Origin of the sequence: Aeromicrobium sp. 636 (assembly GCF_024433585.1) — a bacterium.
Taxonomy (GTDB): Bacteria; Actinomycetota; Actinomycetes; order Propionibacteriales; family Nocardioidaceae; genus Aeromicrobium; species Aeromicrobium senzhongii.
Genome location: NZ_WNJU01000002.1, coordinates 786045 through 842197 on the forward strand (window position 1 = coordinate 786045; position 56153 = coordinate 842197).

General features: G+C 70.8%; 55 protein-coding genes and 1 pseudogene (2 of these 56 cut by a window edge). 37 read left to right on the plus strand and 19 right to left on the minus strand.

What is annotated here, in order from left to right; genetic code table 11:
• Window positions 1-1040, minus strand: partial view of an alpha/beta hydrolase gene (locus tag GL325_RS15995; protein WP_187769502.1) — the 5' portion only. Its footprint begins 661 nt before the window's first position; 1040 of the gene's 1701 nt are visible here — the first part of the coding sequence; the start codon lies at window positions 1038-1040; the stop codon falls past the left edge of the window.
• 107 nt (window positions 1041-1147) lie between these two features.
• Here GL325_RS15995 and GL325_RS10525 point away from each other — a divergent pair, with 107 nt between their 5' ends.
• The 3 genes from GL325_RS10525 to GL325_RS10535 are packed head-to-tail and all read left to right on the plus strand — an operon-like array spanning window position 1148 to window position 4552.
• A complete protein-coding gene (locus GL325_RS10525; protein ID WP_187769503.1) occupies window positions 1148-2356 on the plus strand; it encodes a cysteine desulfurase family protein in 1209 nt (402 codons plus the stop codon).
• Entirely contained in the window at window positions 2353-3450 is a 1098-nt protein-coding gene (gene mnmA / locus GL325_RS10530) for a tRNA 2-thiouridine(34) synthase MnmA (RefSeq protein WP_187769504.1), read from the plus strand. The genes GL325_RS10525 and mnmA overlap by 4 nt, the downstream gene beginning before the upstream one ends.
• A gap of 37 nt (window positions 3451-3487) precedes the next feature.
• Window positions 3488-4552 (plus strand): NAD(P)-binding domain-containing protein, encoded by a 1065-nt coding sequence (locus GL325_RS10535; RefSeq protein ID WP_255956022.1) that lies wholly within the window; start codon window positions 3488-3490, stop codon window positions 4550-4552.
• On the opposite strand, the gene GL325_RS10540 is transcribed toward GL325_RS10535, so the two are convergent.
• Window positions 4540-5067, minus strand: a complete 528-nt coding sequence (locus GL325_RS10540; RefSeq protein WP_223111109.1) for a GNAT family N-acetyltransferase — start codon at window positions 5065-5067, stop codon at window positions 4540-4542. The genes GL325_RS10535 and GL325_RS10540 overlap by 13 nt on opposite strands.
• 41 nt (window positions 5068-5108) lie before the next feature.
• Here GL325_RS10540 and GL325_RS10545 point away from each other — a divergent pair, with 41 nt between their 5' ends.
• Window positions 5109-6041 carry a methionine synthase gene (locus GL325_RS10545; protein ID WP_187769505.1) on the plus strand — a complete coding sequence of 311 codons (933 nt, stop codon included), beginning with the start codon at window positions 5109-5111 and terminating at the stop codon, window positions 6039-6041.
• A gap of 31 nt (window positions 6042-6072) precedes the next feature.
• On the opposite strand, the gene GL325_RS10550 is transcribed toward GL325_RS10545, so the two are convergent.
• Entirely contained in the window at window positions 6073-7074 is a 1002-nt protein-coding gene (locus tag GL325_RS10550; protein ID WP_154597011.1) for a DNA topoisomerase IB, read from the minus strand.
• 94 nt (window positions 7075-7168) lie between these two features.
• Here GL325_RS10550 and ligA point away from each other — a divergent pair, with 94 nt between their 5' ends.
• On the plus strand, window positions 7169-9445 hold the full coding sequence (gene ligA / locus GL325_RS10555) for an NAD-dependent DNA ligase LigA (protein ID WP_187769506.1): 2277 nt from the start codon (window positions 7169-7171) through the stop codon (window positions 9443-9445).
• On the opposite strand, the gene GL325_RS10560 is transcribed toward ligA, so the two are convergent.
• Window positions 9446-10150, minus strand: a complete 705-nt coding sequence (locus GL325_RS10560; protein WP_187769507.1) for a cutinase family protein — start codon at window positions 10148-10150, stop codon at window positions 9446-9448.
• A gap of 66 nt (window positions 10151-10216) precedes the next feature.
• Between GL325_RS10560 and gatC the strand changes: the two genes are divergently transcribed.
• Genes gatC through gatB form a run of 3 tightly spaced genes read left to right on the plus strand, consistent with a single transcriptional unit; the run spans window position 10217 to window position 13520 of the window.
• Window positions 10217-10519, plus strand: coding sequence for an Asp-tRNA(Asn)/Glu-tRNA(Gln) amidotransferase subunit GatC (gene gatC, locus GL325_RS10565; protein ID WP_146828496.1), 303 nt, complete (start codon window positions 10217-10219; stop codon window positions 10517-10519).
• Window positions 10516-12021, plus strand: a complete 1506-nt coding sequence (gene gatA, locus GL325_RS10570) for an Asp-tRNA(Asn)/Glu-tRNA(Gln) amidotransferase subunit GatA (RefSeq protein WP_154597014.1) — start codon at window positions 10516-10518, stop codon at window positions 12019-12021. The genes gatC and gatA overlap by 4 nt, the downstream gene beginning before the upstream one ends.
• Window positions 12018-13520 (plus strand): Asp-tRNA(Asn)/Glu-tRNA(Gln) amidotransferase subunit GatB, encoded by a 1503-nt coding sequence (gene gatB, locus GL325_RS10575; protein WP_187769508.1) that lies wholly within the window; start codon window positions 12018-12020, stop codon window positions 13518-13520. Before gatA ends, gatB begins: the two co-directional genes overlap by 4 nt.
• A gap of 6 nt (window positions 13521-13526) precedes the next feature.
• On the opposite strand, the gene GL325_RS10580 is transcribed toward gatB, so the two are convergent.
• Window positions 13527-14732, minus strand: coding sequence for an HNH endonuclease signature motif containing protein (locus GL325_RS10580; RefSeq protein ID WP_187769509.1), 1206 nt, complete (start codon window positions 14730-14732; stop codon window positions 13527-13529).
• Window positions 14733-14866: 134 nt separating this feature from the next.
• Between GL325_RS10580 and GL325_RS10585 the strand changes: the two genes are divergently transcribed.
• The 5 genes and pseudogenes from GL325_RS10585 to GL325_RS10605 all read left to right on the plus strand — a co-directional run bounded on the left by GL325_RS10585 (window position 14867) and on the right by GL325_RS10605 (window position 17885).
• The gene (locus GL325_RS10585) at window positions 14867-15157 is read left to right on the plus strand and encodes a DUF1540 domain-containing protein (RefSeq protein ID WP_154597017.1); all 291 of its coding nucleotides are present in this window, start codon (window positions 14867-14869) and stop codon (window positions 15155-15157) included.
• Between the two features lie 47 nt (window positions 15158-15204).
• Complete coding sequence (locus GL325_RS10590; protein WP_187769510.1) at window positions 15205-15687, plus strand: pyridoxamine 5'-phosphate oxidase family protein; 483 nt, start codon at window positions 15205-15207, stop codon at window positions 15685-15687.
• A 32-nt stretch (window positions 15688-15719) separates the two neighbouring features.
• Window positions 15720-17180, plus strand: coding sequence for a protein adenylyltransferase SelO (locus GL325_RS10595; RefSeq protein ID WP_255956027.1), 1461 nt, complete (start codon window positions 15720-15722; stop codon window positions 17178-17180).
• A 127-nt stretch (window positions 17181-17307) separates the two neighbouring features.
• Window positions 17308-17631: pseudogene (locus GL325_RS10600) on the plus strand (pyridoxamine 5'-phosphate oxidase family protein); the annotation flags it as partial.
• A gap of 62 nt (window positions 17632-17693) precedes the next feature.
• Window positions 17694-17885 (plus strand): hypothetical protein, encoded by a 192-nt coding sequence (locus tag GL325_RS10605; protein WP_187769512.1) that lies wholly within the window; start codon window positions 17694-17696, stop codon window positions 17883-17885.
• 12 nt (window positions 17886-17897) lie between these two features.
• Here the strand turns inward: GL325_RS10605 and GL325_RS10610 are convergent, their stop codons facing one another.
• Window positions 17898-18302: a hypothetical protein gene (locus tag GL325_RS10610; RefSeq protein WP_187769513.1), complete on the minus strand. Its 405-nt coding sequence runs from the start codon at window positions 18300-18302 to the stop codon at window positions 17898-17900.
• Window positions 18303-18463: 161 nt separating this feature from the next.
• Here GL325_RS10610 and GL325_RS10615 point away from each other — a divergent pair, with 161 nt between their 5' ends.
• Genes GL325_RS10615 through ilvD form a run of 4 tightly spaced genes read left to right on the plus strand, consistent with a single transcriptional unit; the run spans window position 18464 to window position 22548 of the window.
• A complete protein-coding gene (locus GL325_RS10615; RefSeq protein WP_187769514.1) occupies window positions 18464-19462 on the plus strand; it encodes a patatin-like phospholipase family protein in 999 nt (332 codons plus the stop codon).
• A gap of 46 nt (window positions 19463-19508) precedes the next feature.
• Window positions 19509-20129 (plus strand): SatD family protein, encoded by a 621-nt coding sequence (locus GL325_RS10620; protein ID WP_187769515.1) that lies wholly within the window; start codon window positions 19509-19511, stop codon window positions 20127-20129.
• Complete coding sequence (locus GL325_RS10625; protein ID WP_187769516.1) at window positions 20129-20812, plus strand: hypothetical protein; 684 nt, start codon at window positions 20129-20131, stop codon at window positions 20810-20812. The genes GL325_RS10620 and GL325_RS10625 overlap by 1 nt, the downstream gene beginning before the upstream one ends.
• 41 nt (window positions 20813-20853) lie before the next feature.
• Window positions 20854-22548, plus strand: coding sequence for a dihydroxy-acid dehydratase (gene ilvD / locus GL325_RS10630; protein WP_154597025.1), 1695 nt, complete (start codon window positions 20854-20856; stop codon window positions 22546-22548).
• A gap of 67 nt (window positions 22549-22615) precedes the next feature.
• On the opposite strand, the gene GL325_RS10635 is transcribed toward ilvD, so the two are convergent.
• Window positions 22616-24697, minus strand: a complete 2082-nt coding sequence (locus GL325_RS10635; RefSeq protein WP_187769517.1) for an acyltransferase family protein — start codon at window positions 24695-24697, stop codon at window positions 22616-22618.
• 58 nt (window positions 24698-24755) lie between these two features.
• Here GL325_RS10635 and GL325_RS10640 point away from each other — a divergent pair, with 58 nt between their 5' ends.
• The 5 genes from GL325_RS10640 (at window position 24756) to ilvC (ending at window position 30390) form a co-directional block, all read left to right on the plus strand.
• Entirely contained in the window at window positions 24756-26183 is a 1428-nt protein-coding gene (locus GL325_RS10640; protein WP_187769518.1) for an SDR family oxidoreductase, read from the plus strand.
• 4 nt (window positions 26184-26187) lie between these two features.
• Window positions 26188-26730 (plus strand): GNAT family N-acetyltransferase, encoded by a 543-nt coding sequence (locus GL325_RS10645; protein WP_187769519.1) that lies wholly within the window; start codon window positions 26188-26190, stop codon window positions 26728-26730.
• A gap of 259 nt (window positions 26731-26989) precedes the next feature.
• Window positions 26990-28765: an acetolactate synthase large subunit gene (locus tag GL325_RS10650; RefSeq protein WP_154597028.1), complete on the plus strand. Its 1776-nt coding sequence runs from the start codon at window positions 26990-26992 to the stop codon at window positions 28763-28765.
• Entirely contained in the window at window positions 28765-29295 is a 531-nt protein-coding gene (gene ilvN, locus GL325_RS10655) for an acetolactate synthase small subunit (protein WP_154597029.1), read from the plus strand. Before GL325_RS10650 ends, ilvN begins: the two co-directional genes overlap by 1 nt.
• 69 nt (window positions 29296-29364) lie before the next feature.
• A complete protein-coding gene (ilvC, locus tag GL325_RS10660) occupies window positions 29365-30390 on the plus strand; it encodes a ketol-acid reductoisomerase (RefSeq protein WP_187411423.1) in 1026 nt (341 codons plus the stop codon).
• Window positions 30391-30452: 62 nt separating this feature from the next.
• On the opposite strand, the gene GL325_RS10665 is transcribed toward ilvC, so the two are convergent.
• From GL325_RS10665 to GL325_RS10675, 3 genes are all read right to left on the minus strand, one after another.
• Window positions 30453-31349 (minus strand): universal stress protein, encoded by an 897-nt coding sequence (locus GL325_RS10665; protein WP_187411422.1) that lies wholly within the window; start codon window positions 31347-31349, stop codon window positions 30453-30455.
• On the minus strand, window positions 31346-32845 hold the full coding sequence (locus GL325_RS10670; RefSeq protein ID WP_154597032.1) for an APC family permease: 1500 nt from the start codon (window positions 32843-32845) through the stop codon (window positions 31346-31348). The genes GL325_RS10665 and GL325_RS10670 overlap by 4 nt, the downstream gene beginning before the upstream one ends.
• Before the next feature lie 108 nt (window positions 32846-32953).
• Entirely contained in the window at window positions 32954-34399 is a 1446-nt protein-coding gene (locus GL325_RS10675; RefSeq protein WP_187769520.1) for a PLP-dependent aminotransferase family protein, read from the minus strand.
• Between the two features lie 60 nt (window positions 34400-34459).
• Between GL325_RS10675 and GL325_RS10680 the strand changes: the two genes are divergently transcribed.
• Both GL325_RS10680 and GL325_RS10685 read left to right on the plus strand, forming a co-directional pair.
• The gene (locus GL325_RS10680) at window positions 34460-34588 is read left to right on the plus strand and encodes a hypothetical protein (RefSeq protein WP_255499460.1); all 129 of its coding nucleotides are present in this window, start codon (window positions 34460-34462) and stop codon (window positions 34586-34588) included.
• On the plus strand, window positions 34585-35190 hold the full coding sequence (locus tag GL325_RS10685) for a YitT family protein (protein WP_187769521.1): 606 nt from the start codon (window positions 34585-34587) through the stop codon (window positions 35188-35190). The genes GL325_RS10680 and GL325_RS10685 overlap by 4 nt, the downstream gene beginning before the upstream one ends.
• 9 nt (window positions 35191-35199) lie before the next feature.
• Here GL325_RS10685 and GL325_RS10690 read toward each other — a convergent pair whose 3' ends face one another.
• Entirely contained in the window at window positions 35200-35634 is a 435-nt protein-coding gene (locus GL325_RS10690; RefSeq protein ID WP_154597035.1) for an aromatic ring-opening dioxygenase LigA, read from the minus strand.
• Between the two features lie 66 nt (window positions 35635-35700).
• Window positions 35701-36264 (minus strand): O-methyltransferase, encoded by a 564-nt coding sequence (locus GL325_RS10695; protein ID WP_154597036.1) that lies wholly within the window; start codon window positions 36262-36264, stop codon window positions 35701-35703.
• Window positions 36265-36757: 493 nt separating this feature from the next.
• Here GL325_RS10695 and GL325_RS10700 point away from each other — a divergent pair, with 493 nt between their 5' ends.
• Window positions 36758-37816, plus strand: coding sequence for a 3-isopropylmalate dehydrogenase (locus GL325_RS10700; RefSeq protein WP_154597037.1), 1059 nt, complete (start codon window positions 36758-36760; stop codon window positions 37814-37816).
• A gap of 43 nt (window positions 37817-37859) precedes the next feature.
• Entirely contained in the window at window positions 37860-38954 is a 1095-nt protein-coding gene (locus GL325_RS10705; protein WP_187769522.1) for a branched-chain amino acid aminotransferase, read from the plus strand.
• Between the two features lie 79 nt (window positions 38955-39033).
• Here GL325_RS10705 and GL325_RS10710 read toward each other — a convergent pair whose 3' ends face one another.
• The gene (locus GL325_RS10710) at window positions 39034-39594 is read right to left on the minus strand and encodes a LemA family protein (RefSeq protein WP_223111111.1); all 561 of its coding nucleotides are present in this window, start codon (window positions 39592-39594) and stop codon (window positions 39034-39036) included.
• A gap of 67 nt (window positions 39595-39661) precedes the next feature.
• Window positions 39662-41473, minus strand: coding sequence for a DUF2207 domain-containing protein (locus tag GL325_RS10715; protein ID WP_187769523.1), 1812 nt, complete (start codon window positions 41471-41473; stop codon window positions 39662-39664).
• 72 nt (window positions 41474-41545) lie between these two features.
• Between GL325_RS10715 and argG the strand changes: the two genes are divergently transcribed.
• Genes argG through argH form a run of 8 tightly spaced genes read left to right on the plus strand, consistent with a single transcriptional unit; the run spans window position 41546 to window position 50255 of the window.
• Window positions 41546-42976 carry an argininosuccinate synthase gene (argG, locus tag GL325_RS10720; RefSeq protein ID WP_154597040.1) on the plus strand — a complete coding sequence of 477 codons (1431 nt, stop codon included), beginning with the start codon at window positions 41546-41548 and terminating at the stop codon, window positions 42974-42976.
• 5 nt (window positions 42977-42981) lie between these two features.
• Window positions 42982-44022 carry an N-acetyl-gamma-glutamyl-phosphate reductase gene (gene argC, locus GL325_RS10725; protein WP_154597041.1) on the plus strand — a complete coding sequence of 347 codons (1041 nt, stop codon included), beginning with the start codon at window positions 42982-42984 and terminating at the stop codon, window positions 44020-44022.
• Window positions 44019-45170, plus strand: coding sequence for a bifunctional glutamate N-acetyltransferase/amino-acid acetyltransferase ArgJ (argJ, locus tag GL325_RS10730; RefSeq protein ID WP_187769524.1), 1152 nt, complete (start codon window positions 44019-44021; stop codon window positions 45168-45170). The genes argC and argJ overlap by 4 nt, the downstream gene beginning before the upstream one ends.
• Before the next feature lie 8 nt (window positions 45171-45178).
• Window positions 45179-46141, plus strand: a complete 963-nt coding sequence (gene argB, locus GL325_RS10735; RefSeq protein ID WP_154597043.1) for an acetylglutamate kinase — start codon at window positions 45179-45181, stop codon at window positions 46139-46141.
• A gap of 59 nt (window positions 46142-46200) precedes the next feature.
• Entirely contained in the window at window positions 46201-47361 is a 1161-nt protein-coding gene (locus tag GL325_RS10740; protein WP_187769570.1) for an acetylornithine transaminase, read from the plus strand.
• Window positions 47358-48281, plus strand: coding sequence for an ornithine carbamoyltransferase (argF, locus tag GL325_RS10745; RefSeq protein ID WP_187769525.1), 924 nt, complete (start codon window positions 47358-47360; stop codon window positions 48279-48281). Before GL325_RS10740 ends, argF begins: the two co-directional genes overlap by 4 nt.
• Window positions 48278-48811, plus strand: coding sequence for an arginine repressor (locus GL325_RS10750; protein ID WP_154597045.1), 534 nt, complete (start codon window positions 48278-48280; stop codon window positions 48809-48811). The genes argF and GL325_RS10750 overlap by 4 nt, the downstream gene beginning before the upstream one ends.
• Window positions 48804-50255, plus strand: coding sequence for an argininosuccinate lyase (gene argH / locus GL325_RS10755; RefSeq protein WP_154597046.1), 1452 nt, complete (start codon window positions 48804-48806; stop codon window positions 50253-50255). The genes GL325_RS10750 and argH overlap by 8 nt, the downstream gene beginning before the upstream one ends.
• A gap of 3 nt (window positions 50256-50258) precedes the next feature.
• Here argH and GL325_RS10760 read toward each other — a convergent pair whose 3' ends face one another.
• The 3 genes from GL325_RS10760 to GL325_RS10770 all read right to left on the minus strand — a co-directional run bounded on the left by GL325_RS10760 (window position 50259) and on the right by GL325_RS10770 (window position 53922).
• Window positions 50259-51215: a DUF2804 domain-containing protein gene (locus GL325_RS10760; RefSeq protein ID WP_154597047.1), complete on the minus strand. Its 957-nt coding sequence runs from the start codon at window positions 51213-51215 to the stop codon at window positions 50259-50261.
• Between the two features lie 47 nt (window positions 51216-51262).
• A complete protein-coding gene (locus GL325_RS10765; protein ID WP_187769526.1) occupies window positions 51263-52627 on the minus strand; it encodes an SGNH/GDSL hydrolase family protein in 1365 nt (454 codons plus the stop codon).
• 101 nt (window positions 52628-52728) lie between these two features.
• Window positions 52729-53922, minus strand: coding sequence for an SGNH/GDSL hydrolase family protein (locus GL325_RS10770; protein ID WP_187769527.1), 1194 nt, complete (start codon window positions 53920-53922; stop codon window positions 52729-52731).
• A gap of 88 nt (window positions 53923-54010) precedes the next feature.
• Here GL325_RS10770 and GL325_RS10775 point away from each other — a divergent pair, with 88 nt between their 5' ends.
• A complete protein-coding gene (locus GL325_RS10775) occupies window positions 54011-54559 on the plus strand; it encodes a DNA-3-methyladenine glycosylase (RefSeq protein WP_154597050.1) in 549 nt (182 codons plus the stop codon).
• Here GL325_RS10775 and GL325_RS10780 read toward each other — a convergent pair.
• Both GL325_RS10780 and GL325_RS10785 read right to left on the minus strand, forming a co-directional pair.
• Window positions 54535-54660 carry a hypothetical protein gene (locus GL325_RS10780; RefSeq protein WP_255499461.1) on the minus strand — a complete coding sequence of 42 codons (126 nt, stop codon included), beginning with the start codon at window positions 54658-54660 and terminating at the stop codon, window positions 54535-54537. The genes GL325_RS10775 and GL325_RS10780 overlap by 25 nt on opposite strands.
• Window positions 54657-55316, minus strand: coding sequence for a DsbA family oxidoreductase (locus GL325_RS10785; RefSeq protein ID WP_255956038.1), 660 nt, complete (start codon window positions 55314-55316; stop codon window positions 54657-54659). The genes GL325_RS10780 and GL325_RS10785 overlap by 4 nt, the downstream gene beginning before the upstream one ends.
• A gap of 62 nt (window positions 55317-55378) precedes the next feature.
• On the opposite strand from GL325_RS10785, the gene GL325_RS10790 reads away from it, so the two are divergent.
• On the plus strand, window positions 55379-55759 hold the full coding sequence (locus GL325_RS10790; RefSeq protein ID WP_154597052.1) for a universal stress protein: 381 nt from the start codon (window positions 55379-55381) through the stop codon (window positions 55757-55759).
• Between the two features lie 123 nt (window positions 55760-55882).
• A protein-coding gene (tyrS, locus tag GL325_RS10795) for a tyrosine--tRNA ligase (protein WP_187769529.1) crosses the window boundary here: on the plus strand, window positions 55883-56153 show its start. Its footprint extends 986 nt past the window's final position; the window shows 271 of its 1257 coding nt (coding positions 1-271); the start codon lies at window positions 55883-55885; its stop codon lies off the right edge, out of view.

Sequence of the window (56153 nt, forward strand, 5' to 3'; positions counted from 1 at the left end):
TCGTTCGCGACGAACTGCCGCGCTCGGGACGCGTTGGTCTCGAAGTTGGTCATGCTCGTTCCCGTGCCCGGCACGAGGACCCCGACGTTCTTCGTGTGCTGGTCGATCGTGCCGTGCAGTTCGGCGATCGCCCCGTCACCGGCGGCGTCGAAGTACACGATCGTCCGGTTGTCCCTGAGGATCGACTCGTACAGGTCGATGCGCTTCTCCAGATCCTTGATCGGTCCGTCGAGGTCGTTGTTGTTCAGGCCGAGGAAGTCCCAGTCGTCCTGGTTCTTCTCGTGCTGGTCGTTCTTGTCCGCGAGCTCGCGGCGCTCGTCTGCCAGCGCGGCGACGATGTTGACGGTGTTGGCGTCGGCCCGGTTCGTGAACGGGACGCCGGGCAGGTTGCCGACGATCGAGGGGTAGGTCATGGCGAGGATCGCGGCGTCGGCGGGGGAGAGGTTCGCGAAGAGGTCGCGCCCCGCGATGCGGCGCTGCTCGAAGGCCGCAGCGGCGCCGTCGGCGGAGGTGATGAACGCGCCGGTGAGTGAGCGCAGCGTCCCCGCCGGGCCGTCGCCGTACGGCACGGTGTTCTGCAGCGCCTCGGCGACCTTCGGATGGTCGATGATGAACTGGCGCAGGTCCTTCGGTGTCATCACCGAGCCGGCCGGCAGCTCCTGCCCCACGGAGCCCAGCGTCAGCAGCAGCGCCGAGAGCTCCTCGCCGGCGAGTCCGGTGGCCTCGGTGAACCCGGGGCCGAATCGCTGGTCGGCCACGTCCCGCAGCATCGTGGATGTGTCCCAGGTGTCGCCGGGGACCACGACGCTGGTCTGCCCGTCGCCGTCGGCGTCCAGGAGCATCGAGATGGTCGCCAGCTCGCCGAGCATCGGTAACTGATCGCGCAGCCACGTCGCCTTCGCCGGCAGCGGCCCGAGACTGGGCAGGGCGATGGGGGAGGAACTCGTCGCGGTGTGGACCTCGTGCTCGATGGCGTCGGTCAACCGCCGGATCGCCTGTGTGGCGTCCAGCAACCGGGCATGTTCCAGTTCGACCCGCACGCGCTCCCCCCAACGTTGCCCGTCAATGTAGGGGCGCCGCGCAGGCTCGGCAACCGATGGTCCACGGCGCGGTGCCGTCGTTCAGGGCCCCCATTACGCTGAAGACGATGACCACGACCCCCGATCGCGTCTACCTCGACCACGCGGCCACCACCGCGATCTGGCCCGAGGCGGTCGAGGTCATGCACGCCGAGCTCCTGCGCACGGGCAATCCGTCGAGCCTGCACGAGGCCGGCCGTCGCGCCCGTCGCGTCGTGGAGGAATCTCGTGAGCTGATCGCCGAGCGACTCGGCGCCCGGCCCAGTGAGGTCGTGTTCTGCTCCGGCGGCACAGAGGCCAACAATCTGGCCATCAAGGGGCTGTACTGGTCGCGCCGGTCGGCCGACCCGCGCCGCGACCGGGTCGTCTTCAGCTCGATCGAGCACCACGCCCTGCTCGACCCCGTCACGTGGCTCGCCGCCCACGAGGGCGCCCGCATCGACGTCACGCCCGTCGACCGGCAGGGCCGGGTGCGGCTGGACTCGCTGCGCGAGTCGATCGAGGCGAACCCCGACGACGTCACCGCGATCACCACGATGTGGGCGAACAACGAGATGGGCACGATCCAGCCCGTCGCCGAGGTCGTCGAGATCGCGCGTCGCCACGGCATCCCGGTGCACTCCGACGCCGTGCAGGCCGCGGGCTACCTGCCGCTGGACTTCGGCGCGACCGGACTGGACGCGATGACCGTGACGGCCCACAAGCTGGGTGGTCCCGTCGGTGTCGGTGCGCTGGTGATCCGCCGCGAGGTCACGGCCACGCCGTTGCTCCACGGCGGGGGCCAGGAGCGCGACCTGCGCTCGGGCACGCTGGGCGCCGCCATGATCGCCGGCTTCGCGACGGCGCTCGACCTCACCGTCCAGACCCAGGTCGAGGCGTCGGCTCGGATCGAGGCGCTGCGTGCCCGCCTGGTCGACGGCATCACGCGGTTGATCCCGGACGCGGTCGTGAACGGCGACTCCGAGCCCGGTCCCCAGCGCCGGCTGCCGAACATCGCCCACGTGACCTTCCCCGGCTGCGAGGGCGACGCCCTGCTCATGCTGCTGGACGCCCAGGGCGTCGAGGTCTCGACCGGCTCGGCCTGCCAGGCCGGCGTGCCGCAGCCCAGCCACGTGCTGCTCGCGATGGGGTTCGACGACGCCGCGGCCCGCGGCTCGCTGCGCTTCAGTCTCGGCCACACGTCCACCGAGGCCGACGTCGACCGCCTGCTCGAGGTCCTGCCCGCCGTCCACGAGCGGGCCCGGACGGCCGGACTCGTGCGGAGCCGGACCCGATGAGGCTCATCGCCGCGATGTCCGGCGGCGTCGACTCCGCCGTCGCCGCCGCGCGCGCCGTCGACGCCGGCCACGACGTCACCGGCGTCCACCTGGCGCTCAGCCGCAACCCGAAGTCGTACCGCACCGGCGCGCGCGGCTGCTGCTCGATCGAGGACGCCGGCGACGCGCGTCGCGCGGCCGACGCGATCGGCATCCCGTTCTTCGTGTGGGACATGAGCGACGAGTTCGCCGACGAGGTCGTCGACGACTTCATCGCCGAGTACGAGGCGGGCCGCACGCCCAACCCGTGCCTGCGTTGCAACGAGAAGATCAAGTTCGCCGCCGTGCTGGAGCGGGCCGTGGCGCTGGGCTTCGACGGCGTCGTCACCGGCCACTACGCCCGGCTCGTCACGTCCGACGGCCCCACCGGCGAGGTCGTCGAGCTGCACCGCGCGGTCGACCACGGCAAGGACCAGTCGTACGTGCTGGGCGTCCTGACCCAGGACCAGTTGCGCCGATCGGTCTTCCCGCTCGGCGACGACCCGAAGACCCTCGTGCGCGAGGAGGCGGCCCGGCGCGGGCTCCAGGTCGCGAACAAGCCCGACAGCCACGACATCTGCTTCATCGCCGACGGCGACAACGCCGGGTGGCTCGCCGACAAGCTCGGTCCGAAGCCCGGTGCGATCGTCGACGAGGCCGGCGAGCCCGTCGGCTCGCACGACGGCGCCTACGCCTTCACGATCGGCCAGCGCAAGGGCCTGCGACTCGGCGTGCCCGCGCCGGACGGCAAGCCGCGCTTTGTCCTGGACATCGAGCCCGTCTCGGGCACCGTCACGGTGGGCCCGCGCGAGCACCTGGCGATCGACTCCATCGAGGGCATCAAGCCGCTGTGGTGCGCGGAGCCGCCGACCGAGACGCTCGAGTGCACCGTCCAGTTGCGCGCGCACGGCGACGAGCATCGCGCCACGGTCACGGTGGACGGTGACACCGTGCGGGTCCAGTTGCTCGACCCGGCGACGGGCATCGCGCCCGGTCAGGCCTGCGTGATCTACGACGGCACCCGGGTGGTCGGCTCGGCCACGATCGCGCGCACCAGTCGCTCCGTCGCCGCCTGACGGGAATCGGCGCCGCGTCCCGGTCGTTGAGGCTGACGTGTGGGACAGCATCGTCATCGGAGCCGGCCAGGCAGGCCTGTCGACGTCGTTCCACCTCAGGCGACTCGGGGTGTCTCACCTGGTGCTCGACGCGAACCCGCGTCCCGGTGGCGCCTGGCAGCACCGCTGGGACTCCCTGACGATGTCCGACGTGCACGGCGTCTCCGATCTGCCGGACGCGCCGGTGCCCCCGGCGAGCGGGCCCGAGCGCGCCAACGACTTCGTGCCCGGCTACTTCAGCGACTACGAGCGCCGGTACGAGTTGCCGGTCGAGCGCCCCGTCGTGGTGCAGTCGGTCCGCGACGAGGACGGCGCCCTGCGCGTCGAGGCGCAGGACGGCAGGACGTGGCACAGCCGCACCCTCGTGAACGCGACCGGAACATGGCGGCGTCCGTTCCTGCCGTCCTACCCGGGGCGCGACTCCTTCCGTGGCGAGCAGTTGCACACGGCCGGGTTCCCCGACCCCGAGCACTTCCGCGGCAAGCGGGTGCTGGTCGTGGGCGGCGGACTGTCCGCGGTGCAGTTCCTCGGGATGCTGCGGCCGATCACCGACACGGTGTGGGTGACGCGCCGGGAGCCGGTGTGGCGCACGGGTGAATTCGACGAGCAGGCGGGCCGCGAGGCCGTCGCCCAGGTCGAGGAGCGGGTCCGTCGGGGTCTGCCGCCGCGCAGTGTCGTCAGCGTCACCGGGTTGCTGCGGCGGCCCCAGGAGGAGGAGGCCGCGCGGCTCGGCGCCTACGAGCGGCGGCCGATGTTCGAGCGGATCGAGCCCGACGGCGTGCGTTGGGCCGACGGGACGTTCGAGCGCGTCGACGTGATCTTGTGGGCGACCGGGTTCCGACCCGATGTCGAGCACCTCGCGCCGCTGCGGCTGCGCTCGCCGCTCGGCGGGATCCAGTTCGGGGAGACCGTCGCGACCTCCACGACCGCGGTGGCGGACCCTCGGGTCCAGCTGGTCGGGTACGGGCCGTCTGCCTCGACGATCGGGGCGAACCGGGCCGGCCGCGTCGCCGCGCGGGCGGTGGCCCGGCAACTGCAGCCCGCACCGGCTCAGGCCAGCTGACGCTCCAGTACGAGATCGTCCTCGGTGCGACCGCCCACGACGAAGCGCCGTTCGCCGACCACCTCGAAGCCGTGCTTGGCGTAGAACCTCTGGGCGCGGGCGTTCCGGCCGTTGACGCCCAGCCACACGCTGGCCGCGCCGGCCGTTCGCGCGGCCTCGAGGACGGCCTCCATGAGTCGTGACGAGACGCCCGTGCCGTGGGCGTCCGGGTCGGCGTAGCACTTGCTGAGCTCGACGGTGGGACGGTGCCGCACGAGGGAGGCCAGGTGCTCGTCGTACGGCTCGCGCGAGAACGTGAGTGTGTAACCCGCCAGCGCGCCGTCGTCGTCGGCCACCAGGACCTGGGCCACCGGGTCGGCGAGATACTCCTCGAAGCGCGCGACCGTGAGGTGTTCGGCGACGAAGGCGTCCATGCTCTCCTGCGGCATGTCCGGCGGGCAGGCCAGAGGGAACGTGCGGGCCGCGAGATCGGCCAGGTCGGGCAGGTCGGCGGTCGTGGCGGGTCGGACGGTCACGCGACGATCCTCCCAGCAGCGTCGTGGGGGACAATCGAGGCATGCGTGCCACAGGGATCGGGTCGATGCCGGGCGAGGAGTTCGCACCGGTCGCCCGGTACGTCGCCGACACCTTCGGAGCCGACGGGATCGTGTTCGTGCCCGAGCTGCCCGGCCGCGGTGCGCCGTCGGGGATGCTCGGTCGCACGCTCGGCCTGGTGCCGCTGCCGATCGACCTCCAGCCCGCGGGCTGGCGCCTCGCTCCGGGAGAGGGCATGGACCAGCGCCGGGCCCGCTCGGCCCTGCGTCAGGACCTCGATGTCATGGAGGAGCTGCTGGCCGGCCAGGACGTCCGGGTCAAGCAGCAGATCGTCGGGCCGTTGAGCCTCGCCGCCACCGTCGAGCGTCCTCGGGGCGACAAGGTCGTGGCCGACCACGGTGCCCGCCGCGAGCTCTCCGAGGCCTTGGCCCAGGCCGTCGGCGACCACGTCGCCGAGCTGCGTCGTCGCTTCACCGGAGAGCTGATCGTGCAGGTCGACGAGCCCGCGATCAGCGCCGTCCTGTCCGGGTCCATCCCGACGGCCAGTGGCTTCGGCCGGCACCGCTCGATCGACGCTCCGGGCGCCGACGCCCTGCTGAAGCCGGTCGTCGAGGCGATCCGGGCCGCCGGCGCACAGCCGGTCGTGCACACCTGCGCTCCTGACGTGCCGATCGGCCTGCTGGCCGGCGTGGGCTTCGAGGCGATCGCGTTCGACGTGTCCCTCGCCAGCCCGTCCGACGACTGGTCCGAGGCCTTCGAGGCGGGCACCGACCTGTGGTTCGGCGGCGCCGACGCTCCCCGGGTCGAGGAATTCATGGGACGGCTCGGCTTCGCCGTCGAGTCGTTCGCGGGCCGCGGCGCCGTGACTCCCGCCTGCGGCCTCGCCGGTCACACCCCGCCGGAGTCGCGCCGAGCCCTCGAGGCCGCGCTCTCCGCCGCCGCCTCCTTCGGTTGACTCCGGAGCAAAATCTCGAGCGGGTCGGGAGTCAGTCCGCCTGGCGCAGCAGCCGCAGCGTCTCCCGCTCGATGGCGTGGCGCCGCTCCAGCGGGTCGACGGCGTCCTCGAACGACTGGCGGGGGATGACCGTGCCCGACTCGTACAGGCTGATGAGGCGCGGATCGACGTACGAGCTGCGCACGACGGTCGGGGTGTTGCCCAGTGCGAGGGAGACCTCGGTCATGGCCGACCGCACGGCGCGGGCTCGGGACGCGTTCGTCTCCCCGGGCTCATCGGACAGCGCGAGCACCTCGGCGGCCAGCACCGTCCCGGCCCACGTGCGCAGGTCCTTGGCGCTGATCTCCAGGCCGGTCTGCTCACGCAGGTAGGTGTTGACGTCGGAGGAGTCCAGGGAATAGCGGGACCGGTTGGCGAGGTACTCCAGCAGCCGCGGTCCGCCCCCACGACGGCGGCGCATGCGGTTGATCGCGTCGACGACGGGCTCGTCCTCCAGGACGACGTTGTGCTCCACCCCGGACTTGCCGACGAACGTGAACACCAGGGTGCTCCCCTTGGCGCGGACGTGCCGCCGCTCCAGGGTGGTCAGGCCGAAGCTGCCCTGGCGGGCGTAGACGTCGTTGCCGACGCGGAACGAGCCGGAGTCGAGCATGCGGACGGCGACGGCCGCGGCGTGCTCACGCGAGCCGTCGTGCGCGGTGATGTGGTCACCGACCAGGGCGCGCAACTTGGGCAGCTCGGCGGCGATCTGGCTGATCCGGTCGAACTTCTCGAGGTTGCGCCGGTGCACCCAGTCCGGGTGGTAGAGGTACTGCGTCCGTCCGGCCTGGTCGACGCCGGTCGCCTGCAGGTGACCGTTCGGCCACGGGCTGATCCACACGTCCTGCCACGCCGGCGGGATGACGAGCGCCTCGATGCGCTCGCGGTCCTCACCGGTGATGACGGTGCCGTCCTCGTCGAGGTAGGTCCAGCCGCGTCCGGCCCGGCGGCGGGTCCACCCCCGCGTACGGGTCGTCACGCGGCGCAGTCTCATGTTCCGCACCTTAGGTCCGTCGGCGGCGGAGGCAACTCGACCGCACCGACCTTCCCCGGTGTCGGTGTCCGAGGGGCGCACTAGGCTCGTCGCCATGGCGGAATCGCGTGATGAGGCAGTGCCCGAGGAAGACCCCGGAGTGGAGGCGTCCCGTGCCGAGGCCGCCGAGCTGACCGAGCAGATCGAGCGCGCGCGCGACGCCTACTACGGCCAGGACACGTCCCTGGTCGACGACGCCACGTACGACGGCTGGATGCACCGTCTCGAGGAGCTCGAGCGCCTCCATCCCGAGTTGCAGGGCCAGGACTCGCCGACCATCAACGTGGGTGCGGCCGCCGGTGCCTCGGCCCTGCCACCGATCGAGCACGCCGAGCGGATGTTGAGCCTCGACAACGTCTTCTCGCCCGACGAGCTGCGCGAGTGGTGTGCCAAGACGCAGCGCGCGGCCGGCCGGTCGGTGCGCTGGCTCACCGAGGCCAAGATCGACGGTCTCGCCATCAACCTGCGCTACGAGAACGGCGTGCTCACGTCGGCCGCCACCCGCGGTGACGGGCGCGTGGGCGAGGACGTCACGGTCAACGCCGTCCGGGTCGAGGGCATCCCCGAGAAGCTCGCGGGCGAGGGTCATCCGCCCCTGGTCGAGGTCCGGGGCGAGGTCTTCATCGGCATCGAGGAGTTCGAGCGACTCAACGCCTTCCAGGCCGAGCTGCGCGAGCGGGCCACCGCCGAGGCGATGGCCCGCGGCGTCAGCGAGGAGCGCGCCACCGCCAGTGCCGCCCGACGGTTCCCGGCCTTCGCCAACCCGCGCAACGCGGCCAGTGGCGGTCTGCGCCAGCAGCTCGACAAGAAGTCCGGGCTCGAGTTGGAGGCGGGGCAGGAGCGCATCGCCGTGCTGGCCCTCTACGTGCACGGCATCGGCGCATGGGAGCGTCCGCCGGTCTCGGCCCAGAGCGAGGTCTACGACCTGCTCCAGCAGTGGGGCCTGCCCACCAGCCCGAACACGCGCGTCCTCGACAGCGTCGACGACGTCCTGGCGCGGGTCGAGGAGCTCGGCGGTCAGCGCCATTCCCTCCAGCACGAGATCGACGGACTCGTGGTCAAGGTCGACGAGTTGGCCCTGCATCCCGAGCTCGGCGAGACCAGCCGCGCCCCGCGCTGGGCGATCGCCTACAAGTACCCGCCCGAGGAGGTCCAGACGAAGCTGCTGGACATCGTCGTCTCGGTCGGTCGCACCGGTCGCGCCACGCCCTACGCCCGGATGGAGCCGGTCCGCGTCGCGGGCAGCGTCGTGCGCCAGGCCACCTTGCACAACCAGGACGTGGTCAAGGCCAAGGGCGTGCTGATCGGCGACACCGTCGTGCTGCGCAAGGCCGGCGACGTCATCCCCGAGGTGCTCGGCCCGGTCGTCGAGCGTCGCGACGGCAGCGAGCACGCCTTCGTCATGCCCGAGAAGTGCCCCGAGTGCGGCACGCCGCTGCGCCCGATGAAGGAGGGTGACAAGGACCTGCGCTGCCCGAACGCGCGCACGTGTCCCGCCCAGGTGCGCGGCCGGGTCGAGCACGTCGGCTCGCGCGGCGCGCTCGACATCGAGGCGCTCGGCGAGGTCACGGCGGCCGCGCTCACGCAGGGCAAGGGTGCTCCGCTCGACTCCGAGGCCGGACTGTTCTCCCTCACGCTCGATCAGCTCGTGCCGATCGAGGTCGAGGTGCGTGACGCCGAGACCGGCGAGCCGAAGCTCGACGACAAGACCGGCGAGCCCGTCGTCCGCACCCCGTTCCGGGTGAAGACGGGCGACCCGTCCAAGCAGGCCCAGGTGCTGCTCGACGAGCTCGAGAAGGCCAAGACCAAGGACTTCTGGCGTCAGCTGGTGTCGCTGAACATCCGTCACGTGGGCCCGGTCGCCGCGCGTGCGCTGGCGCAGTACTTCGGCTCGATCGAGGCGATCCGCGCTGCGTCGCGCGAGGAGCTGGCGGCGGTCGAGGGCGTCGGCGGGATCATCGCCGACTCGGTCATCGAGTGGTTCGAGGTCGACTGGCACCGCGAGATCGTCGACCAGTGGCAGGCCGCCGGGGTGCGCTTCGCGATCCCCGACCATCCCGGACCGGGCGCGGCGTCGACCGCCGGGGGAGTGCTCGACGGCCTCACCGTCGTCGTCACCGGCGGCCTCGAGGACTTCACCCGCGACTCCGTCAAGGAGGCGATCATCGCCGCCGGCGGCAAGGCCTCGGGCTCGGTCAGCAAGAAGACCGACTACGTCGTCGTGGGCGAGAACGCCGGCTCCAAGGCGGCGAAGGCCGAAGACCTCGGACTGACGATCCTCAACGAGGCACAGTTCAAGAAGCTGCTGGAGGGCGGCCCCGACGCGCTGTAGTCAGCGCCGCAGCAAGGACGCCGCGGAATCCGCGATGGCGCGGGCGACCTTGGGGTCCTCGTAGGCCTCGCGATGGATCGTGTCGTCCGATCCTCCCGCGCACACGGCGTCACCCGTGATGCAGGCCGCCACGGTCCGGGTGCCCAAGTGACCCAGGTCGGGTCCTGGAGCGAGTCGGCCCTCGCCCGAGGGGATCCCGCCGGGAAACATCACGGGCATGAAGGGTTCTCGGGAATCGCGCAGCGGACTGCCGACGAGCACGAGCGCGTCCACGTGCCGAGCGAGCTCCGTATCGGCCAGCTCCTCTTGTGCGATCTGCGACCCCTGGCTGAATCCGAGGACGGTGATGAGAGCGTCCGGGCACGCGGCGACGATCGAGCGGATCTCGCTGCCCAATCGGGCCCGCCCGTCGGCGACGTCCTCGAGGTAGTCGTCCCAGCCGCCGAGTCGGCTCTGGTGCCGGATCGCCGTCGTCCGGACGGGGCCCAGGTCGGCGACGTCGTCCGCGAGCTCCTCCGAGACGAGCCGGACCTCGGTGCCCAGCCCGCCGTTCGCATCCAGCGACTGACCCTGACCACGCAGGCCGATGATCTGGACCGTGGGACAGTCCGACGGCTGCGCCCCGGGGGAGGGGTCGGATGCTCCGCCTGAGCAGCTCGCGAGCGCGATACACGCCAACGCGAGAGCAGTGACCTGGCGGAGCATGCGGCTCATCCTCACCCATTGCGACCGGCGCGGAGCGAGAATGCGGGCCCGACTAGGATGAAAACCATGTCGTCACCCGAGATCTCCCGCGATGACGTCGCCCATCTGGCGAGTCTTGCGCGGATCGATTTGTCCGAGTCCGAGCTCGATCGCCTCGGTGCCGAGCTGCCCGCGATCCTCGACTACGTCCAGGTCGTCCAGCAGGCCGCCGGCGACGATGTCCCTGCCATGAGCCACCCCGTGCCGGTCACCAACGTGTTCCGGCCCGACGAGGTGACACCGAGCCTGACGCCCGAAGCGGCGCTCGCCGGTGCTCCCGCCAGCGAGGAGCAGCGCTTCCTCGTGCCCAAGATCCTGGGAGAAGAATGACCGACATGCTCCGCTCCACCGCGGCTGACATCGCCGCGGCGCTCGCCGACGGCTCCGTGACCTCCGTCGAGGTCACTCAGCAGCACCTCGATCGCATCGGTGCGGTGGACGGCGAGATCCACGCCTACCTGCACGTCGACGCCGAGGGCGCCCTCGCGACGGCCGCCGACATCGACCGTCGCCGTGGCGAGGGTGAGTCGCTGCACGGCCTCGCCGGTGTGCCGATCGCAGTCAAGGACGTCCTGACCACCACGGGCCTGCCCACCACCTGCGGCTCGAAGATGCTCGAGGGCTGGATCCCGCCCTACGACTCCACCGTCGTGGCCAAGCTGAAGGCCGCGGGTCTGCCGATCCTGGGCAAGACCAACATGGACGAGTTCGCGATGGGCTCGTCCACCGAGCACTCCGCGTACGGCCCCACCCGCAACCCGTGGGACACCAACCGGATCCCCGGCGGCTCCGGCGGCGGCTCGGCTGCCGCGGTGGCCGCGTTCGAGGCCCCGCTGGCGATCGGCACCGACACCGGCGGCTCGATCCGTCAGCCCGGCGCCGTCACCGGCACGGTCGGCGTCAAGCCCACCTACGGCGGCGTCTCGCGCTACGGCCTCGTGGCGATGGCCAGCAGCCTCGACCAGGCCGGCCCCGTCACCCGCACGGTCCTCGACGCGGCACTGCTGCACGAGGTCATCGGCGGTCACGACCCCCGCGACTCCACCAGCCTGAACCTGCCCGTCCCGCCCGTCGTCGCGGCCGCCCGCCGTGCGGACGTGGCCGGACTGCGCGTCGGCGTCGTCAGCGAACTCGGCGGCGAGGGCTTCCAGCCCGGCGTCCGTCAGCGCTTCGAGGAGTCGATCGAGCTGCTGGCGAAGGCCGGCGCCGAGATCGTCGAGGTCTCCTGCCCCAGCTTCGTGCACGCCCTGGCCGCCTACTACCTGGTCATGCCGAGTGAGGTCAGCAGCAACCTGGCCAAGTTCGACGCCATGCGTTACGGCCTGCGGGTGATGCCCGAGGGCATCGCCGACCCCAGCGCCGAGCAGGTCATGGCCGCGTCCCGCGACGCGGGCTTCGGTGACGAGGTCAAGCGCCGCATCATCCTGGGCACCTACGCGCTGTCCAGCGGCTACTACGACGCCTACTACGGCTCGGCCCAGAAGGTCCGCACGCTCATCGCGCGCGACTTCGAGGCCGCGTTCGAGCAGGTCGACGTGCTCGCCTCGCCCACGTCCCCGGCCGTGGCCTGGCCGCTGGGCGAGAAGCTCGACGACCCGCTGGCGATGTACGCCCAGGACATCGCGACGATCCCGGCCAACCTCGCCGGTGTCCCCGGCATCTCGCTGCCGATCGGCCTGTCCGAGGGTCTGCCGGTGGGGATGCAGTTCCTGGCCCCCGCCATGGCCGACGACCGCCTGTACAACGCCGCCGCCGCCCTCGAGCGGTTCGTCGCCGAGCGCGACGGCCGTCCCTTCGCCGCGCAGGCTCCCGAGTTGGAGGTCGCCCGATGAGCGCCACTGCCACGAAGCTCGTCCCGTTCGAGGAAGCGCTGACCCGCTACCAGCCGGTGATGGGTCTGGAGATCCACGTCGAGCTCAACACGAACACGAAGATGTTCTGCGGCTGCCCGACCGAGTTCGGTGCCGAGCCGAACACGCAGATCTGCCCGGTGTGCCTGGGCCTCCCGGGTGCGCTGCCGGTGGTCAACGCGAAGGCTGTCGAGTCCGCGATCCGCATGGGTCTGGCGCTCAACTGCGAGATCGCCGAGTGGTGCCGCTTCGCGCGGAAGAACTACTTCTACCCGGACATGCCGAAGAACTTCCAGACGTCGCAGTACGACGAGCCGATCGCGTTCGACGGCTTCATCGACGTGGACGTCGACGGCGAGACGTACCGGATCCAGATCGAGCGCGCGCACATGGAGGAGGACACGGGCAAGTCGCTGCACGTCGGCGGCAGCACGGGTCGCATCCACGGTGCCGATCACTCGCTCCTGGACTACAACCGTGCCGGCATCCCGTTGATCGAGATCGTCACCCGCACGATCGAGGTCCCCGGCGACAAGGCGCCCGCGGTCGCGCGTGCGTTCGTCAACCAGATCCGCGACCTCATGGTGGCGCTGGGCGTCTCCGATGCCCGCATGGACCAGGGTTCGATGCGCGCCGACGTGAACCTCTCGCTCAAGCCGCTCGGCTCCGACCAGCTGGGCACGCGCACCGAGACCAAGAACGTCAACTCGTTCCGCTCGGTCGAGCGGGCCGTGCGGTACGAGATCGGCCGTCACGCGGCGATCCTCGACGCCGGCGGCTCGATCCTGCAGGAGACGCGTCACTTCCACGAGTCCGACGGCACCACGTCCGCCGGTCGTCCGAAGTCCGACGCCGACGACTACCGCTACTTCCCCGAGCCGGACCTGGCGCCCGTCGCGCCGGACCGCGCCTGGGTGGAGGAGCTGCGCGGCACGCTGCCCGAGCCGCCGGCCGAGCGCCGCAAGCGCCTGCAGGCCGAGTGGGGCTTCAGCGATCTGGACATGCGCGACACGGTCGGCGCGGGTGCGCTCGACCTCGTCGTCGAGACGATCGCCGCCGGCGCCACGCCTCAGTCCGCCAAGAAGTGGTGGCTCGGCGAGTTGGCCCGCACGGCCAACGAGCGGGGCACGGATCTGGAGGCGCTGGCGATCACGCCGGCCCAGGTGGCGCAGATCCAGGGCCTCATCGATGCCAAGCGGATCAACGACAAGCTGGCCCGTCAGGTCTTCGAGGGGGTGCTGGCCGGCGAGGGCGATCCCGAGGCGGTCGTCGTCGCCCGTGGCCTCGAGGTCGTCTCGGACGACGGGGCGCTCGGCGACGCCGTCGACCGCGCCATCGCCAACGACCCCGACGCCGCGCAGAAGATCCGCGACGGCAAGCAGGCTGCGGCCGGTGCGCTGATCGGTTTCGTGATGAAGGAGATGCGCGGGCAGGCCGACGCCGGCCGGGTGCGCGAGCTCATCATCGAGAAGCTGTCCTGAGCACGCTCAGGCGGTGATGCGGCGGGGGTCGATCATGTCGATCACCGTCACGATCGGCGGGCACGGCAGGTAGCGCTCGACGTAGCGCCGGGGCGGGTCGAGGTAGCGGTCGTCGAGGTGTCCGTGTGACTTCATGTTGTGGTGCTTGCGGCACAGGCATCGGAGATTCGATGCCGACGTGTCGCCACCGGAGTCGTAGTCGATCGCGTGGTCCTGATCGGTCTCGTGGACGGGTGCCCGGCACCCGGCGACGCGGCACGTGCCGTCCCGCCATCGCAGCGCCTGCCTGAGTGACTGTGGTGGCCGGTAGCTGAGGACCGTGGTGTCGAGCACCTGACCGATCGGGTCGAGGACGAGCCGACGCAGGACGGTGTGCTCGGACTGTGCCAGCTCACGGACCCACTCGCTGCCGACCGGCTCGCCGTCGAGGGTGAGGCCGGGTCCGTTGGTGAACCCGATGAGGTCGGTGGCGGCGATGCTGATGGCGATCTCGGCGCGGATGTCGGTGGCGGTGCCCTCGGAGCACGTGAGCCAGTGCGCGAGCAGGTCGGCCATCTTCTGGTCGCGGGTGCGGCGGTCCTTCTCGTCGGTCTCGGGATCGATCGAGGGGAGTGCCTTGGCGGCCTTGCGCAGGCGGTCGCCGACGGCGATGGCCACCCCCGTGGGCAGCAGCGCGTTGAGCCAGCTGGTGCCGTCGTCGTTGTGCGTGATGGACACGCGCCGGTCCTCGACCGCCTTGGCCGTCTCGGCTTTCGTCTCCTCAGGCTCGAGCCGGGCGCGCAGGCGCCGCAGCCAGGACCGGAGTTCGCTGACCGTGTGGGTGGCGGCGTACTCGGGAGCGGAGTGCTCGAGCATCGTCCACGCCGCACGGGTCTGGAGTCGCTCGGCACAGTCGGCGATCGCGGAGACGCGCGCCGCATCGAGGTCGCCCGCACGGAACGCCTCCCACACTGCTGGCGTGCGCTCGCGGAGCGTCCGGCTCTCGAAGATGATCGCCCAGATCGTGCGCTCGGTGACATGCAGGGCCTGAGCCAATTCGAGCACGACCTCGCGCCGGGCGAGCTCCTTGGACAGCACGAGGTCGTCGGTGCGGTCGATCTCGGCCGTCTGTCGGTCGTGGTGACCGACGATGAGCGACCACTCCTCGAAGTCCGCGATCGCGCGTCGACGGCGCGCGGCGTCACACGCGACGGCGATGCGGTTCGGGCTCATGGGTCCAACGTAGTGGGCCCCACCGACAGAACTCCTCGACGCCGACGAACTGCCGAATTGGCCGTGTTCTGAGTCTTCCCTCAGTCAGGGGGTGCAGTCGTACCGTCGAAACAGGACCATCGCTGGAGGCGACCATGTCGATCAAAGAACTGCCACTCGTCCACGACTGCGCTGTCGCAGGGTGCTCGTACAACGCCGACCAGGAGTGTCACGCCGGGGCGATCAACATCACCGGCTCCGACGCCGGCTGCGGGACGTTCATCGACATCAGCGTCTCCGGTGGCCTGCCCACCGCGACCGCGTCGGTCGGCGCGTGCCACCGCTCGGACTGCACCCACAACGACGCGCTGGAGTGCCACGCCGACTCGATCCGCGTCGGCCCCGGCGCCGACGTGGCGGACTGCCTGACGTACCAAGTCGCCTGAGCCCTCTCCGGGAGGCGCGAGTCCGACGCGCATGTGAGGGTCGATGAATGACCACTCACGACGACCAGCTCGAGACCGTCACCAAGATCATGCGCGACGCCCGGATCGCCGTCCTGACGTACGTGTCCCGTGAGGGTGCGCTCGTGTCCACGCCCATGGGCGTGCAGGACTTCGAGCACCCCGGCACGACGTGGTTCCTCACCGAGCAGAGCAGCGAGAAGGTACGGGCACTCGAGGCGGACCCGCGGGTGAACGTGGCCTACTCCAGCGACGCGGGCTGGGTCTCGCTCAGCGGCACCGCGCACGTCGAGCAGAACCGCGGCAAGGTCGAGGACCTGTGGGACGCCTCCTCGGGCGCGTTCATGTCAGGAGGACCCGAGGACCCCGACAACGTCGCCCTGCGCATCGACGGCGCCACGGCCGAGTACTGGGAGTCCCCGGGCAAGGTCACCGCGGCCGTCCAGCTGGTGAAGGGGCTCGTCACCGACAAGCAGCCCGACCTGGGGGACAGCGGCACTGTTCATCTCTGAGCATGCCTCGTGACGTCAGTACGCTGGACGGGGTGACGACAACTCCCGTGACGGCACCACTCTCGAACCGCTTTGCCGCTGAGTTCCCGGAGTTGGCTGTGCCGTGGCGGGGCGAGGAGACACCGGACCCGAACGTGCTGGTGCTCAACGATCTGTTGGCCGCCGAGCTCGGCCTGGACGCGGACGCACTGCGCACCCCCGACGGGGTCGGACTCCTCACCGGCACGTCGGTGCCGGCGGAGGCCACGCCGGTCGCCCAGGCGTACGCCGGTCACCAGTTCGGTGGCTACTCGCCGCGGCTGGGCGATGGTCGGGCGCTGCTGATGGGCGAGCTGACCGACCGCGAGGGACGGCTCCGCGATCTGCACTTGAAGGGCTCGGGGCGCACCCCGTTCTCGCGTGGAGGGGACGGGTTCGCGGCCGTCGGCCCCATGCTGCGCGAGTACGTGATCAGTGAGGCCATGCATGCCCTCGGCGTGCCCACGACGCGCTCGCTGGCGGTGGTCGCCACCGGACGCGACGTGCGTCGTGAGACGGTGCTGCCCGGCGCCGTGCTGGCTCGGGTGGCGAGCAGCCACCTCCGCGTGGGCACGTTCCAGTACGCCGCTTCGACCGGCGACCTGGAGCTGCTGCGACGCCTGGCTGACCACGCGATCAAGCGCCACCACTCGGCAGCCGCGTCTGCCGACAATCCGTACCGGGCGCTGTTCGAGGCCGCGGTCGAGGCGCAGGCCGACCTCGTGGCGCGGTGGATGCTCATCGGGTTCGTCCACGGCGTCATGAACACCGACAACATGACGATCTCCGGCGAGACGATCGACTACGGGCCGTGCGCGTTCATCGAGGCGTACGACCCGGGCGCGGTTTACAGCTCGATCGACGTCGGCGGCCGCTACGCCTACGGCAACCAGGCGGCGATCGCCCAGTGGAACCTCGCGCGGTTCGCGGAGACTCTCCTGCCGTTGATCGCGCAGGACCAAGACACCGCGGTCGATCTCGCGATGGAGGCGCTCGGCAAGTTCGCCACGAGGTACACGGCCACGTATGCGGCGGGTCTGCAGACCAAGCTCGGTCTTCCCGAGGGCCTGGAGGACGCAATCGCGACGGAGCTGGGGGAGGAGCTGCTCGATCTCCTGCACAGCAACCACGTCGACTGGACCAGCGGCTTCCGCGCGCTGGCGTCGGCGGCCCGCGGTGATGCGGAGCCATTCCGGGGACTGTTCGTCGACCTGGCAGCGATCGACGAATGGCTGCTGCGCTGGCAGGCGGTCGGCCCGGACCCGGCCGCGATGGACCGCGTCAATCCTGTCTACATTCCACGGAACCATCTGGTGGAGGAGGCGCTCGACGCCGCCACGGGCGGTGATCTCGGTCCGGTTCAGCAGCTGTTGCAGGTCATTCAGCGCCCGTTCGCGGAGCGTCCGGGCTTGGGGCGATACGCCGAACCAGCACCGGAGGACTTCGGGCGCTACACCACGTACTGCGGCACCTGACGGACTCTCGCATCTTCCCCGGTCTCGTACCAATCGGTCTGGCGCGCCGCCCTCCTGACCTACGTCTCCCATCCCGATGGGCACGCAGGACTTCGAGCACCCCGGCAGGACGTGATTCCTCACCCAGCGTTCCAGCGAGAAGGCGCGAGCCCTCGTCGCGGACCCGCGCGTCAACGTCGCCTACTCCAGCGACGCCGGCTGGGTGTCGCTCACCGGCACGGCGCAGATCGTCGAGGACCGCGAGAGGATCAAGGACCTCTGGGACTCCTCGTCTGGCGCCTTCATGTCCGGCGGCCCCGAGGACCCCGACAACATCGCCCTGCGCATCGACGGCGTCACGGCCGAGTACGGGGAGTCCCCGGGCAAGGTCACCGCGGCCATCCAGCTGGTGAAGGGCTTGGTCACCGACAAGCAGCCCGACCAGGGGGACAGCGGCACGGTTCACCTCTGAGTGGCGCGTTCGTCGGCCAGCCCGTTCCCACTTCGGTCCTTCGGGCCTGCAACGATGACCGAGTGGAGATCGAATGGGCGTGTGCGTTCTGCGGGGAGACCGTCGATGACGATCCGCGCTCCGTCGGCATCGCGCTGACCTTCGGTGACCGCGAGAGCACCAAGCAGTTCTACGGCGCTCACTACATGTGCGTGAAGGCCGCGCTCACCGAGGTGGCTGCCGCCGAGATGTTCGATCCCGCCGCGACGACCTAGGCGTCAGGGCGGCTACCCCGGGCAGTCGACTTTCGCGAAGTTGGAGGAGTACCCCGTCGGGACCGTGAACCGGTAACAGGTATCCGGGTCGTCCTGGGCAAAGACGGCCCCGCTGTCGTCCCTGCCGGAATAGAGGATGACGATCTCCAGCGGCTCGTCCAGGTCGCTCGCCGCGACTCCACGCCGCGCGATGCCCTTGGCGGACACGACCTGGCCGCGGTCGCCCATTCCCGCGGCGAAATCATCGGCGTCCTCGACTCCTCGGTACACCGCGAGGTCGAGCCAGTTCCGATCCAGGTCGGCCTGCTTCCACGCCACGGACTGTCGTTCCATCGAACTGCACGCGACGAGTACGCCGGCGCCCACGACGAGCGCGACGGTGCCGACGACGACGGTCTTCTCCAGCGCCGAGAGCATCCGGCGATGCTAGTTCGCGCCGATCGATCGCGCCACCATCCGTCCGCCGTCTGGCCCAGTTCCTGTCGTGTCCCAGCGACCTCGTGTGGAGCACGTCTCGACTGGAGGGCAGTCGGGTGGAGCCACGGGCCGCAATGCAGCCGACGCCCTAGAGTCGAACCGTGGACAACGAGCGCACGGTCGACCTCGTCCTGGAGGGCGGGGGAGTCAAGGGCATCGCCCTGGTCGGAGCCGCCACAGCCCTCGTCGAGAACGGCTACTCGTTCGCCCGGATCGGTGGGTCGTCCGCCGGGGCGATGGTCGGCTCGATCATGGCGGCGATGCAGCACGCGAACGAGCCATTCAGCCGGGTCGACGAGATCATGCGCACGATCGACTACATGGCGTTCCTCGACCGGCGGCCCGCGGCGAAGTACCTGAAGTGGGCGCCGCGCGGGGCAGACCTGTGGGGGATGCTGTTCCACCTCGGTGCGCATCCCGGGCGGCACCTGGACCAGTGGTTGCGCGGCGTCCTGGCCGACCTCGGCGTGCGGACCTTCGGCGACCTGTACTTCGACGACCCCGGCAGCTCCCTGCCGCAGAACCAGTCGTTCCGTCTCGTCGTCACCGCCAGTGACCTGTCGCGCCAGCGCGCGATGTTCCTGCCGTGGGACCTCGAGGCGCACGACCGCGATCCGTTCGACTATCCCGTCGCCCGGGCGGTGCGCGCCTCGTCCGCGATCCCGTTCTTCTTCGAGCCGGTGAAGGTGAACTCGCAGTTCGGCAAGCTGACGCTCGTCGACGGATCCCTGCTCCGCACCTATCCCATCGACGTCTTCGACCGCACCGACGGCAAGCCCAGCCGCTGGCCCACGCTCGGCGTCCGGCTCAGCTCGCCCGCGGGGGAGCGGGCGAAGGCCAAGCCGGTCACCTCGCCCGTCGCGCTGCTGGAGAACCTCATCAAGACCACCGTGGACTCGACCCAAGTCCGTCACGTGAGCGATCCGGCGTCCATTGACCGCAGCATCTTCGCCAAGCCGAAGGGTGTGCGGTTCACCGACTTCGACCTGACGCCCGAGCAGCGCACGAGCCTGTTCGAGGCGGGGCACAAGGCGGCGACGAACTGGGTGGCCAAACACCCCACCGGCCCTCCGGCGTCGCAGCCGCTCGAATCCCTGTGAAGGCATCACCTTCATTTCCTCGAAGTAAAGGTATATGCTTCATTTCATGGAAATGAAGGCAGGACCTTCAGAGTGCGTCGCCCTGATCGGCGACCTGGTGGCCTCGCGCAGCGCGCCCTCGCGGCGTGCGGCCCAGGAGGCGTTGATCCAGGCGCTGGCTGCGGCGAACGAACTCGTTCCCTCGCTCCAAGCCCCGGCACCGACCATCGGCGACGAGTTCCAGTCGACCCACGGGACCCTCGATCAAGCGCTGCTGGCGGCGTTGGTCGTGCGACTCGCGCTACCCGAGGGGATGGACGCGCGGGTCGGCATCGGGGCCGGGACCGTCGAAGTCGTCGGTCGCTCCGAGTACGGTCTCACCCAAGATGGTCCGGCCTGGTGGAACGCGCGCGACGCGATCGGCCAGGTCGAGCAGCGCGCCGGTCGACAGTCCGGGCTGCGGACCTGGGTGCACGAAGGGGGAACGGTGAACGCCTATCTGATGGTCCGCGACCACGTGGTCAGCGGCTTCGACGGACGCCAGCGCCGGCTGGCGCTCGGGCTCATCCAGGGACGTACGCAGCGTCAGCTCGCTGAGAGCGAGGGCATCTCGCCCTCCGCCGTCTCCCAGTCCCTGCGCCGCAGCGGTGCCCTGGCGGTCGTCGACGGTCTCGAGTTGGTGCGCTGATGGCCCTGCTCGCCCTTGTCCTGCTGGCCATCTGCCTGGCCCAGTACCTGCGTCAGATCGGTCCCGCCTGGGTCATCGCCGTCCAGGGCGTCCTGATGATCGCGATCGTCGTGTTGACCGCGCACGGGCTCGGCTACGGGCCCGGCGCCGGTTGGCTGCCGGTCATCGTCGGCTTCTGGTGGGCCAGTGCCCGCGCCCTGCCGTCGTGGCGGCTGCCGGGGATGATCGCCTCCGGCGTCGCCAGCCTGCTGGCGCTCGTGGCCTCACCGCTCATCGATCGCGACACGCCCCCGCTGCTCGACTGGTTCGAGGACCTCGGGGTGCCCGGCCTGATGAACGTCGGCCTCGACGAGTTCGTGCTGGCCGTCGTCATCGCGGTGGCGCTGATCGGTCCGGCTAACGCCGTGGTGCGCGAGGTCCTCGATCGCGTCGGACGCGGCCTGCTGGGCGAGGAGCGCCGGCTCAAGGGTGGTCGCGTCATCGGCCCGCTCGAGCGCGTCATGGTGTTCGCCTTCGCCGTCGGCGGCAACTACGGGGGAGTCGCGGCGATCCTCGCGGCCAAGGGCATCCTGCGATTCCCCGAGATCTCCAGGGACGACGGCGACGGCTCGCGAGCCGAGTACGTCCTGGTCGGCAGCTTCGTCAGCTGGTTCCTCGCGTTGGCGCTCGTGCCGCTGTTCTGACCTCGCGACGGTCCCGGGGCAGGCGGTCGTACGATTCCCCTATGGCCGAGACCCCTGACACCCCCGAGATCGACATCAAGCCGCGGAGCCGCGACGTCACCGACGGTTTGGAGAAGACCGCCGCGCGCGGCATGCTCCGCGCGGTCGGCATGGGGGACGACGACTGGGTGAAGCCCCAGATCGGTGTGGCCTCCAGCTGGAACGAGATCACCCCCTGCAACCTGTCCCTCGACCGCCTCGCGAAGGCCGTCAAGGAGGGCGTGCACGCCGGCGGCGGCTACCCGCTGGAGTTCGGCACGATCAGCGTCTCCGACGGCATCTCCATGGGCCACGAGGGCATGCACTTCTCCCTCGTCAGTCGTGAGGTCATCGCCGACTCGGTCGAGGTCGTCATGTCGGCCGAGCGCCTCGACGGCTCGGTCCTGCTGGCCGGCTGCGACAAGTCCCTGCCCGGAATGCTCATGGCTGCCGCGCGCCTCGACCTGTCCAGCGTCTTCCTCTACGCCGGCTCGACCCTGCCGGGCAGTGTCGACGGCAAGGACGTCACGATCATCGACGCCTTCGAGGCCGTCGGCGCCTGCATGAAGGGCCTCATCTCCCGCGAGCAGGTCGACAAGATCGAGCGCGCGATCTGCCCCGGTGAGGGCGCCTGTGGCGGCATGTACACCGCCAACACGATGGCCTCGGCCGCCGAGGCCCTCGGCATGAGCCTGCCCGGCTCGGCCGCGCCGCCGGCCCCCGACCGCCGCCGCGACGACTACGCCAAGAAGTCCGGCGAGGCCGTCGTCGAGCTGCTCCGCAAGGGCATCACCGCCCGCGACATCATGACGCTCGAGGCGTTCGAGAACGCCATCACCGTCGTCATGGCGCTCGGCGGCTCGACCAACGCCGTCCTGCACCTGCTGGCGATCGCCCGCGAGGCCGGCGTCCCGCTGACGCTCGACGACTTCAGCCGCGTCGGCGACAAGGTCCCGCACCTGGGCGACCTCAAGCCGTTCGGCCGCTACGTCATGAACGACGTCGACAAGGTCGGCGGCATCCCGGTGATCATGAAGGCGCTGCTCGACGCCGGCCTCATGCACGGCGACGTCATGACCGTCACCGGCAAGACGATGGCCGAGAACCTCGCGCACATCGACCTCGGCCTGGACGGCGACGTCATCCGCCCGCTCGACAAGCCGATCCACAAGACCGGCGGCCTGACGATCCTGCACGGCTCGCTGGCTCCCGAGGGCGCGGTCGTCAAGAGCGCCGGCTTCGACGAGTCGGTCTTCCGTGGCACCGCCCGCGTGTTCGACGGTGAGCGTGCCGCGATGGACGCGCTGGAGGACGGCACCGTCGTCGCCGGCGACGTCGTCGTCATCCGCTACGAGGGCCCCAAGGGCGGCCCCGGCATGCGCGAGATGCTCGCCATCACCGGCGCCATCAAGGGCGCGGGCCTCGGCAAGGACGTCCTGCTGCTCACCGACGGTCGCTTCTCCGGCGGCACGACCGGCCTGTGCGTCGGCCACGTCGCCCCCGAGGCAGTCGACGGCGGCCCGATCGCGTTCGTCCGCGACGGCGACCCGATCACGCTCGACGTGGCGAACAAGACGCTCGACGTCGAGATCGACGAGGCCGAGCTCGAGCAGCGCAAGGTCGGCTGGGAGCCCAACCCGCCGAAGTACACCTCCGGCGTGCTGGCCAAGTACCGCAAGCTCGTGAGTTCGGCCGCGCACGGCGCCGTCACCGGCTGACCCCAGCACGAAAGAACGCCGCCCCGGTGATCCACCGGGGCGGCGTTCGTGTGTCCGGGTGCTGTGATCAGCCGGTGAGGCCGGCGCGCGCCAGCTCGCGCCACACGATCGGCGCCATCGTGCGCACGAACGTGTCGGTGAGGTGGTTCGAGTCGGCGTAGACGGTGACGCCGCCGATCACGGCGGGGCACTTCCGCTCGTCGCACAGCACGTCGCGCAGGTCGATCGCGTGCGTGCGGTCACCCGCCTTGGCCGCGGTGACGAACGGGTCCGGCTCGACCAGGGTCTTCGACCGGTCCAGGGCGCAGTCGGCCTGGCGGTCCTGGGCCGTCTGCTCCAGGCACGCGTTGACCTCGTTGCGCGTCTGCAGCGGGATGTCCGAGAGCGCGACGACCGGCACGCCACGGTCCGTCGCCGCCGACCACGCCTCGAGCAGCCCGGCCGTGCGCTCGTCCTCGCTGCCGGGAACCCGGTCCGCGCGCGCCGTCGTGATGACCAGGTCGTACTGGTCGGCCTTCTCGGCCATGATCGCCGACATCTGCTGCTTGAAGTCCACGCACTCGTCGACGTACTTGATCCGCCACGGGTCCGCGGTGGTCCACACGCAGCCGCTCTGGAAGTAGCCGTCCCACGCGACCTTGCCGTCGTCGGCCCACTCGCGCAGCACCGAGCTCATCATGCGCGCGTGCGAGTCGCCCACGATCGCGACCTTGAGCGTGTCGGGGTCGGCCCAGTCGCCACCGCTGCAGGGCTTGATCGCCTCGCCGACCGGGCGCTGCGAGCACCAGCCCTCGGGCGGACGGTCACCGTTGGCCGAGCGCGGGTCGGGGATCTGCAGCCGATCCAGTTCGGGGTTGCCGCACGGCTTCTCGGGATCGTGCGAGGCGGCGCCGAAACATGCGGGCGCCTGCTCGGCGATGGACTCGGCGATCTCCTGATCGCGTTGCAGAGCCCTCTCGCTGGACTTGATCGCCATCAGCGACGGCACGATCACGGCAGCCATGGCGAGCGCCGTGAGGCCGTACGTCAGCCGCGGCCGCGCGTGCTTCAGGAACGTCGACGTCCGCACGGGGTCCTCGATGAGCCGCGTGGACAGGCCCGCCAGGACGAACGTCAGGACGAGGATCCCCACCAGCGCGAACGGGCCGTTCTCGCGGCTGCGCACGAACGGCAGCAGCACGATGAGCGGCCAGTGCCACAGGTACAGCGCGTACGAGACGTCGCCCGTCCACTGCACCGAGCGGCGGCGCAGCAGCGGCATGGGGGACAGGACCGACCCCGGCGAGCCGGCTGCGATGAACAGCACGACCGCGACCACGAGTGCCACGATCGGCAGCCCTGGCACGGGCGTCGCCTCGTCGAAGAGCAGGCCCGCCGCGACCATGAACGCCAGCGCGCCCCACGAGACGAGCGAGCGGGCGACATCGGGCAGTCGCTTCAGCAGGCCGGGGGAGAACGCCAACAGCGCCCCCGCGCCGAACTCCCACGTACGCGTCGTCGTCGCAAAGTACGCCTGCGGGACGCCCTGCGCGACGAGGTACAGGCTGTGCGCCAGGCTGGCCGCCACGACGACCGCGAGCACGGCCGCGATCATCCGTCGCCGGTCCCGTCCGAACCGCACCGCGAGCCACAGGCCGAGGGTCACCAGCAGCGGCCACACCAGGTAGAACTGCTCCTCGACCGACAGGGTCCAGTAGTGCTGGACGGGCGAGGCGATGTTCTCCTGCGCGAGGTAGTCCACCGAGTCGCCGGCCAGCAGCCAGTTCTCGACGTACGCGGCCGACGCGATCATCTCGCGGAAGAACTGCGACCAGTACTGCTGCGGCACCCACAGCCACGTGGCGACGCCGGAGACCGCGATGACCGACAGCGCGGCCGGCAGCAGACGACGTGCTCGGCGGGCCCAGAACTGGGCGAACGAGATGCGCCCGTCGCGGTCGATCTCGCGCAGCAGGTGGCTGGTGATCAGGAAGCCCGAGATGACGAAGAAGATGTCCACGCCCACGTAGCCGCCGGGCAGGCGACCCGGCCACAGGTGGTAGATCACGACGAGCAGGGCAGCGAGTGCGCGCAGGCCCTGGATCTCGAGTCGATGATCGCGGGAAGGGGTGACGGCGCCGGGTGGGGAAGTGGCGAGGCGCGTGGTCACTGGCCGATACTCCCATGCTGACCCACGGCGTCTCGGTTGCAGTCGTTAGAATTCCGGGGTGCCGAACTTCACCGACGACGAACTCGAGACCGCCCTCAAGGTCCTGGGTGAGGCGCAGTATCTCGGTGACGAGGATGAGGCGTACATCGCCCTGCGTCGCGCCTGTGGCAAGTTCTACAAGGACGTTAAGAAGCAGCGCCGCCGCGCCAAGCGCGACGCCGTCAACGAGGCCGACCGCGAGGTCATCGAGCTGACGGCCACCGGCTCGGCGCGCCGCATCGATGACGAGACCGCCGGCATCCCGCTGGTCTCGAACGTCAAGGGCGCCACCGCGGGCGTGCTGACCGTCGCCCGTGGCTGCTACATCTGCAAGCAGAAGTACACGGTCGTCGACGCGTTCTACCACCAGCTGTGCCCCGAGTGCGCCGCGCTGAGCCACGCCAAGCGCGACGCCCGCACCGACCTCACCGGCAAGCGCGCCCTGCTGACCGGAGGCCGCGCCAAGATCGGCATGTACATCGCGCTGCGGCTGCTGCGCGACGGCGCACACCTCACGATCACGACGCGCTTCCCGCGCGACGCTGTCCGCCGCTTCAGCGCCCAGCCCGACAGTGCCGAGTGGATCGACCGGCTCAAGATCGTCGGCATCGACCTGCGCGACCCGGCCCAGGTGATCGGCCTGGCCGACGAGGTCGCCGCGGCCGGCCCGCTCGACATCCTCATCAACAACGCCGCGCAGACGGTGAAGCGCCAGCCCGGCTCCTACTCGGCGCTCGCGGAGGCCGAGTCCCAGCCGCTGCCCGAGGGCTACACGCCCGAGTTGGTCACGTTCGGCCACACGAGCGACGCCCACCCCGCCTCGCTCGTCGGCTCTGTCACCACGCACCAGGAGCTGGCCCGCGATGCCGTGACCGCCGAGGAGCTCACGTCGATCGCCCTCGAGGCGGGCTCGGCCGACCTCGCGCGCATCGACGCCGGAGGACTGCTGCCCGACATCGTCGACACCAACAGCTGGGTCCAGCACGTCGGCCAGGTCGACGCCCTCGAGCTGCTCGAGGTCCAGCTGTGCAACAGCGTCGCTCCGTTCATCCTCGTCAGCCGGCTGCGCCCCGCGATGGCCGCGTCGCCCGCGCGACGCAAGTACGTCGTCAACGTCTCGGCCATGGAGGGCCAGTTCTCGCGCGGCTACAAGGGCCCCGGTCACCCGCACACGAACATGGCCAAGGCCGCGCTCAACATGCTCACTCGCACCAGCGCCCGCGAGATGTTCGAGACCGACGGCATCCTCATGACGGCCGTCGACACCGGCTGGATCACCGACGAGCGTCCGCACGTCACCAAGAAGCGCCTCGCCGAGGAGGGCTTCAAGGCCCCGCTGGACCTCGTCGACGGCGCCGCCCGCGTCTACGACCCGATCGTCCGGGGCGAGGCCGGCGTCGACCTGCACGGCGTCTTCCTCAAGGACTTCGAGCCCTTCCCCTGGTGAGCCGATGGATCTCGCGAGTCTGACCACCGAGCGGTTGGTGCTGACGGCGGTGTCGCAGGACGACCTCGCCGACCTGCACGCGCTGCATGCCGACCCGCGGGTCTGGCGCCACCTGCCGTCGGGCGTGCACACCAGCGCGCAGCAGACCAGTGACGAGATCACGATGTACGCCGCGGACTGGGAGCGCGACGCGCTCGGCTACTGGACCGCGCGTCGGCGCGACGGCGGCGACCTGGTGGGCATCGGGGGAGTGCGGCTGAAGCCGACCGCAACCTGGAACCTGTACTACCGGGTCTCGGCCGACCACCACGGTCAGGGCTACGCGGGCGAGCTGGTCCAGGCCGCGATGCAGGCGGCCGCCACGGTGGCTCCCGATGCCCCGGTGGTCGCCTACCTGCTGGAGCACAACGAGGCGTCGCGGCGCACCGCCGAACGGGCGGGGCTGACACAGGTCTGGAGAGGGCCGGACCGGGACGTGCCCGGCGGCGTCCGCCTCGTCTACGCCGACCGCGACCTGCCTACGGCGACCCTCGCAGCGCTGCACTGAGGACGCTCCAGTCCACATGGTGGACTTCCGGTCTCACAACTTGACCACGTGAGGAGGTCGGAGCACACTGTTCCCATGCACTCCCTGCTTCTCGTACTTCGCTGACGCGCCGGCCCACACCGCGCGCGTCCCGCCCTCGTCGCCTCACGGCCGAGGGTTTTTTCATGCGATGAATGGACCAGGAGAGGCAGGCAATACGATGGGGAACCGAGCACCGGCTGCGATCACGGGGTGGCCGGCAGACGAGACGGGTAAGGCAATGACCGAGACGGCACCGGAGACGATGACCGGGGCGCAAAGCCTCGTCCGATCGCTGGAGAAGGCCGGAGTCGAGGTCATCTTCGGGATCCCCGGCGGCGCGATTCTGCCGGCGTACGACCCGCTGTACGACTCCTCGATCCGACACATCCTGGTTCGACACGAGCAGGGCGCGGGCCACGCGGCCCAGGGCTACGCCATGGCCACCGGCAAGGTCGGTGTCTGCATGGCGACCTCGGGCCCGGGTGCGACGAACCTGGTCACCGCGATCGCCGACGCCTACCTGGACTCGGTGCCGATCGTGGCCGTCACGGGCCAGGTCGCCAGCACGGTCATCGGCTCGGACGCCTTCCAGGAGGCCGACATCCGCGGCATCACGATGCCGATCACCAAGCACAGCTTCCTCGTGACCGACCCGGCCGAGATCCCGCGCGTCGTCGCCGAGGCCTTCCACATCGCCTCCACCGGCCGTCCCGGCCCGGTCCTGGTCGACGTCGCGAAGGACGCGCTGCAGGCGATGACCACCCACGAGTGGCCCCACGAGCTGGCGCTGCCCGGGTACCGACCCACGACGCGCCCGCACAACAAGCAGGTGCGCGAGGCCGCCCGGCTCATCGCCGAGGCCGAGCGTCCCGTGCTGTACGTCGGCGGCGGCGTCATCAAGGCCGAGGCCGCAGCCGAGCTGAAGATCCTCGCCGAGCTCACGCAGATCCCCGTCGTCACGACGCTCATGGCGCGTGGCGCGTTCCCCGACTCGCACGAGCTGCACCTGGGCATGCCCGGCATGCACGGCTCGGTCGCGGCGGTCCTGGGCCTGCAGAAGTCCGACCTGCTGATCACCCTCGGCGCGCGCTTCGACGACCGGGTGACCGGCAACCTCGACACGTTCGCCCCCGGCGCCAAGGTCATCCACGCCGACATCGACCCGGCCGAGATCAGCAAGAACCGCGTCGCCGACGTCCCGATCGTGGGCGACGCCCGCGAGGTCATCGCCGACCTCATCCGCGCGCTGCAGAAGCAGACCGACGAGGACGAGCTGACGGGTGAGTACACCGCTTGGCGGAAGTACATCGTCGGCGTCAAGGAGAAGTTCCCGGTCGCGTACGACAAGACCGACGGCGGCCTCGCGCCCCAGACGGTCATCGAGCGCATCAACGCCGCCGCCGGTCCCGAGGCGATCTACACCTCGGGCGTCGGACAGCACCAGATGTGGGCCGCCCAGTTCGTGCAGTACGAGCGCCCGCGCCAGTGGCTCAACTCCGGCGGCGCCGGCACGATGGGCTACGGCGTGCCCGCCGCGATGGGCGCCAAGGTCGGCGCCCCCGATCGCGTCGTGTGGGCCATCGACGGCGACGGCTGCTTCCAGATGACCAACCAGGAGCTCGCCACGTGCGCGCTGGAGGGCATCCCGATCAAGGTCGCGGTCATCAACAACTCCTCGCTGGGCATGGTGCGCCAGTGGCAGACCCTGTTCTACGAGGGCCGCTACTCCAACACCGACCTGCACTCCGGTCCCGAGTCCATCGGGGCGCGCCGGATCCCCGACTTCGTCAAGCTGGCCGAGGCCTACGGCTGCGTGGGTCTGCGCTGCGAGAGCGAGGACGAGCTCGACGAGGTCATCGCCAAGGCGATGAGCATCAACGACGTGCCCGTCGTGATCGACTTCGTGGTCGAGCGCGACGCCATGGTCTGGCCGATGGTCGCGGCCGGCACGAGCAACGACGACATCAAGATCGCCCGCGATCTGGCCCCCGAATGGGATGAGGAAGACCTCTGATGCCCCAACACACTCTGAGCGTGCTGGTCGAGAACACCCCCGGCGTCCTGGCTCGCGTGTCGAGCCTGTTCATGCGCCGCGGCTTCAACATCGACTCGTTGGCCGTCGGCCAGACCGAGATCCCCGAGGTCTCGCGCATGACGATCGTCGTCAACGTCGACGAGCTGCCTCTGGAGCAGGTCACCAAGCAGCTCAACAAGCTGGTCAACGTGCTCAAGATCGTCGAGCTCGACTCCGGCGGCGCCGTCGAGCGTGAGCTCATGCTGATCAAGGTCAAGACCGACCAGCAGACCCGCGGGCAGGTCCTCGAGACGGTGCAGCTGTTCCGCGCCAAGATCGTCGACGTGGCCGTGGACTCGGTCACCGTCGAGGCCACCGGCGACTCCGGCAAGCTCACCGCGATGCTCAACGTGCTCGAGCCGTTCGGCATCCGCGAGATCGTCCAGTCCGGTCGCGTCGCGATCGGCCGCGGCTCGCGGTCGATCACCGACCGCACGCTGCGCACCGTCCCCGGCACGGCCGCCGGCTGAGCCTCTTCGCTTCCATCACGCCGGCGCACGTGCCTGCGTCCCAGACCCCTCAACAAGGAGAACCCCATCGTGGCTGAACTGTTCTATGACGACGACGCCGACCTGTCCCTGATCCAGGGCAAGAACGTGGCCGTGATCGGCTACGGCAGCCAGGGTCACGCCCACGCGCTCAACCTGCGCGACTCGGGTGTCGACGTGCGCATCGGCCTGCTCGAAGGCAGCAAGAGCAAGGCGAAGGCCGAGGCCGAGGGCCTGCGCGTCCTGTCCGTCGCTGAGGCCGTCGAGGAGTCGGACGTCATCGTCATCCTGACGCCCGACCAGGTCCAGCGTCACGTGTACACCGAGTTCATCGCCCCGAACCTCACCACGGGCGACGCCCTCGTGTTCGGCCACGGCTTCAACATCCGGTTCGGCTACATCAAGCCCGCCGAAGGTATCGACGTCATCATGGTCGCGCCCAAGGCCCCCGGCCACACGGTGCGTCGTGAGTACGTCGCGGGCCGTGGCATCCCCGACATCATCGCGGTCGAGCAGGACGCCTCCGGCACCGCCTGGGACCTCGCGCTCTCGTACGCGAAGGCCATCGGCGGCACGCGCGCCGGCGTCATCAAGACGACCTTCACCGAGGAGACCGAGACCGACCTGTTCGGTGAGCAGGCCGTCCTGTGCGGTGGCGTGTCCCACCTGGTCCAGGCCGGCTTCGAGACGCTGACCGAGGCGGGCTACCAGCCCGAGATCGCCTACTTCGAGGTCCTGCACGAGCTCAAGCTCATCGTCGACCTGATGTGGGAGGGCGGCATCGCCAAGCAGCGTTGGAGCATCTCCGACACCGCCGAGTACGGCGACTACGTCTCGGGCCCGCGCGTCATCGACGAAGGCGTCAAGGCGCGCATGGTCGAGGTGCTGAAGGACATCCAGTCCGGCGCGTTCGCCGAGCGGTTCATCGCCGATCAGGACAACGGCGGCAAGGAGTTCCTCGAGCTGCGTGAGAAGGAGGCCGGTCACCCGATCGAGGCCACCGGCAAGACGCTGCGCTCGCACTTCTCCTGGAAGCAGTCGGACGACGACTACACCGAGGGCAGCGCGGCTCGCTGATCGGCTGAAGTCTCCGGACGCGGCGTCCCCGCCGACCCTCGGGTCGGTGTGGGGCGCCGCGTTCAGTGTGTCCGGGGCCGGGGCCGGGGAAGCAGCACGACCGGCACGGGGCTGTGGTTGACGATGCGCGTCGCCGTCGAGCCGACGAAGACGCGCGCCACGGGGCCGTGCCGGCTCGATCCCACGGCGAGAAGGTCGCCGGCGCGCCACTGGTAGGACTCCAGTGCCAGGGACCAGCGCTCGGCCGTGGTGACCTGGTCGGTCGTCACCTCGGTGTCGGGCGCCAGCTCGCGGATCTTGTCCGCCAGTTCCTGCTGATGGTTGCGGACCAAGGTGCTCCACGCCTGCTGGACACCTTGGTCGGCGAAGGCCGAGTACGCCGTGCGTGAGCCGCTGCGCACCGCGAACGTGACGATCTCGACCGGCACCTTCAGCCACGACGCGAGATCGGCGATGGGCTGGTGCAGCGCGACGTCCGACGCGGTGGGGTCGACGGCCACCACGAGGCGTTGGATGCCGTCGTCGTGGGAGCGGTAGCCCCGAGGGGCCAGCGCGATGGGGACGACCGAGCTGTGTGCGAGGCGGTCGTTCGTGCTGCCGAACGCGATCCGGCCCAGTGCGCCGTGCGAGGCCGACCCGGCGACGAGCATCCTGGCCCGGCGGGCGATGCACTCGTCCAGGAGCGCTTGGGGGACCGACGTCGCCGTCCTGGTGACCGCGGTCGGCTGGACGTCGGGGCCGAGATGCTCGCGCGCGGTGGCGATCGCCTCCTCGGCCTGCTCACGGAGGTCCGCACGCCACTCGTCCTCGACGCCCGCGAAGTCGCGCAGCGACCCCCAGCTGTCCTGCATGACGCTGACCAGCACGAGCTCGTCGCCGGTGGTGCGCGAGAGCTCGGCCGCCAGCTCCAGCGGAGCGGCGTTGCGGGTGTCCGACCCGAACCCGACGACGATGCTCACGCCGACTCCTTCCCCGCGGCCTGTTGGTGGAGCTTCGAGTGCTTGTAGCCGTAGAGGAAGTACACGACGAAGCCCAGCGCCAGCCAGACCACGAAGCGCAGCCACGTGTCCACCTTGAGGCTGGCCATCAGGCCGAAGCACGAAGCCACGGTGACGATCGGCACCAGCGGCACCCACGGCGTGCGAAAGGGCCGGTTCATGTCGGGCTGCGTGCGGCGCAGGACGATGACGGCGATCGCCACGACGACGAAGGCGAACAGGGTGCCGATGCTCACCATCTCGGCGAGGATCGAGATCGGCACGAAGCCGGCCAGCAACGCGACGGCCACGATCGTGATGCCCGTCATCAGCACGGGAGTGCCCCACGTGGGGTGGATGCGGCGGAACGCCTCGGGCAGCAGCCCGTCGCGCGCCAGAGCGAAGCCGATGCGCGGCATCGCGACCAGGTCGACCAGGATGACCGAGGTCAAGCCGGCCACGGCGGCGACGCCGATGAGGATGCCGGCCCACTCCAAGCCCACCTGGTCGAAGACATCGGCCACGGCGTCACCCTCGGACAGCTTGGAGTAGTGGACCATGCCGGTCAGCACCAAGCAGACGCCGACGTAGAGCAGGGTGCAGATGCCCAGGGTTCCCAGCAGGCCGAGCGGCATGTCGCGCTTGGGGTTCTTGGTCTCCTCGCCGAGGTTGGCGACGGCCTCGAAGCCCGAGTAGGCGAAGAACACGACCGCGGCCGCGACGAAGATGCCCGTGATGCCGAAGGTGGCCGGTTCGACGCCTGACACGAACTGCCACAGCGGGGCGTGCAATCCACTGGCCTCCTCGCCGCCCTCGGGAGGTGCGGACTGGGGGATGAAGGGGACGAGGTTGCCTGTCTTGACGAAGAAGGCGCCCACCGCGATCACGAAGATGCAGACCGAGACCTTGATGACGACCAGGCCGTTGGTCACCCACGCCGACTCGCGGATGCCGCGCATCGCGACCCAGCCCAGCAGCACCACGATGAAGATCGCCCCGACGTTGACGACGGAGCCCTCCTCTGCGAACCACTTGTCCGGGAGGTCGAAGACACCGGCCAGGTATCCGGACCAGCCACGAGCCACGACGGCCGACCCGAGCGCGAACTCCAGGATCAGGTCCCACGCGATGATCCAGGCGAAGATCTCGCCGATCGTGGTGTAGCTGTAGGTGTACGAGCTGCCGGCGGTCGGCACGGCGGACGCCAGCTCGGCGTAGCAGAGGGCCGCCAGCAGGGCCACCGCACCGGCGATGAGGAACGAGATGGTCACGGCCGGACCGGCGTTGACCTTGGCCTGCAGGCCGGTCAGCGTGAAGATGCCGGTGCCGATCACGATGCCGATGCCGAACCCGACCAGGTCCTTGGCCGAGAGGTGCTTCTGGAGGTGACCGGCGCCGTCGGGCGAGTCGCCGTCGGGGCCGACGTCGTCGTTCTGGTGGATGACGTCGTCGACACTCTTCTTTCGCAACAGGTCCATGCCGCTCCTCGCCCGTTCGAGGCCGGCCCCGAACGGGCGGCCTTATGGAACTCTGCGGGCCCGGCGGGTGACTCGCAACACGAGCGAGGACGCCGTGACCGACGTCATTCAGGCGATGAGGTCGACGGCGTCCGGGTCGGCCGTGCCGCCGGTCTGACCGCTGGTCACGAGGGCCCACGCGCGGGCCAGCCGGACGACCGCCTCCTCGAGCATCTCGGGACGCAGGGCGAACGGCAGCCGCAGATGGTGCTCACCGAGGATGGGCACGGTGGGGAAGAACCGCGGGCCGGGTGTCAGGGTGAGCCCTTCGCCGAGCGCCACGGACGTCAGTGCCGAGCTCAACGGTGCCGGCAGGGTCGCCCAGGCCGAGAGTCCTCCGTCGGGCCGGCTCACCTGCCAGTCCGGCAGGCGGCGGCTGACGGCGTCCAGCAGGACGTCACGTCGCTCGCGCAGATCGGCGGTCCGCGTGCGCAGGTCGATCTCCCCGTCCTCGAGCGCCGTGGCCACGATCAGCTGGTCCAGCGCCGCGGTGCCGAGGTCACGCACCATGCGGGCCTGCACGAGGCGCGGCACGAGCGTGCGGGGTGCCCGGATCCAGCCGATCCTCAGCCCGCCCCAGAGCGACTTGGCCACGGATCCGACGACGATCGCGTCCGGCGCGTGCACGCCGTAGTGCTCGGGCTGGGGGAGTCCGCTGACGTTCACGTCCCGCAGCGTCTCGTCGATGATCGTGGTGACGGACCCGCGCGCCAGCGACCGGGCGATCTCGGCACGCGCCTCGGACGACATCGAGGCCCCGGTCGGATTGTGGAAGTCGGGCACGAGGAGCGCCAACCGGGCCGCGGGCGCGAGCCTCGCGACCTCGTCGACGGGCCAGGGGGAGTCGGCGATGGGCAGGGGGAGGAGGCGAGCGCCGGCGCGTTGGAGCATGTCGAAGGCGTGCGGATAGCCGCAGCCCTCCACCAGGACGCGGTCTCCCGGCCGGACCAGGGCCGAGACCAACAGCGACAGCGCGCTCTGGGCGCCCGTGGTGACGATGATCTGGTCGGGGTCGGTCGGCATTCCGTGGCGGGAGTACCGCGCGGCGATCCGCTCACGCAGGACCGGCAGTCCGTCGGGCAGATAGCCGTCCGTCGCCAGGACCGAGGGGAGGGCGGACATCGCACGCTCGACCAGTGCGGAGAATCCGTCGGGAGCCTCGGAGGCGGCGGCCGTCATCGCGATGCCGTCCGGGCGGTCCGGGCGAGCGAGCATGCTCATCGAGCCCGACACGCCGAACGGCAGCTCCACCACGGTGCCCGAACCCTGGCGCGTGCGCACCAGGCCGTCCTCGCGCAGCACCTCGTAGGCGCGCGTCGTCGTGGTCCGGCTCAGTCCGGTGGCCTCCGCGAGGCTGCGCTCGCTGGGCAGGCGGGTGCCGGTGGTGATGCGGCCGTCCATCACGGCGGTGCGGATCGCCGCCGCCAGCCGCCGGTACGTGGGTCCGGCTCCGGCGTCCCAGGACCCCACGACAGTGGCCAATCGGCGGGCGGTGAGGGGCGCTGCTCTGTTCATGTGGCCACCTTGGCGCGATTGGCCATGGAAACCAAGTCCAATCGCGCGCATGCTGGGGGAATGTTCTGGTGGATGATGCTGGCCCTCGCAGTGTGGGCGATGGTGGCGACGGTGCGGGCCGTCCGGCGCGACGGCCTGCGGCGGGTGCCGACGGCGCGGATCGCTCGGCGGCCGGAGCCGCGTCGATGACGCGGCGGATGGTGCAGTTGCTGATCGGCCTGTGGCTCTACGGCGCCACGATGGCGTTCATGGTGCGAGCGGGGCTCGGGCTCAACCCGTGGGACGTGTTCCACGAGGGCGTCACGCATCACGTGCCGTTGACCTTCGGGCAGGTCGTGATCGCCGTGGGCGCGCTGCTGCTCCTGCTGTGGATCCCGCTGCGCCAGCGTCCCGGGATCGGCACCGTGCTGAACGTGCTCGTGATCGGCATCGCCGCCGACGCCACCCTCGCGGTCCTGCCGCCGGCCGACGGCGTGCTGCTCGGATCGCTGCTCCTGCTGCTCGGCGTGGTGGGCAACGGCCTGGCCGGTGCGATGTACGTGGGCGCGGGTCTGGGCACCGGTCCGCGGGACGGGCTGTGGACGGGCGTCGTGCGTCGGACCGGGGCCAGCGTGCGGCGGGTGCGCACCGGTCTGGAGGTCCTCGTGCTGGTCAGCGGTTTCGCGCTCGGGGGAACGGTGGGCCTCGGCACGGTCCTCTACGCGCTGGGTATCGGTCCCATCGTGCAGGTCTTCCTGCCGCTGTTCGAGATCCGTCCCCCGGGGCCGGAGCCGGAGCCGGCCGCCGCGTGAACGGAGGGCTCAGGCGAGTTTGCGCAACGACCAGCCCAGCAGGAGCCACAGGACGCCCATGCCCATGGCGAACGCCGCGACACCGTAGGCCACGACCGAGGTGAAGAGCGAGGCGCGCAGGAACGACGCGTTCATCGCGACCTCACGCACCGGATCGTCCTGCTCCAGCTGGGCGTAGGTCTTGCCGCCCGTCGCCTCCAGGGCGTGCTTCTCGATGACCTGGGCCTCGGAGTAGGCGTCGAGTGGGCCGTTGACCTGCTTGCCGCCGAACCACTCGGCGTCCTCGGCGACGGTGATGTCCTGGGCCTTGAGCTGGTCGGTGACGACGTACCAGGTGGCCGCGCCGGCGATGATCAGCACGATCCCGGCCAGGATCGAGAGCAGTCCGACGACGCGGACGCCGCCGGTGTTGCGGGTGTGATGGGCGGTGTGCGAATCGGACATGACGTGCGCCTTCCGTCGGGAACCCTGTGGGGCTGACCCTAGGCGCGATTCGCGTTTCTGCCCAGATCAGCGACGCGTGGCGATGATGAGGCTGGCGTCGGGATCGATCAGCATCTCGACGGCGGCGAAGCGCTCGTCGGTCAGCCACTGCTCGCGGACCGTGTCGACCTGGCCGTCGACGATCGGCGGCCAGAACGGCGACGGGACGAAGTCGTCCAGCACCGCGATGCCTCCGGGCTCGAGCAGATCCGCCAGCAGGTCGATGCTGGCCATGACCTCGCGCACGTCGACGAACAGCAGCGAGAACGGGGCGTACTGCTCCAGGACCGTCCAGTCGCCACACGTCACCTCGACGTTCTCGGCGTCGTGGAAGATGCCCTGCACGTCCTTCGAGAGGCCCGGGTCGAGCTCGGCGGTGACGATGTGGGCGCCCTTGGGGGCGCCGCTGGACAGCCACGCCGATCCGACGCCGCACCCGGTGCCCAACTCGGCGAGGGTGCCGGTCCGCGACGCGGCGAGGGCGGCCAGCAGTCGGCCGGTCTCGCTGCGGGTCGAGGTGATGAACCCGCGGCGCCGGGACAGGTCCAGCGCGCGGGCGACCAGTTCGGGGACTTCGGCCGGTGCGCTCATCAGACCAGTGTTCCACGTGGCTCGCGGGACGGCAGTGGCAGTCACGGTCTGAGACGCTCCCCAGAAGGTGGGTTCCGCTGACCCTCTCGGCGTGTATGCTCGCGGCCATGCGGAAGCAGCTCGTACTCATCGCTTGCCGCGGCAGGACCTCCTAGGGCCACACCTGCCGCGGAGTTTCGGCGTTGGCTCGACGACTCTGCAGCAGATGTTCTGGACCAGGACCTGGTTCTCCTCCTCTGAAATCGCTGATCGACGTCACCCGTCTCAGCTCGTGGCCCCGCAGGGTCGTCGGTCCCGTCGGATCCCGCACGACACCCCGCCACTTTCCTTCAGAGGAGCACCCATGTACGCACCCACCGCCATCATCGAATGGGGCCCGGCCCATCTGCGCGACGAGACCGGCGAATTCGACATCGTCCCCGAGGACAACTGACGACCGGATGCCGAGACCCGAGTTTCAGCATCTGAGATCGCCAGTCATAGGATGGGACACATGACCAGCACCTACTCGCTCGCGGTCGTTGCCGGAGACGGCATCGGACCCGAGGTCACCGACCAGGCCCTGAAGGTTCTCGACGTCGTCGCGCAGGGCTCCGGCCTCACGTTCGACCGGACGGCCTACGACCTGGGGGCGCGCCGCTGGCACGCCACGGGCGAGACGCTGCCCGACACGGTGCTCGAGGAGATCCGCGGGCACGACGCGATCCTGCTGGGCGCCGTCGGCGACCCGTCGGTCCCGTCGGGCGTGCTCGAGCGCGGACTGCTGCTGCGGCTGCGGTTCGAGCTGGACCACTACGTGAACCTGCGTCCGTCGAAGTTGTTCCCCGGTGTCCCGACGCCGCTCGCCGACCCCGGCGAGATCGATTTCGTCGTCGTGCGTGAGGGCACCGAGGGTCCGTACGTGGGCAACGGCGGCGCCATCCGCGTGGGCACCCCCCACGAGGTCGCCACCGAGGTCAGCCTCAACACGGCGTTCGGAGTCGAGCGCGTCGTCCGCGACGCCTTCGCCCGTGCGCAGGCCCGCCCGCGTCGCAAGCTGACGCTCGTGCACAAGAACAACGTGCTCGTGCACGCCGGTCACCTCTGGAGCCGCACGGTCGAGGCCGTCGGCGCCGAGTTCCCCGACGTCACGGTCGACTACCTGCACGTCGACGCCGCCACGATCTTCCTGGCGACCGATCCGGGCCGCTTCGACGTCATCGTCACGGACAACCTGTTCGGCGACATCCTGACCGACCTCGCCGCCGCGATCACCGGTGGCATCGGCCTGGCCGCCAGCGGCAACGTCAACCCCGACCGCACGTCGCCGAGCATGTTCGAGCCGGTCCACGGCTCGGCTCCCGACATCGCGGGTCAGTCCAAGGCCGACCCGACCGCCGCGATCCTGTCGGCCGGTCTGCTGCTGGAGCACCTGGGGCACGCCGCCGAGGCCCAGCGCATCACCGCCGCGGTCGAGGCCGACATCGCCGCGCGCGACGGTCAGCCCCGTTCGACGCAGGAGGTGGGGGAGGCCATCGCCGAGCGCGTGGCCACGGAGGTACCGGTCGCCTGACGACCTGACCTCCCACCCCCGCGAAAGGACTATCGTGTCCGGCATGACCACCCCCGCGTTCTCTCCCAGGATCGAAACGAATCCGAACGCGCGCAGCGCCGCCGATCGCGCCGAGATCCTCGCTGATCCCGGCTTCGGCAACTACTTCACCGATCACATGTTCCTGGCGGAGTGGACGCCGGACCGCGATTGGCACGACGCCCGCGTCGTGCCGTACGGCCCGCTGTCCCTCGACCCGGCGACCGCGGTCCTGCACTACGCGCAGGAGATCTTCGAGGGCCTCAAGGCCTACACCCATGCCGACGGCTCGGTGTGGCTGTTCCGGCCCGAGGCCAACGCGCTGCGGATGCAGCGCTCGGCCCATCGGCTGGCGCTGCCCGAGCTGCCCGTGGACTGGTTCATCGGATCGGTCAAGGCGCTCATCGAGACCGACCGCGAGTGGGTGCCGACGGGTGAGGAGCGCAGCCTCTACCTGCGGCCGTTCATGTTCGCGTCCGAGGTCTTCCTCGGGGTGCGGCCGAGCCAGCACGTGACCTACTCGGTGATCGCCTCGCCCGCCGGCGCGTACTTCGCCGAAGGGGTCAAGCCGGTCGACATCTGGCTGTCCAGCCAGTACAGCCGGGCGGGCTTCGGTGGCACGGGTGCGGCCAAGTGCGGCGGCAACTACGCCGCCAGCCTGCTGCCCCAGCAGGAGGCCGCCGCCAACGGATGCGCGCAGGTGGCGTTCCTGGACTCCGTCGAGAACCGGTGGATCGAGGAGCTCGGCGGCATGAACCTGTACTTCGTCCACGCAGACGGCACGCTCGTCACGCCCGAGCTCAGCGGCTCGATCCTCGAGGGCGTCACCCGTGACTCGATCCTGGCCATCGCCAAGGATCTCGGCCACGAGGTCGTCGAGCGCCGGATCTCGATCGACGACTGGCGCGACGGTGTCGCCGACGGCACGATCTCCGAGGTCTTCGCCTGCGGCACCGCCGCGGTCGTCACGCCGGTGGGCAAGCTCAAGTGGGACGGCGGCGAGGTCGTGAGCGCCGAGGGCGAGTCCGGCAAGGTCACCGCCGACATCCGCTCGGCCCTGCTCGACGTCCAGTACGGCCGCGCCAAGGACACCCACGGCTGGATGACGCAGGTCCTCTGACCTCTCCCGCAGCCCGAGATTTGCTCCCCTTCCGACCTTTCAGAGGCTCTGAAAGGTCAGTCTCGGAGCAAATCTCGGGTCAGAACTGGACGGACGGGGCGGTGTCCTGGCCGTCGGGGGCGTCGTAGAACGTGCGCTCCTTGACCCCGGCCAGACCGGTGAAGAACAGCCACGGGATCGTGCGCACGAGCTCGTTGAGCCGGCGCACGGCGTCGTTGTAGTACTGACGCGCGAACGAGAGCTTGTCCTCGGTGTCGCGCAGGTCGGACTGCAGCTGCTGGAAGTTCGCCGAGGCCTTGAGGTCGGGGTACGCCTCGGCCACCGCCATCACGTCGACCAGGGCGCGGTCCAGTCGGCCCTCGGCGACGGCCCGCTGCTCGACGGAGCCCGAGCGCGCCGCCTCCGTGACGCCGGCACGCGCAGCGGTGACCTCCTCGAAGACGCCGCGCTCGTGCTCGGCGTATCCCTTCACGGTGTTCACCAGGTTGGGGATGAGGTCGGCGCGGCGGGTGAGCTGGACGTCGATGCCACCCAGCGCCTCCTGGGCGCCGATGTCGGCGGTACGCAGCCTGTTGAACGCCACCACACCGAACAGCACGAGGGCCAGGACGACGACGATCGCGACGATGATCCAGATCAAGACAGGTACCTCCGGGGTCTTGGATTGATGGTGACTCTAGTGCGCGGCAGGGTGCCGTCGTGCGGACTCACCACGAGCCGCCACCTCCGCCGCCTCCGCCACCGCCGCTGAACCCGCCACCCCCGCCTCCACCGCCACCCCCGCCGCCCGAGGAGGACGACGACTGGGTGGCGCTGTAGGCATTGATGGAGCTCGAGACCGCGCGCTCGAAGCCGCTGTACGCATCGCCACCGCCGAGTAGCACGGAGCCACCACCGACGTGGGCCCCGACCGCGACGGGGTACCAGTGGGGCATCGGAGCGGACTGTCCCGTGGCGACCTCGTACTTGCGGGCCCACCGGTCGGCCACCCCGAACGCGACGGCATAGGGGATGTACGCGGTGTAGAGCTGCTCGCGGCCACTGAAGTCGAAGCGGTCCTGCGAGGCGTCGGTGCCCAGGAAGCGCTCGAACCCGCCGGCGCGCGACCACAGCTCGCGACCTTTCGCGGTCCGGCGCGAGCCGGCCCCGGGCATCAGGACGCCGACCGAGCCGACGGCGAAGGCCGCGAACGGTATGAGGTACAGGCCGGTCAGACCGAAGAACGTCGCGACGGCGACGACGGCCACCGCGACGATGAACAGCACGCGCCACGTCCAGACGCTGCGCGTGCGAACGGTCGCACCGCTCGTGGTGGCCCACGCCTCGGCCACCCCGGGGATGGCCGACTTCACGGCGGAGAGCCGTTTGCCCGAGCGCGGCGTTCCGTCGGCCGTGAAGGTGGGGCCGTTCTGGCCGCGCAGGCCCAGCCCGGACACCACGTGTTGCGCGACGGGATCGAGGGTGTCCCACGCGTCCTTGGCGAGGGTGCCCTTGACGGTCCAGCTGCCACTGTTCTCGTGCAGCTCGACGTGCCCCTGCTCGGCCAGGTGCATCAAGGTGGCCGTGAGAGCGCGCCGCGGGACGCGTTCATCCACGATGTACGCCGCCTGCACGGGTCCGAGTCCGGCGGGAGGCTCGAAGAGCACGGGGAGTCCGGGCCGCCGCTCGCGGGACAGACGATCGAGCAGGTAACCGGCCCCGAGGGCGACGGCCGCGAGGAGCATCACCAGCAGGAACGGGTTGAGCGAGCTGCCGAACAGGCGGTCCCAGTCGATCGACCACGGGAGGTGGGGTCGATCGGGGGCCGGCGCGTCCATCGCCGCCCGCAGGACCACCGGGGTGTTGGGCGGGAGATCGGATGCGGTGATGCGCAGCGTGCGGGTGCCGTCGCCCGCGACCGTGCAGGTGCGGCCGTCGCCGATCGAACACTCGAGGCGGTCCGTGACGTGGGGGAGCGTGACGCGCAGGTCGGCCTGGCGGATCGGCATGCTCCAACCGGCCGCGACGACCTGCCACACGAACTCCGAGCGATCGGAGTCGCCACCGGTCCAGCTGGCGCTCGATCCGGCGAGGCGGTCGGGATTGGGGCCGAGGACGCCGTCGATGCGGTACTGGAGTGTGTAGGTGTGCGACCCGGGCGTCAGGTAGGCGTCGGGGTCGCCGATCTGGGCGACGCGGAACCGCCGGCCCTGCTCCCAGTAGGCCGAGACGGGGACGGGCTCGCCGTCGAGCCGGATCCTGACGTCGCGGGGGCGGTACCGCACGCCGGTGTCGGCCAGGTCGGCCAGGTCCCAGTACCGGAAGATGCCGTGGCGCCCGGTCGGGAAGTCGGCCGTGATCTTCTCTGTGGCGGTGAGGGTGCCGTCCTCGGCGACGTCGTAGTCGGCGCGATACTCGGTGATCGTCACCGGGTCGGCGACGGCGCTGTCGGTCGGGTCGCTCATCGTCGCGAGGGCGGGAACGAGCAGCAGGCCGATCATGACGACCGCGGTCACGAGGCGGAGCAGGACGCGAGCCATGGCCCGGAGCCTAGAGCAACCTGGCGCGACCCACGGTGCAATTACTTGCAGTGGTGTGCAAGAATGTTCCACATGTCCAAGGTCCTCACCAGTCTGCCAGCCGGCGAGCGCGTCGGCATCGCCTTCTCCGGCGGTCTCGACACCTCCGTCGCCGTCGCATGGATGCGCGACAAGGGCGCCGTCCCCTGCACCTACACGGCCGATCTCGGCCAGTACGACGAGCCGGACATCTCCGGCGTTCCCGGCCGCGCCATGGAGTACGGCGCCGAGCTCGCCCGCGCGATCGACTGCAAGCGCCCCCTCGTCGACGAGGGTCTGGCCGCGCTGGCCTGCGGCGCCTTCCACATCAAGTCGGCGGGCCGCACGTACTTCAACACGACGCCGCTCGGCCGCGCCGTCACGGGCACGCTGCTCGTGCGCGCGATGCAGGAGGACGGCGTCAACATCTGGGGCGACGGCTCGACCTTCAAGGGCAACGACATCGAGCGGTTCTACCGCTACGGCCTGCTGGCCAACCCCGAGCTGCGGATCTACAAGCCCTGGCTCGACGCCGACTTCGTCCACGAGCTGGGCGGGCGCGCGGAGATGAGCCAGTGGCTCACCGACCACGACCTGCCGTACCGGGACAGCCAGGAGAAGGCCTACTCGACCGACGCCAACATCTGGGGCGCGACCCACGAGGCCAAGACCCTCGAGCACCTCGACGTCTCGCTCGAGACCGTCGACCCGATCATGGGCGTGAAGTTCTGGGACCCGGCCGTCGACATCGACGCCGAGGACGTGACCGTCACGTTCGAGGAGGGCCGGCCGGTCGCGATCAACGGCGTCCGCTTCGACGACCCCGTCGCCCTGGTCCACGAGGCCAACACGATCGGTGGCCGTCACGGCCTGGGCATGTCCGACCAGATCGAGAACCGGATCATCGAGGCCAAGAGCCGGGGCATCTACGAGGCGCCGGGCATGGCACTGCTGTGGATCGCCTACGAGCGGCTCGTCAACGCGGTCCACAACGAGGACACCATCGCGAACTACCACCAGCACGGCCGTCGGCTGGGCCGGCTGATGTACGAGGGCCGGTGGCTCGACCCGCAGGCGATGATGCTGCGCGAGTCGATCCAGCGGTGGATCGCCTCGCTGGTCAGCGGCTCGGTCACGATGCGGCTGCGGCGCGGTGAGGACTACACGATCACCGACACGCAGGGATCGAACTTCTCGTACCACCCCGACAAGCTGTCGATGGAGCGCACCGAGAACGCCGCGTTCGGCCCGGTCGACCGGATCGGCCAGCTGACGATGCGCAACCTCGACATCGCCGACTCGCGCGCCAAGCTGGAGATGTACGCCTCGCAGCCGCTCGACCAGGGTCAGGTGCTCGTCGAGAACGGCACGCTCTTCGGTGAGCTGCCCGCCGGCGGCGCCATGCGAATCGAGGCCAACCCCTCCGTCGAGGGTGACGAGGAGGCCGCGCTGGAGGCGGCCGCCATGGAGTTCGGGACGGACTGAGCGCGATGATCAGAGCTGCTGTCACGGGGGCCACCGGCTACGCCGGGGGAGAGGTGCTCCGGCTGTTGCTGCAGCACCCGCAGGTCGAGATCGGGGCGTTGACGGCCGCGTCGACCGCGGGCACGCGGTTCGGCCAGCACCAGCCGCACCTGCTGCCGCTGGCCGACCGCATCGTCGGCGAGACCACGGCCGAGAACCTGGCCGGTCACGACGTCGTCTTCCTGGCGCTGCCCCACGGGGCGTCCGCCGAGGTCGCCGCCCAGCTGCCCGATGACGTCCTCGTCATCGACTGCGGTGCCGACCACCGGCTCGAGAGCCCGGATGCGTGGGTGCAGTACTACGGCGGCGAGCACGCCGGCACGTGGCCGTACGGACTGCCCGAGCTGATCACCGGTGAGGGGCGTCAGCGCGACGCCCTCTCCGGAGTCCGCCGGGTCGCCGTCCCCGGCTGCAACGTCACCGCGGTCACGCTGGGACTGCAGCCGGCCGTCGCCGCCGGGATCGTCGAGTCGACCGACCTGGTGGCCGTGCTGGCCAACGGCTTCTCCGGCGCGGGCAAGGCGCTCAAGCCGCATCTGCTCGCGTCCGAGGGGCTCGGCTCGGCCTCGCCCTACGGCGTCGGCGGCACGCACCGGCACATCCCCGAGATCGCCCAGAACCTCACCCGGGCGGGCGCCGAGGACGTGACGATCTCGTTCACGCCGACCCTGGTGCCGATGGCGCGCGGCATCCTGGCCACCGCCACCGCGCGGCTGGCCCCGGGCGTCGACGCAGACGCGGCACGGGCCGTCTACGAGAAGGCCTACGGCGACGAGCCGTTCATCGCGCTGCTGCCCGAGGGGCAGTGGCCCACCACGGCTGCCACGCTCGGCGCGAACGTCGCCCACGTGCAGATCGCGGTGGACGAGCGGGTCGGCCGCCTCGTCACCGTCACCGCCATCGACAACCTGGTCAAGGGCACGGCGGGCGGCGCGATCCAGTCGATGAACCTCGCCCTCGGCCTGCCCGAGACCACCGGACTGACCACGATCGGAGTCGCGCCATGAGCGTCACCGCCCCACGGGGGTTTCGGGCCGCGGGCGTCACCGCCGGGCTCAAGGACTCGGGCAAGCCTGACATCTCCCTCGTCGTCAACGAGGGCCCGTCGTCGGCCGCTGCCGCCGTCTTCACCTCGAACCGCTGCAAGGCCCATCCCGTCATCTGGAGCGAGCAGGCGATCAAGGGCGGCAGCGCCCGGGCGATCATCCTGAACTCCGGTGGCGCCAACTGCTACACCGGCCCCGAGGGCTTCGCCGCGACGCACCGCACGGCCGAGCGGGTCGCCGAGCACCTGGGCATCGGCGCGATCGACGTGCAGGTCTGCTCGACGGGCCTCATCGGACGCCTCCTCGACGAGCCGAAGGTGCTCGCCGGGGTGGACGCCGCCTTCGCCGCGCTGTCACCCGAAGGCGGCCACGACGCGGCGACCGCGATCATGACGACCGACACCGTCGACAAGCAGGCCACGGCCGGCCGCGACGGCTGGGTCATCGGCGGCATGGCCAAGGGTGCGGGCATGCTCGCCCCGGCGCTGGCCACGATGCTCGTCGTCATCACCACGGACGCCGACGTCGACGCCACGACGCTGGACACCGCGCTGCGATCGGCGACGGCGGTGTCCTTCGACCGTCTCGACTCCGACGGCTGCCAGTCCACGAACGACACGGTGCTGGTGATGGCCTCGGGCGCCTCCGGGGTGTCGCCCGATCCGGACGAGTTCACCGAGGCGCTGACCACCGTGTGCCGCGACCTCGCGCTGCAGCTCCTGGCCGACGCCGAGGGCGCCGACCACGAGATCGCGATCACCACGATCAACGCCGCCAGCGAGGCCGATGCGCTCGAGGTGGGGCGCTCCGTGGCCCGCAGCAACCTGTTCAAGACCGCGATCTACGGCAAGGACCCCAACTGGGGCCGCATCCTGGCCTCGGTCGGGACGACGCAGGCGCAGTTCGACCCGATCGACCTCGACGTGGCCGTCAACGACGTGTGGGTGTGCCGCAACTCCGGTGTCGGCGAGTCGATCGACCTGGTCGACCTGGAGCCGCGATCGGTCACCGTGACGATCGACCTCAAGGCCGGCGACCACAGCGCCACCATCTGGACCAACGACCTGACGCACGCCTACGTGCACGAGAACTCCGCCTACTCGACCTGAGGAAGCACATGAGCGACAACCGACTGACCGAATGGGCACCCGAGGCGTGGGCTGAAGCCACGACCAAGGCCGCCACGCTGGCGCACGCCCTGCCGTGGTTGAAGGCCTACCACGGCAAGATCGTCGTGGTGAAGTACGGCGGCAACGCCATGACCGACGAGAAGCTCAAGCGCGCCTTCGCCGAGGACATCGTCTTCCTGCGCCTGGCCGGGTTCAAGCCGGTCGTGGTGCACGGTGGCGGCCCCCAGATCAGCGCGATGCTCGAGCGGTTGCAGATCGACTCGGAGTTCCGCGGCGGCCTGCGCGTCACCACCCCCGAGGCGATGGAGGTCGTCCGGATGGTGCTCAAGGGCCAGGTGGGCCCGGAGCTCGTCGGCCTGCTCAACACCCACGGCGACCTCGCGGTCGGCCTCTCGGGTGAGGACGGCGGCCTCTTCCGCGCCGAGCGCACGATGCCCCTCGTCGACGGCGAGCCCGTCGACGTCGGCCTGGTCGGCGAGGTCGTGGGCGTGCGGCCCGAGGCCGTGATCGACCTCATCGAGGCCGGCCGCATCCCGGTCGTCTCGACGATCGCTCCCGACGCCGACGGTCAGGTCCTCAACGTCAACGCCGACACCGCCGCGTCCGCGCTGGCCGTCGCACTGGGCGCCGAGAAGCTCCTCGTGCTGACGGACGTCGAGGGCCTGTACGCCGACTGGCCGACCAGCAGCGACGTCATCGGCGAGATCAGCCCCGAGTCGCTCGAGGCGATCCTGCCGGACCTCGCCAGCGGCATGATCCCCAAGATGACCGCCTGCCTCAAGGCGGTCCGTGGTGGGGTCAAGCGCGCGACGGTCGTCGACGGTCGCGAGGAGCACGCCGTGCTGCTCGAGATCTTCACCGACGAGGGCGTCGGCACGCAGGTGCTGGACGGAGCGCAGACCAAGATCCGGTCGGCCCTCTACACGACGAGTGCGAAGGAGCAGGCGTGAACCTCCCCGAAGGGGTCGTCATCCACGGCCGCGAGCCGCGTCCCGGCGGCCCGGAGTGGATGGAGCGGTACCGCTCGTCCCTCATGAACACGTTCGGTGATCCGCTGCGGGTGCTCGTCCGCGGCGAGGGCTCCCACGTGTGGGACGCCGACGGCAATCGCTACCTCGACCTGCTCGGTGGCATCGCCGTGAACGCGCTGGGGCACGGTCACCCCGCGATCCTCGAGGCCGTCACGAGCCAGCTGCAGACGCTGGGCCACATCAGCAACTTCTTCGCCTCGGCCCCGCAGATCGAGCTGGCCGAGAAGCTGCTCGAGCTGCTCGACGCCGGCGAGGCCGGCGGCCGGGTGTTCTTCACGAACTCCGGCACCGAGGCGAACGAGGCCGCGTTCAAGGCCACCCGGCGCACCGGGCGCACCACGATCGTCGCCGCCGAGGGCTCGTTCCACGGCCGGACGATGGGCGCGCTGGCGCTGACGTCCAAGGCCGCGTACCGCGAGCCGTTCGAGCCGCTGCCTGGCGACGTCCGGTGGGTGCCGTACGGCGATGCCGACGCGCTCGCCGCCGCCGTCGACGAGACCGTGGCCGCCGTGCTCCTCGAGCCGATCCAGGGTGAGGCCGGCGTCATCGTGCCGCCCGACGACTACCTGGCGGCCGCCCGCCGGATCACCACCGAGCACGGTGCGCTGCTGTGGCTCGACGAGGTCCAGACCGGCATCGGCCGCACCGGCGACTGGTTCGGTCACTCGCCCTCCGGGGTGCGGCCCGACCTGGTCACGCTGGCCAAGGGCCTGGGCGGAGGGCTGCCGATCGGTGCGCTCGTCGCGCTCGGCGACGCCGGCTCGCTGCTCGGGCCGGGCAACCACGGCACGACGTTCGGCGGCAACCCCGTCGCCACGGCGGCCGCTCTGGCGGTGCTGTCCACGATCGAGTCCGAGGACCTCCTCAGCGCGACGCGCAGCCGGGGCGACCAGCTCGCCGACGGCCTGGGCCGCCATGCGCGGGTCGCGGCCGTGACGGGCCGGGGACTCCTGCGCGGTGTCGTGCTGACCGAGCCGCGGGCTGCCGACGTCCAGCGGGCGGCCCTCGACGCCGGGCTGATCGTCAATGCGCCGACCCCCGACCGGCTCCGGCTCGCGCCGCCCCTCATCCTCACCGAGGACGAGGCCGCCGACGCGGTCCGGACGCTGTCGGCCGTGATCGACGAGGTGCTGGCATGACGCGGCACTTCCTGCGCGACGACGACCTGACCCCGGCCGAGCAGGCCGAGGTGCTGGCGCTGGCCGCCGAGCTCAAGGCCGAGCCCTACTCGCGCAAGCCGCTGGCCGGCCCGCAGTCCGTCGTGGTGCTGTTCGACAAGTCCTCGACCCGCACCCGGGTGTCCTTCGCCGTCGGCGTCGCCGATCTCGGCGGCAACCCCGTGGTGATGGACACCGGCGTCACGCAGGTCGGTCGCGGCGAGCCGATCGCCGACACCGCCCGCGTGTTCGGCCGCATGGCCAGCGCCGTCGTGTGGCGCACCTACGCCCAGGAGGGTCTGGAGCAGATGGCGCAGTACGCCGGCGTGCCGGTCGTCAACGCCCTCTCCGACGACTTCCACCCGTGCCAGATCCTCGCCGACTGGCTCACCGTGATCGAGCACAAGGGCGAGCTGGCGGGACTGCAGGTCGCCTACGTCGGCGACGGCGCGAACAACATGGGTCACTCGTACGTCCTGGGCGGCGCGACGGCGGGCATGCACGTCCGCGTCGGCGCGCCCGAGGGCTTCCAGCCCGATCCCGCGATCGTGGCCGACGCCGAGCGGATCGCGGCCCGGACCGGTGGTTCCGTGACGATCACGGCCGACCCCGTCGCTGCGGTCGCCGGCGCCGACGTCGTCATCACCGACACGTGGGTCTCGATGGGCCAGGAGGACGAGAAGGCCGAGCGGGTCGCCCTGTTCGGCGACTACTCCGTCACCGCCGACCTCATGGCGCAGGCGGACCCCGACGCGATCGTGCTGCACTGCCTGCCCGCGTACCGAGGGCTGGAGATCGCCGCCGACGTCATCGACGGACCGCAGTCGGTCGTGTGGGACGAGGCCGAGAACCGCGTCCATGCCCAGAAGGCGATCCTGACCTGGTTGTTGGAGCGGTCATGACGGCGCCCGGGGGCCCGGCGATGATTCCCGCGACGAAGGCGGCGCGTCAGCAGCTGATCGTCGATCTGCTGGGCTCGTGCGACGTCCACTCCCAAGGTGAGCTCGTCGAGCTCCTGCGCGAGCGGGGCGTCAACGCCACGGCCTCCACCGTCTCGCGCGACCTCGACGAGCTCGACGCGGTCCGCGTGCGCCAGGGCGACGGCACGCTCGTCTACGCCGTCCCCGGTGAGGGCGGCGACCGCAGCGTCCGCGCGGCCTCCGACTCCTCGGCGGCACAGACCCGCCTGCAGCGGCTCCTGCGCGAGCTGCTGGTCTCGGCGCAGTCGTCGGCGAACCTCGTCATCTTGCGCACCCCGCCCGGGGCCGCGCAGTTCCTGGCCTCCGCGATCGACCACGTGCAGATGACCGAGACGCTCGGCACGATCGCCGGCGACGACACGGTCATGCTCATCGCGCGCGACCCCTCCGGCGGCGAGGCCCTCGCCGCCCATCTCACTTCCCTCGCCCGTAAGGTGCCCCTCGATGACTGACTCGCCTGATCTGACCCCCGCCGTTCCCGGTTCCGCCGACGTCGAGCCCGCCGATTCGCGGCTCTGGGGCGGCCGGTTCGCCTCGGGCCCGTCGCCCGAGCTGACCGAGCTCTCGCGCTCGACCCACTTCGACTGGCGCCTGGCGCCCTACGACCTGGCCGGCTCGCGCGCCCACGCCCGGGTCCTGCACGCCGCGGGCCTGCTGTCGGACGAGGACTACGCCGCCATGACCGAGGGCATCGCCGCGCTCGACGGCGACGTCCGGTCCGGGGCGTTCCGTCCCGAGCCCGGTGACGAGGACGTGCACTCCGCGCTCGAGCGCGGCCTGATGGAGCGTCTCGGCGCCGATCTGGGTGGCCGCCTGCGGGCCGGACGCTCGCGCAACGACCAGGTCGCGACGCTCTTCCGTGCCTATCTGCGCGACCACGCGCGGCAGGTGGCCTCGCTGGTCCGCGAGCTCGTCGAGGCCATCGCCGGTCAGGCCGAGCGGCACCTCGGCGCTCCGATGCCCGGTCGCACCCACCTGCAGCACGCCCAGCCGGTCCTGCTGTCGCACCACCTGCTGGCGCACGCCTGGCCGCTCGTGCGCGACCTGGACCGCTTGCGCGAGTGGGACGCGCGCGTCGGCGCCGAGTCCCCGTACGGCTCGGGGGCCCTGGCCGGCTCGTCCCTGGGACTGGATCCCGAGGCCGTCGCAGCGGACCTGGGCTTCACGGGGTCGGCGGCCAACTCGATCGACGGCACGTCGTCGCGCGACTTCGTCTCGGAGTTCGCCTTCGTCACGGCCCAGATCGGCGTCGACGTCTCCCGCCTGGCCGAGGAGATCATCATCTGGAACACCAAGGAGTTCGACTTCGTCACGCTGCACGACGGGTACTCGACCGGGTCCAGCATCATGCCGCAGAAGAAGAACCCCGACATCGCCGAGCTGGCGCGGGGCAAGGCCGGTCGCCTCATCGGCAACGTCTCCGGTCTGCTGGCCACGCTCAAGGCGCTGCCGTTGGCCTACAACCGCGACCTGCAGGAGGACAAGGAGCCGGTCTTCGACTCGATCGACACGCTCGAGGTCCTGCTGCCGGCCTTCACCGGCATGGTCGCGACCCTGGAGTTCAACACCACCCGGATGGCCGAGCTCGCGCCGCAGGGCTTCGCGCTCGCGACCGACATCGCCGAGTGGCTCGTCCGTGAGGGCGTGCCGTTCCGCGTCGCCCACGAGCTCTCCGGCGCGTGCGTGCGCGTGTGCGAGGAGCGCGGCATCGAGCTGTGGGACCTCTCCGACGAGGACTTCGCGGCGATCTCGCCGCACCTGGCGGGCGCGTCCGAGCCCGGGGGAGTGCGGGAGGTCCTGACGGTCGCCGGCTCCATCGCCTCGCGCGACGGCCGCGGCGGCACCGCGCAGGCCCGGGTCACCGAGCAGCTGGCGGAGTTGCGCAGCCGCATCTGAGCCTCACCAGCGGTTGCGTGCCTCCTCGGCCCAGCCCACGAGGCCGTCCAGGCGGTAGCTGACGCCGCGGCTGCCCCGCGCCCAGCCGGACCACCGGCCGTACGCCTGGTGCGTGCGGGAGGCGATCACGCCGAGCTGGGTCGACGCGACCCGTCGGTGGAACGGGGTCAGGACGGCCTCGAGGTCCGGTCCGGTGACCGTCCAGGTCGATTCCGGGTCCTCGAGGTCGTACTCCCAGGTGAGGTCGTCCGTCCAGTGGTGCAGGCGCCCGTCGACGAAGAGGCCGTTCTCGGTCTGGCCCGTGCCGTCGGTCCATCGGCCACCCACCTGCAGCCCGATCCGGCGCCCCGAGACGTCACCGATGCCGGCTCCCCAGTTCCAGGTCATGCGGTAGGGCCACACGCCGCGCCCACGGTCGAGGACTCCCCAGCCGGCCAGGACGGCCTCGCGCTCACCGTCGACCTCGATGGTGCCGCTGACGGGACGGGCGACCTCCTTGAGCGTGTACTGGAAGCGGCGCGAGCTCCACGGGACGACGACGCCGAGCGCGTCGTCCCCGCCGACCGCCTCGAGCGCGACCTTGACGCGCTCGTGCTCCACGCTGATGCGCGTGCCGCGACCGTGGTCCGAGAAGGTCAGCGGCCCGCTCGACGCGGTGAACGGGGGGAGCGTGTCGGGCAGACCGGGGCGCAGCGGACCGAGGTCGGTGGTGTCGAGGCTGACCTCGCGGTGCCGCAGCCGGTCGTAGGCGTAGATCTGCGTGAGGTTCGCGTAGTCCAGGTCGGCGATCGTCAGTCCGAGCACGAAGCGGCGCGTCACGACGCCCCAGTACTCCCAACGCTTGACCCGCCCGGTCCGCGGCAGGCTGGTGCGGTGGAGGGGGCGGCGGGTCCAGCCGACGGCGTCCGGGTTCAAACGGCGACCGACCGCGAGGTCGACGGGCTGGGCGATCTCCGACATGTCCCGAAGCCTACGGCGGGCCGCAGTGCCTCCGGCGTCGCCGGCGGTCAGCGCAGGCAGCCCGGCAGTCGCGTCGAGACGGTGGTGGTGCGGACCACCGCGCCGTGCCGCAGCGTGACCGCCGCCAGCACTCGACCTCGGACCTTCGCGCGCCGCAACGCCGACTCGCGACGGGTGGTCGCGAAGGGCGCCCGCCGATCGGTCGCGATGGGCCGCTTGCCGATGCGGAACGTCGCCCGAGTGACCAGTCCGTGCCCGCCCGAGACGCTCAGCCGGACGCGTCGTTGCTGGCGCGGCCCGACGCACTGGGCACGGACCCGCAGCGACTTCGCGGCCGCGGTGACACGCTGCGCCGACGAGGGCGGCGGAGGTGTCGCCGTGCGCGGACGTGTGGTGGGAGTGGGGGTCGGCGTCGTCGGTCCCGGTGTCGCCGGCGCGGGCGTGACCACGGGCGGGGCGGAGGGACCTGCGGTCGCCGGTGCGGACTCGGCCTCGGTCGGCGGGGCCGGCTCGGCCTCGGTCGGTGAGGCGGTCTCAGGGGGCCGGATCGTCTTCAGGACGTGCGTCGCCATCGCGGACATGCCCAGGGCCGAGGGGTGCAACGGGGCGCCACCGTCCTCCAGCGCCTCGAGCCCGCGGATCCACTGGTCGGCGGGATCGGCGCAGGCCGAGTGCTCGTCCCAACCCGGCATCGCCCGCAGGTCGACGAACGTGACGTCCTCGTCGGCGGCGACGGTGCGGATCGTGTCGCTCAAGCGATCCACGACGCCCTGCAGGTGGCTCAGGTCTTCGGGGGTGGCCTGCCCGAGTCGGTCGCAGGACCGGTCGGGCACGAAGACGCCGTAGCCGATCGCGAGGATCTGGGCCCGCGGCGCCCGCCGGCGCACCTCCGCGATCGCCGAGCGGTAGACCGGGGCCAGCTCGTCGATCGCCGCGTACAGGGGCTCGACCGGCAGCTGGCTGCAGCCGACGGAGACGCAGGTCCAGGCCAGGCCGGGCACGTCCACGTCGTTGCCACCCATCGGGCCCAGGGTGACCAGGGTCGTGTCCGGCCCCAGCGCCGCGAGCTGCGGAGGGTTCCTCGTGTCGTTGGCCTGCTGGTGCGTCCAGAGGTGCGTCGTTCGGGCGGCACTGCAGCTGGCGTCGGTGAAGGACGCCACGTCGAGCTGCGCAGCCAGGAGGCTGGGCAGGTTGACCTCGCTGCGACCGCACCCGGCATCGCGTGTCCCCGGCAGGCCGGGACCTGCGACGAAGGAGTCGCCCAGGGCCACGTAGCGCTCACCGTTCGCGGTGCGGTCCCAGACGGGGGCGACCCCGCCCTCGGTGGCCGAGGCGGGCGCCACGGTCAGCAGCGGCGCGGCCAGGGCGAGCGCCGCGATCGCGGAGCGCCACGGGCTGACGGAGACGGGCATGGTGCCTCTCTCTCCTCAACACGCCGGAGACACCACATTACCTCTGGGCCTGGTGTGATTTGAGTGAAATCACCGAAACGCTCGACCCCGTCCTGCTCGGCTCAGCGCAGGCAGGGCGGACGCGGGGTCGCCACCGTGGTCCGCAGTCGGACGTTCCCGGCGCGCAGCACGACGGTGGCCCGCACGGGGCCACGCGCCGTCTGTCGCTTCACCCACCGCGCGGTGCGCGTGACCGAGAACGGGGCTCGGCGGTCGGTGCCGACCCACTGGCGGCCGACGCGGAAGGAGGCGACCGCGACGAGTCCCTTCCCGCCGGTGGTGCGGATCGTGACCTTCCTGCTCCGGCGCGGACCCGAGCAGACGGCGCGCACCCGAACGCTCGCGGCAGCCGCCTTGACCCGTCGCTCCGCCGCGCGGCGCGCGACCAGCGGGCTGATGACCTTGAGGGCCTGGGCGCCCATCTGCTCCATGCCGGTGGTCGAGGGATGCAGCGGTATGCCGTCGCCGTAGGGGTTCAGACCGCGGATCCACTGGTCGGCGGGGTCGGCGCAGGCCGTGTGCTCCCGCCAGCCCTTGATCGCGCGCATGTCCACGAAGGCGATGCGCTGCTCCCGAGCGACCTTGCCGATCGTGTCGCTCAGCCGGTCGATCATGCCCTGGAGGTAGGCGAGGTCGGCCTCCGTCGCGTTGCCGAGCGCCGCGCACCGCTCGCGGGGCACGTACGTGCCGTAGCCGACCGCGACGATCTGGGCGCGCGGGGACCTCGCGCGGACCTCGCGGATCACCCGTCGGTACACGGGGACGAGGGCGTCGATGGCGGCGGTGTACTGCTCCGGCGGAAGGGTGCTGCACCCGACGGCGATGCACTGCGTGGCCAGCTGCACCAGGCCGACGTCGTTGCCGCCCATGGTCCCCAGGGTGACCAGCGTGGTGCTGCGATCCAAGGCGTCGAGCTGTGCCGGGTTCGTGTAGCCGTTGATGACCTGCGGCTCCCAGTAGTTCTTCGTCTGCGCCGCCCCGCAGCTGGCGTCCTTGAAGGACGCCACGCGCAGGCCGGCGGCGACGAGACGGACGAAGTTCTTGTCGCTGCGCCCGCACCCGTCCAGCTGGCGCTCGATGCCGGGGCCGGAGACGAACGAGTCGCCCATGGCGACGTAACGCTCGGCCGGGACAGGCGCCTTCCGGTGTCCGGGGGAGGGCCGCTCGGCGGCGGTGGCGGGGGTCGGGGCCACCAGTGCGGCGGCGAGGGCGAGGGTCGCGACGGCGGTCAGGGAACGACGGCGGGAAGTGGACACGATGGCTCCTCGTGGGATGCAAGTGTGACGTAGATCACGTTACGCTCCCGCGAGGCAGGCCACCTGGCGAGCGTGATAGTCAGGGCCCATGCCCGAGGTCACCGAACGCGCGCGCGACCTGGTCGGCCGACTGCTGCACGGTCACGGCGTGGTCGCGCGCATCACCGAGGTCGAGGCGTACGGCGGGATCGAGGACCCGGCCTCGCACGCCTTCGTGCGGACACCGCGCTCCGAGATCATGTACGGCCCGCCGTGGCGGCTGTACGTCTACCGGATCCACGGGCACCACGCCGCGAACGTCGTGACGGGTCCGACCGAGCAGGCCGCCGCCGTCCTGATCCGCGCGGGAGAGATCGTCGAGGGCATCGAGGTGGCGCGGCAGCGCCGCGGCCCCGTGGCCGATCACGCCCTCGCCCGCGGTCCGGGCAACTTCACCAAGGCACTGGGGATCACGAGTCTGGACCTGGGAACGGACCTGCTCGAGCCGGTGCCGGTGTACCTCGGCGAGCGGGTCGATCGGCCCACGCTCGTGGCCGGTCCCCGGGTGGGTGTCCGACTCAACGCCGACGCGCCGTGGCGGTTCTGGGCCGAGGACGACCCGACCGTGTCGGCCTACCGGCGCCACCCTCGGGCGTGATCGTCGGTCTCCGACGGCTTCGCGGCCGACGGGATCTCGCAGACGCCGTCGACGCACGTGGGCGCGTCGTCGTCGCCCACCATCTCGAACGGACCGCTCATGCCGAGGCCTCCGCGACCACGCGCTCGAGCACCTCACGGAACGTCTCGGGAGCCTGCGCGCCCGAGACGCCGAGGCGACCGTCGAACACGAAGAACGGGACCCCGGTGATCCCGTAGGCGCGCGCCCGGGCGATGTCGGCGTCGACATCGGCCGCGTACCGGCCCGACTCGAGGTCGCGGCGCAGCTCCTCGCCGTCCAGGCCGACCTCCGTGGCCAGCTCGACGAGCTCGTCGATCCGTCCCACGTGGCGGCCCTGCTCGAAGTAGGCCGAGAGCAGGCGCTCCTTCAGCTCGCTCTGGCGGCCGTGCGCCTTGGCGAAGTGCAACGCCTGGTGGGCGAGGAGCGTCTTCGTGTGACGCAGCGCGTCGAAGTCGTACGACAGGCCCTCCTCGGCGGCCAGAACCGTCATCTGCTGCAGCATCTGCGCGACCTGCGCGGGGTCCATGCCCTTGTGGTGGGCCAGGAAGTCCACCTCGCTGCCCTCGAAGTCGACGGGCGTGTCGGGCGCGAGCTCGAAGCTGTGGAACTCGACCTCGACGTCGCCGTCCCAGTCGGCGACGGCACGCTCGAAGCGGCGTTTTCCGACGAAGCACCAGGGGCAGGCGATGTCGGACCAGATGTCGACCTTGACCGCACGCGGGGAGGAGTTGTTCACGCACGTGACAACACCGGGGAGCCACCCCGCCATTCCCGCGACGACGGCGATAGTCTCGCTCCATGACCATCGCCGTCGCGTACCGCCCGGACGACTACGGCCGCGCTGCGGTCCTGTGGGCCGCCGCCAAGGCCGAGGCGAACAAGGAGAAGCTCGTGCTGATCACGGTCAGCGAGATCGATCCGGAGTTCGACGAGCCGGAGGAGATCGACCTCTCCGAGTTCACCGAGCGCTTCGACCTCGAGGGCATCGAGTACGAGGTCCGCCGCGCTGCGTCGTTGTCGGTGTCCGACGTGGTCATCGACCAGGCCGTGGACTCGGGTGCCGATCGTCTGGTCATCGGCATCCGCAAGCGCACCCCCGTGGGCAAGATGCTCATGGGCCGCGTCACGCAGATGATCCTGCTCGACGCGCCGATGCCCGTCATCGCCGTCAAGCCCTGACGCGTCGACGCAGCGTCGTCGCGCCGATCCCCAGGCTCGTGAGCCCGTCGATCGCCTCGGCGGGGCTGCCCACGCCCGCAGCCTCGTGAGGGCTGCGATTCCAGCGCCGATAACCTTGGCCGTGTGACGAACCATGTGATCGACGACCTGCAGGCGCGCGGACTGATCGCGCACTCGACCGACCTCGACGCTCTACGCGCCGAGATGGATGCGGGGCCGATCACGTATTACGTCGGTTTCGACCCGACGGCCCCGAGCCTGCACGTGGGCAACTTGCTCCAGATCCTGACCGCCCGGCGCCTGCAGCTGGCCGGACACCGGCCGCTGCTGCTCGTGGGCGGATCGACGGGCCTCATCGGCGATCCGAAGCAGTCCGGTGAGCGCGTCATGAACT

Bases quoted from the DNA above. Each gene is read 5' to 3' on its own strand.
- GL325_RS10765 (WP_187769526.1), bottom strand. From the start codon at position 52,627: ATGCCCGTCTCCGTCAGCCCGTGGCGCTCCGCGATCGCGGCGCTCGCC.
- GL325_RS10780 (WP_255499461.1), bottom strand. From the start codon at position 54,660: ATGAGCGGTCCGTTCGAGATGGTGGGCGACGACGACGCGCCCACGTGC.
- argB (WP_154597043.1), top strand. From the start codon at position 45,179: ATGAGCGACAACCGACTGACCGAATGGGCACCCGAGGCGTGGGCTGAA.
- gatA (WP_154597014.1), top strand. From the start codon at position 10,516: ATGACCGACATGCTCCGCTCCACCGCGGCTGACATCGCCGCGGCGCTC.
- mnmA (WP_187769504.1), top strand. From the start codon at position 2,353: ATGAGGCTCATCGCCGCGATGTCCGGCGGCGTCGACTCCGCCGTCGCC.
- GL325_RS10580 (WP_187769509.1), bottom strand. From the start codon at position 14,732: ATGAGCCCGAACCGCATCGCCGTCGCGTGTGACGCCGCGCGCCGTCGA.
- GL325_RS10645 (WP_187769519.1), top strand. From the start codon at position 26,188: ATGGATCTCGCGAGTCTGACCACCGAGCGGTTGGTGCTGACGGCGGTG.
- GL325_RS10685 (WP_187769521.1), top strand. From the start codon at position 34,585: ATGACGCGGCGGATGGTGCAGTTGCTGATCGGCCTGTGGCTCTACGGC.
- ilvN (WP_154597029.1), top strand. From the start codon at position 28,765: ATGCCCCAACACACTCTGAGCGTGCTGGTCGAGAACACCCCCGGCGTC.
- GL325_RS10650 (WP_154597028.1), top strand. From the start codon at position 26,990: ATGACCGAGACGGCACCGGAGACGATGACCGGGGCGCAAAGCCTCGTC.
- ligA (WP_187769506.1), top strand. From the start codon at position 7,169: ATGGCGGAATCGCGTGATGAGGCAGTGCCCGAGGAAGACCCCGGAGTG.
- GL325_RS10700 (WP_154597037.1), top strand. From the start codon at position 36,758: ATGACCAGCACCTACTCGCTCGCGGTCGTTGCCGGAGACGGCATCGGA.
- GL325_RS10545 (WP_187769505.1), top strand. From the start codon at position 5,109: ATGCGTGCCACAGGGATCGGGTCGATGCCGGGCGAGGAGTTCGCACCG.
- argJ (WP_187769524.1), top strand. From the start codon at position 44,019: ATGAGCGTCACCGCCCCACGGGGGTTTCGGGCCGCGGGCGTCACCGCC.
- GL325_RS10775 (WP_154597050.1), top strand. From the start codon at position 54,011: ATGCCCGAGGTCACCGAACGCGCGCGCGACCTGGTCGGCCGACTGCTG.
- GL325_RS10560 (WP_187769507.1), bottom strand. From the start codon at position 10,150: ATGCTCCGCCAGGTCACTGCTCTCGCGTTGGCGTGTATCGCGCTCGCG.
- argH (WP_154597046.1), top strand. From the start codon at position 48,804: ATGACTGACTCGCCTGATCTGACCCCCGCCGTTCCCGGTTCCGCCGAC.
- GL325_RS10760 (WP_154597047.1), bottom strand. From the start codon at position 51,215: ATGTCGGAGATCGCCCAGCCCGTCGACCTCGCGGTCGGTCGCCGTTTG.
- GL325_RS10610 (WP_187769513.1), bottom strand. From the start codon at position 18,302: ATGCTCTCGGCGCTGGAGAAGACCGTCGTCGTCGGCACCGTCGCGCTC.
- GL325_RS10690 (WP_154597035.1), bottom strand. From the start codon at position 35,634: ATGTCCGATTCGCACACCGCCCATCACACCCGCAACACCGGCGGCGTC.
- GL325_RS10620 (WP_187769515.1), top strand. From the start codon at position 19,509: ATGGAAATGAAGGCAGGACCTTCAGAGTGCGTCGCCCTGATCGGCGAC.
- gatC (WP_146828496.1), top strand. From the start codon at position 10,217: ATGTCGTCACCCGAGATCTCCCGCGATGACGTCGCCCATCTGGCGAGT.
- gatB (WP_187769508.1), top strand. From the start codon at position 12,018: ATGAGCGCCACTGCCACGAAGCTCGTCCCGTTCGAGGAAGCGCTGACC.
- GL325_RS10790 (WP_154597052.1), top strand. From the start codon at position 55,379: ATGACCATCGCCGTCGCGTACCGCCCGGACGACTACGGCCGCGCTGCG.
- GL325_RS10715 (WP_187769523.1), bottom strand. From the start codon at position 41,473: ATGGCTCGCGTCCTGCTCCGCCTCGTGACCGCGGTCGTCATGATCGGC.
- GL325_RS10525 (WP_187769503.1), top strand. From the start codon at position 1,148: ATGACCACGACCCCCGATCGCGTCTACCTCGACCACGCGGCCACCACC.
- GL325_RS10675 (WP_187769520.1), bottom strand. From the start codon at position 34,399: ATGAACAGAGCAGCGCCCCTCACCGCCCGCCGATTGGCCACTGTCGTG.
- GL325_RS10590 (WP_187769510.1), top strand. From the start codon at position 15,205: ATGACCACTCACGACGACCAGCTCGAGACCGTCACCAAGATCATGCGC.
- ilvD (WP_154597025.1), top strand. From the start codon at position 20,854: ATGGCCGAGACCCCTGACACCCCCGAGATCGACATCAAGCCGCGGAGC.
- GL325_RS10680 (WP_255499460.1), top strand. From the start codon at position 34,460: ATGTTCTGGTGGATGATGCTGGCCCTCGCAGTGTGGGCGATGGTGGCG.
- GL325_RS10705 (WP_187769522.1), top strand. From the start codon at position 37,860: ATGACCACCCCCGCGTTCTCTCCCAGGATCGAAACGAATCCGAACGCG.
- argC (WP_154597041.1), top strand. From the start codon at position 42,982: ATGATCAGAGCTGCTGTCACGGGGGCCACCGGCTACGCCGGGGGAGAG.
- GL325_RS10750 (WP_154597045.1), top strand. From the start codon at position 48,278: ATGACGGCGCCCGGGGGCCCGGCGATGATTCCCGCGACGAAGGCGGCG.
- GL325_RS10670 (WP_154597032.1), bottom strand. From the start codon at position 32,845: ATGGACCTGTTGCGAAAGAAGAGTGTCGACGACGTCATCCACCAGAAC.
- GL325_RS10550 (WP_154597011.1), bottom strand. From the start codon at position 7,074: ATGAGACTGCGCCGCGTGACGACCCGTACGCGGGGGTGGACCCGCCGC.
- argG (WP_154597040.1), top strand. From the start codon at position 41,546: ATGTCCAAGGTCCTCACCAGTCTGCCAGCCGGCGAGCGCGTCGGCATC.
- GL325_RS10695 (WP_154597036.1), bottom strand. From the start codon at position 36,264: ATGAGCGCACCGGCCGAAGTCCCCGAACTGGTCGCCCGCGCGCTGGAC.
- GL325_RS10625 (WP_187769516.1), top strand. From the start codon at position 20,129: ATGGCCCTGCTCGCCCTTGTCCTGCTGGCCATCTGCCTGGCCCAGTAC.
- GL325_RS10585 (WP_154597017.1), top strand. From the start codon at position 14,867: ATGTCGATCAAAGAACTGCCACTCGTCCACGACTGCGCTGTCGCAGGG.
- argF (WP_187769525.1), top strand. From the start codon at position 47,358: ATGACGCGGCACTTCCTGCGCGACGACGACCTGACCCCGGCCGAGCAG.
- GL325_RS10740 (WP_187769570.1), top strand. From the start codon at position 46,201: ATGGAGCGGTACCGCTCGTCCCTCATGAACACGTTCGGTGATCCGCTG.